Annotated in this window: 54 protein-coding genes (2 of these 54 running past the window's edge); 22 read left to right on the top strand and 32 right to left on the bottom strand. The window is 54.1% G+C overall.

What is annotated here, in order from left to right; translation table 11 throughout:
• The 9 genes from RUDLU_RS0107755 to aroQ all read right to left on the bottom strand — a co-directional run.
• Positions 1–852: the 5' portion of an ABC transporter ATP-binding protein gene (locus RUDLU_RS0107755; RefSeq protein ID WP_157580577.1), read on the bottom strand. The gene continues 72 nt to the left of window position 1, outside the view; only the first 852 of its 924 coding nucleotides appear in the window; it begins with the start codon at positions 850–852; its stop codon lies beyond the left edge, outside the window.
• Between the two features lie 151 nt (positions 853–1,003).
• Positions 1,004–1,450 (bottom strand): hypothetical protein, encoded by a 447-nt coding sequence (locus RUDLU_RS0107750; protein WP_019987795.1) that lies wholly within the window; start codon positions 1,448–1,450, stop codon positions 1,004–1,006.
• Positions 1,451–1,656: 206 nt separating this feature from the next.
• Positions 1,657–2,124: a pyrophosphohydrolase domain-containing protein gene (locus RUDLU_RS0107745; RefSeq protein WP_027302863.1), complete on the bottom strand. Its 468-nt coding sequence runs from the start codon at positions 2,122–2,124 to the stop codon at positions 1,657–1,659.
• Between the two features lie 42 nt (positions 2,125–2,166).
• Positions 2,167–2,742 (bottom strand): MarC family protein, encoded by a 576-nt coding sequence (locus RUDLU_RS0107740; protein ID WP_019987793.1) that lies wholly within the window; start codon positions 2,740–2,742, stop codon positions 2,167–2,169.
• A gap of 120 nt (positions 2,743–2,862) precedes the next feature.
• The gene (locus RUDLU_RS0107735) at positions 2,863–3,240 is read right to left on the bottom strand and encodes a DUF1304 domain-containing protein (protein ID WP_019987792.1); all 378 of its coding nucleotides are present in this window, start codon (positions 3,238–3,240) and stop codon (positions 2,863–2,865) included.
• Positions 3,241–3,278: 38 nt separating this feature from the next.
• Positions 3,279–4,295 carry an aminotransferase class V-fold PLP-dependent enzyme gene (locus RUDLU_RS0107730; protein WP_019987791.1) on the bottom strand — a complete coding sequence of 339 codons (1,017 nt, stop codon included), beginning with the start codon at positions 4,293–4,295 and terminating at the stop codon, positions 3,279–3,281.
• A gap of 24 nt (positions 4,296–4,319) precedes the next feature.
• On the bottom strand, positions 4,320–4,658 hold the full coding sequence (locus RUDLU_RS0107725; protein ID WP_019987790.1) for a type II toxin-antitoxin system RelE/ParE family toxin: 339 nt from the start codon (positions 4,656–4,658) through the stop codon (positions 4,320–4,322).
• The gene (locus tag RUDLU_RS0107720; RefSeq protein ID WP_019987789.1) at positions 4,651–4,863 is read right to left on the bottom strand and encodes a hypothetical protein; all 213 of its coding nucleotides are present in this window, start codon (positions 4,861–4,863) and stop codon (positions 4,651–4,653) included. The genes RUDLU_RS0107725 and RUDLU_RS0107720 overlap by 8 nt, the downstream gene beginning before the upstream one ends.
• A 4-nt stretch (positions 4,864–4,867) precedes the next feature.
• Entirely contained in the window at positions 4,868–5,293 is a 426-nt protein-coding gene (gene aroQ, locus RUDLU_RS0107715) for a type II 3-dehydroquinate dehydratase (RefSeq protein ID WP_019987788.1), read from the bottom strand.
• A gap of 103 nt (positions 5,294–5,396) precedes the next feature.
• Here aroQ and xerD point away from each other — a divergent pair, with 103 nt between their 5' ends.
• Positions 5,397–6,311, top strand: coding sequence for a site-specific tyrosine recombinase XerD (gene xerD / locus RUDLU_RS0107710; protein ID WP_019987787.1), 915 nt, complete (start codon positions 5,397–5,399; stop codon positions 6,309–6,311).
• A gap of 273 nt (positions 6,312–6,584) precedes the next feature.
• Here the strand turns inward: xerD and RUDLU_RS0107705 are convergent, their stop codons facing one another.
• Both RUDLU_RS0107705 and RUDLU_RS27110 read right to left on the bottom strand, forming a co-directional pair.
• Complete coding sequence (locus tag RUDLU_RS0107705; RefSeq protein ID WP_019987786.1) at positions 6,585–7,127, bottom strand: hypothetical protein; 543 nt, start codon at positions 7,125–7,127, stop codon at positions 6,585–6,587.
• 232 nt (positions 7,128–7,359) lie between these two features.
• Entirely contained in the window at positions 7,360–7,944 is a 585-nt protein-coding gene (locus tag RUDLU_RS27110) for a class I SAM-dependent methyltransferase (RefSeq protein WP_019987785.1), read from the bottom strand.
• Between the two features lie 79 nt (positions 7,945–8,023).
• On the opposite strand from RUDLU_RS27110, the gene RUDLU_RS0107695 reads away from it, so the two are divergent.
• The gene (locus RUDLU_RS0107695; RefSeq protein ID WP_019987784.1) at positions 8,024–9,205 is read left to right on the top strand and encodes an aminotransferase class V-fold PLP-dependent enzyme; all 1,182 of its coding nucleotides are present in this window, start codon (positions 8,024–8,026) and stop codon (positions 9,203–9,205) included.
• A 3-nt stretch (positions 9,206–9,208) separates the two neighbouring features.
• Here RUDLU_RS0107695 and RUDLU_RS0107690 read toward each other — a convergent pair whose 3' ends face one another.
• From RUDLU_RS0107690 to RUDLU_RS0107680, 3 genes are all read right to left on the bottom strand, one after another.
• Positions 9,209–9,412, bottom strand: coding sequence for a hypothetical protein (locus tag RUDLU_RS0107690; RefSeq protein WP_019987783.1), 204 nt, complete (start codon positions 9,410–9,412; stop codon positions 9,209–9,211).
• Between the two features lie 104 nt (positions 9,413–9,516).
• Positions 9,517–10,017, bottom strand: a complete 501-nt coding sequence (locus RUDLU_RS0107685) for a SixA phosphatase family protein (RefSeq protein ID WP_019987782.1) — start codon at positions 10,015–10,017, stop codon at positions 9,517–9,519.
• A gap of 80 nt (positions 10,018–10,097) precedes the next feature.
• Positions 10,098–10,694: a hypothetical protein gene (locus RUDLU_RS0107680; protein WP_211220200.1), complete on the bottom strand. Its 597-nt coding sequence runs from the start codon at positions 10,692–10,694 to the stop codon at positions 10,098–10,100.
• Between the two features lie 165 nt (positions 10,695–10,859).
• On the opposite strand from RUDLU_RS0107680, the gene gnd reads away from it, so the two are divergent.
• The 4 genes from gnd (at position 10,860) to RUDLU_RS0107660 (ending at position 20,595) form a co-directional block, all read left to right on the top strand.
• Positions 10,860–11,762 (top strand): phosphogluconate dehydrogenase (NAD(+)-dependent, decarboxylating), encoded by a 903-nt coding sequence (gene gnd / locus RUDLU_RS0107675; protein ID WP_019987780.1) that lies wholly within the window; start codon positions 10,860–10,862, stop codon positions 11,760–11,762.
• 289 nt (positions 11,763–12,051) lie between these two features.
• Positions 12,052–15,210, top strand: coding sequence for a SusC/RagA family TonB-linked outer membrane protein (locus RUDLU_RS0107670; RefSeq protein WP_027302862.1), 3,159 nt, complete (start codon positions 12,052–12,054; stop codon positions 15,208–15,210).
• A gap of 13 nt (positions 15,211–15,223) precedes the next feature.
• On the top strand, positions 15,224–17,086 hold the full coding sequence (locus tag RUDLU_RS0107665) for a RagB/SusD family nutrient uptake outer membrane protein (protein ID WP_027302861.1): 1,863 nt from the start codon (positions 15,224–15,226) through the stop codon (positions 17,084–17,086).
• Positions 17,087–17,196: 110 nt separating this feature from the next.
• Complete coding sequence (locus RUDLU_RS0107660) at positions 17,197–20,595, top strand: VCBS repeat-containing protein (RefSeq protein WP_044129375.1); 3,399 nt, start codon at positions 17,197–17,199, stop codon at positions 20,593–20,595.
• Positions 20,596–20,606: 11 nt separating this feature from the next.
• Here RUDLU_RS0107660 and RUDLU_RS28685 read toward each other — a convergent pair whose 3' ends face one another.
• Both RUDLU_RS28685 and RUDLU_RS0107650 read right to left on the bottom strand, forming a co-directional pair.
• Complete coding sequence (locus tag RUDLU_RS28685; RefSeq protein ID WP_019987776.1) at positions 20,607–21,488, bottom strand: META domain-containing protein; 882 nt, start codon at positions 21,486–21,488, stop codon at positions 20,607–20,609.
• 162 nt (positions 21,489–21,650) lie between these two features.
• On the bottom strand, positions 21,651–23,348 hold the full coding sequence (locus RUDLU_RS0107650) for a GMC oxidoreductase (RefSeq protein WP_019987775.1): 1,698 nt from the start codon (positions 23,346–23,348) through the stop codon (positions 21,651–21,653).
• Positions 23,349–23,577: 229 nt separating this feature from the next.
• Between RUDLU_RS0107650 and RUDLU_RS0107640 the strand changes: the two genes are divergently transcribed.
• From RUDLU_RS0107640 to RUDLU_RS0107610, 7 genes are all read left to right on the top strand, one after another.
• The gene (locus tag RUDLU_RS0107640) at positions 23,578–24,417 is read left to right on the top strand and encodes a DUF2911 domain-containing protein (RefSeq protein ID WP_019987773.1); all 840 of its coding nucleotides are present in this window, start codon (positions 23,578–23,580) and stop codon (positions 24,415–24,417) included.
• 125 nt (positions 24,418–24,542) lie between these two features.
• Positions 24,543–25,622 (top strand): fatty acid desaturase family protein, encoded by a 1,080-nt coding sequence (locus RUDLU_RS0107635; RefSeq protein ID WP_019987772.1) that lies wholly within the window; start codon positions 24,543–24,545, stop codon positions 25,620–25,622.
• 52 nt (positions 25,623–25,674) lie between these two features.
• Positions 25,675–27,030 carry an OmpA family protein gene (locus RUDLU_RS0107630; RefSeq protein ID WP_245581639.1) on the top strand — a complete coding sequence of 452 codons (1,356 nt, stop codon included), beginning with the start codon at positions 25,675–25,677 and terminating at the stop codon, positions 27,028–27,030.
• A 131-nt stretch (positions 27,031–27,161) separates the two neighbouring features.
• Entirely contained in the window at positions 27,162–27,425 is a 264-nt protein-coding gene (locus RUDLU_RS0107625) for a hypothetical protein (protein WP_019987770.1), read from the top strand.
• A 276-nt stretch (positions 27,426–27,701) separates the two neighbouring features.
• Positions 27,702–29,567 (top strand): GEVED domain-containing protein, encoded by a 1,866-nt coding sequence (locus RUDLU_RS27100; RefSeq protein ID WP_211220199.1) that lies wholly within the window; start codon positions 27,702–27,704, stop codon positions 29,565–29,567.
• 74 nt (positions 29,568–29,641) lie between these two features.
• Positions 29,642–30,529: a trypsin-like peptidase domain-containing protein gene (locus RUDLU_RS0107615; protein ID WP_019987768.1), complete on the top strand. Its 888-nt coding sequence runs from the start codon at positions 29,642–29,644 to the stop codon at positions 30,527–30,529.
• Between the two features lie 36 nt (positions 30,530–30,565).
• Positions 30,566–31,654 carry a M20 family metallo-hydrolase gene (locus RUDLU_RS0107610; protein WP_019987767.1) on the top strand — a complete coding sequence of 363 codons (1,089 nt, stop codon included), beginning with the start codon at positions 30,566–30,568 and terminating at the stop codon, positions 31,652–31,654.
• 110 nt (positions 31,655–31,764) lie between these two features.
• On the opposite strand, the gene RUDLU_RS0107605 is transcribed toward RUDLU_RS0107610, so the two are convergent.
• The 9 genes from RUDLU_RS0107605 to RUDLU_RS0107565 form a co-directional block, all read right to left on the bottom strand.
• Positions 31,765–33,060 (bottom strand): hemolysin family protein, encoded by a 1,296-nt coding sequence (locus RUDLU_RS0107605; protein ID WP_019987766.1) that lies wholly within the window; start codon positions 33,058–33,060, stop codon positions 31,765–31,767.
• 93 nt (positions 33,061–33,153) lie between these two features.
• Positions 33,154–33,384, bottom strand: coding sequence for a hypothetical protein (locus RUDLU_RS0107600; protein ID WP_019987765.1), 231 nt, complete (start codon positions 33,382–33,384; stop codon positions 33,154–33,156).
• On the bottom strand, positions 33,381–36,041 hold the full coding sequence (ccsA, locus tag RUDLU_RS0107595; RefSeq protein WP_019987764.1) for a cytochrome c biogenesis protein CcsA: 2,661 nt from the start codon (positions 36,039–36,041) through the stop codon (positions 33,381–33,383). The genes RUDLU_RS0107600 and ccsA (RUDLU_RS0107595) overlap by 4 nt, the downstream gene beginning before the upstream one ends.
• Positions 36,038–36,307 (bottom strand): type II toxin-antitoxin system RelE family toxin, encoded by a 270-nt coding sequence (locus RUDLU_RS0107590; protein WP_019987763.1) that lies wholly within the window; start codon positions 36,305–36,307, stop codon positions 36,038–36,040. Before RUDLU_RS0107590 ends, ccsA (RUDLU_RS0107595) begins: the two co-directional genes overlap by 4 nt.
• Positions 36,304–36,501 carry a hypothetical protein gene (locus tag RUDLU_RS0107585; RefSeq protein ID WP_019987762.1) on the bottom strand — a complete coding sequence of 66 codons (198 nt, stop codon included), beginning with the start codon at positions 36,499–36,501 and terminating at the stop codon, positions 36,304–36,306. The genes RUDLU_RS0107590 and RUDLU_RS0107585 overlap by 4 nt, the downstream gene beginning before the upstream one ends.
• On the bottom strand, positions 36,498–36,938 hold the full coding sequence (locus RUDLU_RS0107580; protein WP_019987761.1) for a cytochrome c maturation protein CcmE domain-containing protein: 441 nt from the start codon (positions 36,936–36,938) through the stop codon (positions 36,498–36,500). The genes RUDLU_RS0107585 and RUDLU_RS0107580 overlap by 4 nt, the downstream gene beginning before the upstream one ends.
• A 31-nt stretch (positions 36,939–36,969) precedes the next feature.
• The gene (locus RUDLU_RS0107575) at positions 36,970–37,203 is read right to left on the bottom strand and encodes a CcmD family protein (protein ID WP_019987760.1); all 234 of its coding nucleotides are present in this window, start codon (positions 37,201–37,203) and stop codon (positions 36,970–36,972) included.
• 210 nt (positions 37,204–37,413) lie between these two features.
• Positions 37,414–38,073 carry a cytochrome c biogenesis protein gene (gene ccsA, locus RUDLU_RS0107570; RefSeq protein WP_019987759.1) on the bottom strand — a complete coding sequence of 220 codons (660 nt, stop codon included), beginning with the start codon at positions 38,071–38,073 and terminating at the stop codon, positions 37,414–37,416.
• A gap of 90 nt (positions 38,074–38,163) precedes the next feature.
• Entirely contained in the window at positions 38,164–38,838 is a 675-nt protein-coding gene (locus RUDLU_RS0107565; RefSeq protein ID WP_027302860.1) for a heme exporter protein CcmB, read from the bottom strand.
• Positions 38,839–39,092: 254 nt separating this feature from the next.
• Between RUDLU_RS0107565 and RUDLU_RS0107560 the strand changes: the two genes are divergently transcribed.
• Both RUDLU_RS0107560 and feoB read left to right on the top strand, forming a co-directional pair.
• Complete coding sequence (locus RUDLU_RS0107560) at positions 39,093–39,317, top strand: FeoA family protein (RefSeq protein ID WP_019987757.1); 225 nt, start codon at positions 39,093–39,095, stop codon at positions 39,315–39,317.
• A gap of 102 nt (positions 39,318–39,419) precedes the next feature.
• A complete protein-coding gene (gene feoB, locus RUDLU_RS0107555; RefSeq protein ID WP_044129374.1) occupies positions 39,420–41,534 on the top strand; it encodes a ferrous iron transport protein B in 2,115 nt (704 codons plus the stop codon).
• Positions 41,535–41,982: 448 nt separating this feature from the next.
• Here the strand turns inward: feoB and RUDLU_RS0107545 are convergent, their stop codons facing one another.
• On the bottom strand, positions 41,983–43,485 hold the full coding sequence (locus RUDLU_RS0107545; protein WP_019987754.1) for a bifunctional ADP-dependent NAD(P)H-hydrate dehydratase/NAD(P)H-hydrate epimerase: 1,503 nt from the start codon (positions 43,483–43,485) through the stop codon (positions 41,983–41,985).
• 329 nt (positions 43,486–43,814) lie between these two features.
• Here RUDLU_RS0107545 and rplS point away from each other — a divergent pair, with 329 nt between their 5' ends.
• The 3 genes from rplS to RUDLU_RS0107530 all read left to right on the top strand — a co-directional run bounded on the left by rplS (position 43,815) and on the right by RUDLU_RS0107530 (position 46,071).
• Entirely contained in the window at positions 43,815–44,177 is a 363-nt protein-coding gene (gene rplS / locus RUDLU_RS0107540) for a 50S ribosomal protein L19 (protein WP_019987753.1), read from the top strand.
• 137 nt (positions 44,178–44,314) lie between these two features.
• Entirely contained in the window at positions 44,315–45,088 is a 774-nt protein-coding gene (gene dapF, locus RUDLU_RS0107535) for a diaminopimelate epimerase (RefSeq protein ID WP_019987752.1), read from the top strand.
• 53 nt (positions 45,089–45,141) lie between these two features.
• The gene (locus RUDLU_RS0107530) at positions 45,142–46,071 is read left to right on the top strand and encodes a bestrophin family protein (RefSeq protein ID WP_019987751.1); all 930 of its coding nucleotides are present in this window, start codon (positions 45,142–45,144) and stop codon (positions 46,069–46,071) included.
• Between the two features lie 6 nt (positions 46,072–46,077).
• On the opposite strand, the gene RUDLU_RS0107525 is transcribed toward RUDLU_RS0107530, so the two are convergent.
• The 4 genes from RUDLU_RS0107525 to RUDLU_RS0107510 all read right to left on the bottom strand — a co-directional run bounded on the left by RUDLU_RS0107525 (position 46,078) and on the right by RUDLU_RS0107510 (position 50,876).
• Positions 46,078–46,347, bottom strand: a complete 270-nt coding sequence (locus RUDLU_RS0107525; protein ID WP_044130059.1) for a rhodanese-like domain-containing protein — start codon at positions 46,345–46,347, stop codon at positions 46,078–46,080.
• 96 nt (positions 46,348–46,443) lie between these two features.
• The gene (locus tag RUDLU_RS0107520) at positions 46,444–49,245 is read right to left on the bottom strand and encodes a beta strand repeat-containing protein (protein WP_083940533.1); all 2,802 of its coding nucleotides are present in this window, start codon (positions 49,243–49,245) and stop codon (positions 46,444–46,446) included.
• Positions 49,246–49,323: 78 nt separating this feature from the next.
• Complete coding sequence (locus RUDLU_RS0107515; protein ID WP_019987748.1) at positions 49,324–49,848, bottom strand: phage tail protein; 525 nt, start codon at positions 49,846–49,848, stop codon at positions 49,324–49,326.
• A 245-nt stretch (positions 49,849–50,093) separates the two neighbouring features.
• Entirely contained in the window at positions 50,094–50,876 is a 783-nt protein-coding gene (locus RUDLU_RS0107510) for a class I SAM-dependent methyltransferase (protein ID WP_019987747.1), read from the bottom strand.
• A gap of 165 nt (positions 50,877–51,041) precedes the next feature.
• On the opposite strand from RUDLU_RS0107510, the gene RUDLU_RS0107505 reads away from it, so the two are divergent.
• Together RUDLU_RS0107505 and rlmB are read left to right on the top strand one after the other, a co-directional pair.
• Positions 51,042–52,487, top strand: coding sequence for a GWxTD domain-containing protein (locus tag RUDLU_RS0107505; protein WP_027302857.1), 1,446 nt, complete (start codon positions 51,042–51,044; stop codon positions 52,485–52,487).
• 90 nt (positions 52,488–52,577) lie between these two features.
• Positions 52,578–53,363 carry a 23S rRNA (guanosine(2251)-2'-O)-methyltransferase RlmB gene (gene rlmB, locus RUDLU_RS0107500; protein WP_019987745.1) on the top strand — a complete coding sequence of 262 codons (786 nt, stop codon included), beginning with the start codon at positions 52,578–52,580 and terminating at the stop codon, positions 53,361–53,363.
• 82 nt (positions 53,364–53,445) lie between these two features.
• On the opposite strand, the gene RUDLU_RS0107495 is transcribed toward rlmB, so the two are convergent.
• A complete protein-coding gene (locus tag RUDLU_RS0107495) occupies positions 53,446–53,808 on the bottom strand; it encodes a c-type cytochrome (RefSeq protein WP_019987744.1) in 363 nt (120 codons plus the stop codon).
• A 228-nt stretch (positions 53,809–54,036) separates the two neighbouring features.
• On the opposite strand from RUDLU_RS0107495, the gene RUDLU_RS0107490 reads away from it, so the two are divergent.
• Positions 54,037–54,777: a class I SAM-dependent methyltransferase gene (locus RUDLU_RS0107490; protein ID WP_019987743.1), complete on the top strand. Its 741-nt coding sequence runs from the start codon at positions 54,037–54,039 to the stop codon at positions 54,775–54,777.
• Between the two features lie 172 nt (positions 54,778–54,949).
• Positions 54,950–56,809 carry a GEVED domain-containing protein gene (locus RUDLU_RS0107485; RefSeq protein WP_019987742.1) on the top strand — a complete coding sequence of 620 codons (1,860 nt, stop codon included), beginning with the start codon at positions 54,950–54,952 and terminating at the stop codon, positions 56,807–56,809.
• 13 nt (positions 56,810–56,822) lie between these two features.
• Here the strand turns inward: RUDLU_RS0107485 and RUDLU_RS0107480 are convergent, their stop codons facing one another.
• Positions 56,823–56,910, bottom strand: partial view of a VRR-NUC domain-containing protein gene (locus tag RUDLU_RS0107480; RefSeq protein WP_019987741.1) — the end only. Its footprint extends 1,601 nt past the window's final position; 88 of the gene's 1,689 nt are visible here — the last part of the coding sequence; the start codon falls outside the window, past its right edge; the stop codon is at positions 56,823–56,825.

Below are 56,910 nucleotides of genomic sequence, written 5' to 3'. Positions count from 1 at the left end.
GCTGCGGACGGCTACCCGCTCCAGCAGGGTCCGAATAAGATCGTTGACCGACGCATCGGGCGGAATACGGATGTCGGCACGCGTGAAGTTATCGTCGGTAGGCTTGCTGCCAACCACCTGAAAAGCCGGCGGTAAATCCGTTAAATTTCCCTGGTATTCAACGTGGTAGGTATGCGTCTTGAATTGCTCCTTAATGGCACGCTTGGGGCCGTCGAGGATCTTGTGCGAGCGGTTGATGAGGGCAATGTGGTCGCACAGCTCCTCCACCGACTCCATGCGGTGGGTTGAGAAGATAATGGTAGCTCCGTTCTTTTTCAGCTCCAGAATCTCGTCTTTTATCAGATTGGCGTTGATTGGGTCAAAGCCCGAGAATGGTTCGTCCAGAATGATCAGGTCGGGCTCGTGCAAAACCGTAGCCACAAACTGAATTTTCTGCTGCATCCCCTTCGAGAGGTCTTCTACGTTTTTCTCCCACCAGGTTTTGATATCAAACTTGGTGAACCAGATTTTGAGCTTGTCCATCGCCTGCCGCTCGGTCAGGCCCTTGAGCTGGGCCAGATACAGCAGTTGCTCACCCACCTTCATTTTTTTGTAGAGTCCCCGCTCTTCGGGCAGGTAGCCAATGCGCCGGATGTGGTCGGGCCGGAGGGTTTCGCCCCCCAGAAACACCTCGCCCGCGTCGGGGGCGGTGATCTGGTTAATGATGCGGATGAGGGAGGTTTTACCCGCCCCGTTGGGTCCCAGCAAACCAAAAATACTACCGCTGGGTACGGTCAGGCTAACATCGTCGAGGGCCCGGTGCTGGGCGTACTGTTTGACAATATTGCGCGTTTCGAGAATAGATTTTGGGATCACAGGCTAAAGTCCGTTTGCCAGGTAGTTAAGAGTACAGACCAAATATACGGCCTAAACAAGGGTTGTGGCATAGAATCGGACAAACGACGTCCGGCGTGTGACAAACCCCTTTTTTTAGGGGATGAACGCCATCGGAGGGGGAGGGGGCTTACTGCCGCCGGGCCCGGATCGTAGTGGTGTAGAGCCGATCGACGATGGTAATGTCGAGAGCGCCGTCGGTAATGGAGCCGATGGGCTTACTGTCGTACGTTTGCAGCAGTACCGATTTGTTGCCGTTTTTCACGATGCGCATGGACGTTGGAAACGGGCTAAAGATCGTTGTGTTCTGGAGGCTCAACACCTGGTTGACCTCCACAAATTCGCGGCCGCTGCTCACCACCGAGATTGTCCCGATAGCGCCAACTTTTGCCTTGTCGTATTCGGTACCGTTGGCGTTGTAGTAATCGATGGTATAGCTACCCACTACTGCGGCTCCGGGGTTCTCGGGGTCGATGGGGTCGTCTTCTTTCCGGCTACAGGCCGCAAGGCTCACAAAAAAAAGACTGACAAACAGCAGGGCGAGGCTCGGGCGTAGCCGAAGGGGGAGAGTTTTCATGAAGGAATAGAGACGTTGAGCAAAACGAAATTCGCCCCGGCTACTCAGAAGCAGAGCTGCCGGGGCGAGTACAAGGTATATACGTCGGAAGTGGGTGAATAGTTTAAGTTACTTACTCCCTAACGGATCTGTAAAGTACAGTCTCAGTAAAAACGGCAATAGGCCCCTGCTTCGACACAAAGGCCAGGTCGGGGCTAGCGTATCTATTAAGGCTGGAGAATCCCGGCAAGATCGGCTGGTGAATAATTGATGCTTTTGAGCGTTTTTTTGTCTTCATCCCGGAAGACCAGATACCGCCCGTCGGACTCGACATAGTGGCAGGCTACCCCCTTGGCCTGGTAAAATGCCACGGTGGCTTCGGCTTCGTCGGTGGTGAGGCAGGCCTTACTCATGTTGGAGCGCTGCACCTCATCAAACAGCGCCTTAAACTGATGGCCCAGTCCAAATTCCAGTACCGCCCCGGAGAGTACATACTGCAAGTCGCAAAGGGCATCGGCTACGGCCACAATATCGCCCGCGGCAATGGCCTCCCGAAATTCATCGAGCTCTTCGGCCAACAGCGATACGCGCAGGCGGCACCGCCCCTCGGCCGGAATTTGGGGCGTATCGAGTACAGGGGCATGAAAGGTATGGTGGAACTCGGCCACCGCAAGTAAAGAATCTGGTGATTGCATCGCGCAAATTTAGGGGAAAGCCGGGTATCTGCGCGAGCCGCGTTAAAACTGGGGCAGCAGATTCGTTTTGAACAATTTGATGGCAATGGCCAGCAGGATAATGCCGAATACCTTCCGAAGAACGGCCAATCCGCCCGGCCCAAGCCGGTTTTCGAGCCATTCCGACGATTTAAGAACTATGTACACCAGCACCAGATTGATCACAATGCCCACAATAATGTTGGCTGTCTGGTACTCAGTACGTAGCGAGATGAGGGTGGTCATGGTGCCCGCGCCCGCAATGAGCGGAAACGCAATGGGAACGATATGCGCAGCCCCGTCGGCTTCCACTTCGGATTTGAAAATGGTTCGGCCCAGAATCATTTCCAGCCCTAGCAGGAAAATAATGAGGGCACCGGCCACCGCAAACGATGACACATCGACGCCGAATAGCTTCAGGATTTTTTCGCCTACAAACAGAAAGCTAACCATCAGCGCCCCCGACACAAATGTGGCCTTTTCGGACTCAATAGCCCCAAATTTCCGGCGTAGGTCGATGATAATGGGCAACGAGCCGATAATGTCGATGACCGAAAACAGAATGAGCGTGACCGAGATGATTTCTTTGAAACTGAACATGGCGGTGAGTGGGCGGCCTGCACCAATGCGTGGGCAAGATTAGTGTAAACAGACGGTATGGGCAAATGAACCGGGTAGTAAGCCCGCGAGTTTGCCCTCGATTCGCTACCGATCCAGGCCTTAGTTGCCTATGCCGGCCAGCAACGTGAACAGTAAGGCGAGCAAGGCCGGCAGGGCCTGGGTGTAAAAGATTTTTTTGCTCGCGGTGAAGGCACCATAGATACCCGCGATAGCCACGCAGCTGAGAAAAAAGACCGCTACCTTTTCGGACCACTGGGGATCGGTAATGGTAAAGCTCCAGATCAGGCCCGCGGCCAGAAACCCGTTGTACAGCCCCTGATTGGCGGCCATCACCCTCGTTGGTTTGAACAGCTCGTCGGGTAGGGAGCCTTTAAACGTCTTTTTGCCGAGTGTTTCCCAGGCAAACATCTCCAGGTAGAGAATGTACAGGTGCTCAAGGGCAACAAGGCCCGTCATGATTTTGGCCGCTAATTCCATGTACGTGAATGGTTTAGGAATAGAAGAAATAAGGATACTCAGGGGCGATATTGACGTAAAAATGTCTTCAGTTGGGCGATTTCATCGTCATCGATAGCTGGGAAGTTAGCAATCCGAAACGTGGTGTTTTTCCACGCGCCGTAGCCATTGCCTAAGGTAATTCCAGCCGTGCTCGCGGCCGTTTTTACCGCCTTGATTGCTTCGGGTGGGCCTTCTACCGCAATCACCGTGTCCGAACGTCGGGTTGGTTCGTCGATCAGGAGGGTAAACGGTAAGTGATTTGTGTCCTGCTCAAAAAAGCGATACCACTCGGTGGCCCGGTTTCGGGTGCGGGCGTCGACCTCGGCAATGGGGGGGAGCTGTTCGAGTACCCGCAACAGGCAGTAAATGCCCAGGCCATTAGGGGTGTACGGGGTCTGAAACCGGCTAAAATTCTCGTGAATAAACAACAGACTGTTGTAGTGTGCCCGCTCACCGATGGCCTCGGCCCGCGCGAGTGCCGCCGGTGAATATACCAGCACGGCGAGCCCGGCGGGTAGGCCAAAGCATTTCTGCACCGACGCAAACCAGACATCGGCGCGTGTCCAGTCGAGGGCAATACCCGCCATACTCGATACGGCATCTACCGCGATGAGGCCCGTAAAATCTTGCCGGAACTGAGTCAGCGTTTCCCGGTTCAATTGAGTGCCGTTAGACGTTTCGTTCTGGACCAGACAAAGCGTATCGGCCAGGTCGGGCCGGACCATCGGGCGAATCCGGTGGGCGTACTCCATCCATTTCTGCCCGAATGCCCCACTGTGCGGGTGCAGACTCGTGCTCCCCGTAAGCGACTGAGCCACAATCTCCCAGCATTCGGTAGCCGACGATACGAAGGCAATGTGGTAATCAGACGGGATGGCCAGCTTTTGGTGCAGTTGTTCAATGGCCTGCCGCACAATGTCCATGAAGCCCGCACTCCGGTGGTTCAGGCTCACAATGCCCGACCGGACAGCCTCGGCGGCATAGTTGGCAACCTGGGGGTACACTTTTGAGGGGCCGGGGTAGAAGGTTGGCATAAAAGGAGGGGCTTCGGCAGAATGTCAGCCCAGTAAGGCTTTGGCTAAGGCTACCAGTTTGTCTTTATGGATGGTACTTTCTTCTGACTTGTCGTAAATCGTCAGGAGGTAGATATCTGTTGAATCCTCTGTCTGGACAACAAGGTACGTGATGATCCGAAACCCGCCGGATTTTCCTTTGTTCTTACTTTTACTTGCGAGCCGAACTTTGTGTAAACCTGCCCCTAACGACTCGCCGAGTGTTGGTTTTTCTACCAACCCATCTGTCAGCTCCTTCAGGTCGTTTTCGAGTGTTCGGAACTTCTTTTTTAGCCGTTTGAATTTTGCCTCAAACAGATCGGTCGGAATAATCTGATTAGCCATTGAACAAGCTATTCAGCGATTTCTTTGGCCGTTTACCCTCCCGCATCTCTTTTACCTGTTTCAGGCTTTCTTCGAGTTCATCCATGAGCGAACTTTGCGTCCCTTCTGTCTCTTCGCTCAGAATAAGCTGTTTCAGTTCATTACGAACCCGCTTCGGAAGGACTTTATATTGCTCGTAAATTATCTGGGCCGTTGTCATATTCATAAAGTTAATCGGTCTGCACTAAATATCGCACGGCCAGCTCATACCCCATGAGCCCCAGCCCCACAATCACACCCTTGCACTTGGCCGAGAGGTAGCTGTGGTGCCGGAAAGCCTCGCGGGCGTGTACGTTCGAGATGTGTACCTCCACGGTGGGGGCGGTCACGGCCGAAAGGGCATCCGCAATGGCAATCGACGTGTGGGTGTAAGCCCCGGCATTAATCACAATACCGTCGATGGTAAAACCGTGTTCGTGAATTTTATCGATCAGCTCGCCTTCGTGATTCGACTGGAAATAGTGAATTTGCACCTCCGGAAACTGCGCTTCGATTGTTTTGAGGTAATCAACAAACGTGCGGCTGCCGTAAATGTGCGGCTCGCGCTTACCCAGCAGGTTGAGGTTCGGGCCGTTCAGGATCAGAATCTTTTTCATGAGCGATGAACGATGAGCGATGAATTATGAGTGAATCTACCGGTACAAACCGCTACGGCGGAACGTTCATCACTCATAGCTTATCACTCATCACTAAAATTTTATGTGGCAAAGGTATAGTAACAGCTTCATTAGTTATCTCAAACTGGAGCGGTCGTTGGCCGAAAACTCGGTGGAAGCCTACGAGCACGATGTGCAGAAACTGTGGCAATACCTTTCGTTGCATGGGGAACCCATACCGCCCGATGCCGTCACCGAGGGGCATTTACTGGGGTTTCTGGCTTACCTGAGCGAGTTGGGGCTGTCGGCTCAGAGTCAGGCCCGGATGCTGTCGGGGCTGAAAGCATTTTATAAATACCTGTTGCTCGACAACCTGATCGACCACGACCCGACGCAGCTGATCGAAGGCCCCAAGACTGTCAGAAAGCTGCCCGATACGCTCAGTTTCCCTGAAATCGAGGCCATGCTCGACACCATCGACCTCTCTACCCCGGCAGGCCCGCGCGATCGGGCCATGCTTGAGGTGCTCTACAGTTCGGGGCTGCGCGTGTCCGAACTGCTCGACCTGCGCATTACCAACTGCTACTTCGATATGGGTTTTTTGCGGGTGCTGGGCAAGGGGAGTAAAGTACGGCTGGTGCCTATCGGTCAGGATGCCATGCACTATACCCAACTCTACATCGACTCGGTGCGGGTGCATCTGGACGTGAAGAAAGAAGCGCAGGATCGGGTGTTTCTGAACGCGCGGGGCGGGTCGCTCTCGCGGGTGTCGGTGTTTACTATGATCAAGCGGGTAGCCGACGAGGCCGGCATTCGCAAAACCATTAGCCCGCACACGTTCCGGCATTCGTTTGCCACGCATCTGATCGAGGGCGGGGCCGACCTGCGGGCAGTGCAGCAGATGCTCGGGCACGAGTCGATCACAACCACCGAAATTTATACCCACCTCGATCGCGAGTACCTCACCCAGACCATGATCGACTATCACCCCCGCGGGCGTAAGCGAAGTTTTCGCTGAGGTGCTTTGGTTCAGTAGCTCTTTTTGACAGGGGCCTGTTAGCAAAGAAAAACACCCCGCGGCCATCAACCACGGGGTGTCCCGAACACCTGTTAACCCTAACCTAAACCACTATGAATGGCTCATCGATGAAAAATGTATAGTTGGTTCCTGGTTGTCAGTACAGATGGCGATCGACAGAGTTAATGGCCTCGCAGAGAGGCCCTAACTCAACCATCTTGACAACTAAAACAACAGACTCAAAATCTATTCTCACTCCCTTTGGAACACAAATCATGCCATTACGTCGGCCGATGATTTTTCGCCAACAAACTGGTGATCAGCGTGTTTGAATAAGACGTTGAATGAGGTCAGGCTTCCGTATATCCGCGTGATATACTGCTGAATATTTACCTTCGACTCATCATCTAACCCACTGGCGTTGACCCGTTGCTCAAGTGTCCGAAGCCGGTCGCGCACCATCACAATTTTGTGAAAAAAGGTGTCGATCGGTATCTCTTTGGAGGCCAAATCGGCCCGGCCGGGTTTCAGGATCAGCTTACCACCTTTCCACTTATCGCCCAGCGGCACGAGTTCGGTCACGTCGGCCCACTTTTGCAATACCCGCGATAGGGCCTGCTCCACATCGAGCAAACTAACCAGATCGCCATCCGGCTCTACCGCTTCAATCACCGTCAGGGGCGCGTCGAAACGCATCACCCGCACGCCGTGGTTAATATACGTGATTGTGTAGCCGTTGGATTTCAGATTGATAATAACGCCCGGCCCAAATTCCGGATGCTCCACCCGGGAGCCAACACCCAACAACGTCTGCATAGCTTGTAAAATCGTTCGTGGTTTCTGGTTTATCGTTTTTAGCAGATCGGTACGGCGATTTATGCAGCATGAACAGCCTTATTATCAGGCTATTCACGCTGAATAGAAACACCGGAGGTCCCGAGCTCAAAACGATAAACTACGTAAGCAGAACGGATGGCAACATTTGTGCCAAACAGAGGCAAAGCACCACGCGGGGCGCAGACATGGGTGCGAGTAGAGAGAAAGGACTTTAGTTGCCCCGCAGCACTTTACAAACGCAGGTGCCTTTGGTGGTGAGCGTAGTGGTTTCGTCGAGCAGCGGGAAACCGTCTTTAATATCGGCCCATAGTTTGGCGCTGTGCTTATGGTCGTTGATGGTCACGATCAGCAGCCCGTCGGGTTTGAGGTAAGTAGCCAGCCGTTGTAGGGTTTTGAGCGGGTGTTTGCTGTAGTAGATCACCTCGTTGAAAATGATCAGATCAAACTGCCCCTCCGGCTTGTAAGTGTCCATATCGGCCACCAGATAGGTGCATTTGGTGTCCCCGGCATCGTCGGCGGCTTTCTGAATAGCCAGGTCCGAAATGTCGGTGCCAACGTACCGGCCGTAGTTTTGCGACTGAAGCCGTTGTTGCAGCAGGCCCTCTCCGCAGCCAATTTCCAGAATATCGGGTTGGCCGGGTTTCAGAAACTTCACGTACCCCACAATCACGCTAAACCGAGCCAGTTCGTCCAGCGCCTTCAGGCCATCCCAGAGGCCTTTACCGTACTGGTAGTTCCAGCGGTCGCGGTTGATACGGAAAACTTTACGCTTAATAAACGAGATCAGGGTATTCATACAGGCAACTTGTAGGTTTAACGGCCTTACAAGGCTACGACTTTTTACGGTAACTTCCCGACGAAAACATCCTGAATGTATGATAACCCAAAATCATCAACTTACGGGCCAGAAAGAAAAATTTTCGCTGCCTGCTCATTTGCACTATATCAATTGTGCTACCCGCGGGCCATTCAGCCGCGCTGCCGAGCAGGCTGGTATTGAAGCGATCCGGCGGCAAACGAACCCCTTTGGACTCACGGCTGCCCACTTCTTCGAGCAACCGACACCGGTGCGTCAGCTGTTTTCCCGGCTCATCAACAACCCCGACCCCGACCGTATCGCCATTATTCCGTCGGTATCGTATGGCATGGGGGTTGTAGCCCGCAACCTGCACCGCAAGCCGGGCATAGCGCGGGGGCAGGAGATTATATTGCTCGATGCCGAATTTCCGAGCGATGTGTACGCCTGGGACCGCGTCTGCGCCGAACTCGGGCTCACGGTGCGTACCGTGCCCATGCCTACCAAACTACCGCGCGGGGCTGTCTGGAACGACCGGTTGCTCGAAGCCATCGGTCCCCAAACGGCCCTGGTGGTAGCTCCGCCTACGCATTGGATGTACGGTATTCGGGTCGACCTCGAAGCGGTGGCCCGCCGTGCGCGCGAGGTTGGGGCCTGGCTCGCCATCGACGGGACACAGGCTGTGGGTGCCATGCCGTTTGATCTGGAAACCATCCAACCCGACGCCCTCATTTGTGCGGGGTACAAGTGGCTCATGGGGCCGTACTCCACCGGATTGGCCTATTACGGCGAGGCTTTCGACGACGGGGTGCCGCTCGAAGAAAGCTGGATGGCCCGGCTCGAAAGCGATCAGTTCCATAAACTGTCGGAGTACCAGCCGGCCTACCGGCCCAAAGCCTACCGCTACAACGTAGGGGAGCAGAGCCACTTTATCCATATGCCTATGCTCGAAGCTGCCCTGACGCAACTGCTCGACTGGCAGCCCGCGCGCATTGAGCAGTACGGCCGTGACCTCATGGCTGAGGCCATTCCGCAGTTACAGGCTGTTGGCTGTGGGGTTGAGGAAACCAACTGGCGGACGCACCATCTGCTGGGTATCTGGTTGCCCGACTCGGCCGACCCGATTGGGATTCAGCAGGCGCTGCTGGCCAACAATGTATCCATTTCGGTGCGGGGCCGGGCTATTCGGGTGGCCCCGCATGTGTACAACGATGCAAACGACGTGGCCGTTTTTGTCGATACGCTTGTCCGGCAGTTGTAGTCGCTACCGCAGAGTGTCGAGGCCGGTGGTATCAATCGTGATGCCATCGGCCGGGGGCGGTAGAGTTTGGCCGGGTAGGGCGCGTTCGAGTTGTTTGCGCCGATTCCAGGGGGCTGTGGTTCGCCGGGCCATGTCGATCGTGATCAGAACGACAATAAGCACGAAGGCGATAAAAATGATGATAAAGATGCGACGGTTACGGTTCATACAGGTGGTATGCGACTACAGGCAAGCGGTTGGCTTCTTAGTGACGAATCGTTATTCAACGTTTTGTCAACTATAAAACCAAAAACGATAAACCAAAAACTCTATTAATCATGGAGTTGTTTGGGTGCAATCTGAAAAGCGAGCGTTCCGGTGCGCCCCGAAACCTCGGCCCAGTTTAATTCCTCGAACGTAACGGCTACAACGGCCCCTTTGCTCATGGAGCCAACCGACTGATGGGTCAGGTACTCTGAGAAGTAGGAAACGTCGGGGTTGTGCCCGAAAATCATTACCGACTCACACGATTGGGGCAGGGCATTCACAACCGCCAGATAGGCTCGCGGGCCCCCGTCGAAAAGGTGTTCGTCGAGTTGAATGGTCTCGGGGTCGATGCCCAGTTGTTCGGCAAAAACCTTGGCTGTATCGCGGGCGCGGTTGGCCGTACTGCTTATCAGTACATCGGGCTTAATACCCTGTTGCCGTAGGTGCCGACCCATGCGGGCAGCCGCCATGATACCATCCGAAGTAAGGTCGCGGTCGTGGTCGCGCAGGTAAGGGCTGTGGTCTTCGGCTTTGGCGTGCCGAACAATATAAAGAGTACGCTGCATGGAGAAGAGGGGTGTCTCGGCAACTTAACCCGAAACGAGCCGTAAAGATAGCGGGTAAACCGGTCAGAATAGCCTAAACATTAGGGTTTAGGCGCGTTCTGAAGCCGCATTCCGGTGATATTCCAGCAGGTTTGGGTGGGCGTGTCTTTGCATTCAAACATAGCAAACTGTTCCACCGCGTCGGGGAGCCGTTCGAAGTAAAGCACAAAATCGACCCGCTCATGACCGCGTACCGTTTGGGTATTGGGTGATAGCGGTATCCCGGTTGCTTTCACTAGCTTATAGGTGTCGCGGCTGTTGAACGGCATGAGTACGGCCCCCGACTGAATCGAAATTTCGGACGTAGCCGAGCTGTAGGTGTAATCGCGGCCGCGTGGATCGCCGAGCGAAAACGTCAGGTACAGTACCGTGTAGCTGCTGGTTTGGCGGATGTCGGTGAGCCGGATGTTCGGGTCGTTGGTTTGGCCCAGCCCGTTGATAGGGTCGGGCAGGAGTTTCCGGCGGCCCACCTCCGCGGCCGAAACCCCCGGCGAGTAGTACTCAGCCTCATCGACGGGTGCGGGCGGGCCGGGCAGCGCCCGGTTGCGGGCGCAGGCACCCATCAAAAGACCGAACAGGATACAGCACAGGAGCTTCATGGCAGGGGTTGCGTACAACGGCACAACGGTTTGTTTCACCTAATTTACAACGGAGGTACGGATAGTAAACGGTAGCTGTTCGTCTTTTTTTTGTGTGGCCCGGTATGCCCCGTATTGGATGTCCGGCAACGAGAATTTTGGCCAAAAAGACGGTGTTCTCCTGTTTATCGTTGTACTTTGTAAAAACCTCATAGATTCCCAACCATGCAGATTGGATTCGTTGGCCTTGGCAAGATGGGCTATAATCTTGTCGTAAACCTGTTGCGGCATAAGCACGAAGTCGTTGGTTTTGATATTAATCCCGAGTTAGTTACAGCAATCAAGGGCGAAGGAGCCACAGGCGTAAACTCGTACGAAGAGTTGTTTAGCACGCTGCCCAGCCCCCGGGTTATCTGGCTGATGATCCCGGCTGGCCCCCTTATTGATAAAGTACTCGATCAGTTGTTGACCGCTGGTCTGTCGGCGGGCGATATCGTGATTGATGGTGGCAATTCGCATTATCAGGATACGCTCCGGCGGTACGAACTGCTCAAAGCCAGCGGGGTTTCGTACGTCGATTGCGGCACAAGTGGCGGGGTAAGCGGTGCCCTCAACGGAGCCTGTACCATGGTCGGTGGAGATCCCGAGGCTGTTGGTAAACTCGACGATGTATTTCGGGAAATTTCGGTGGAGAACGGGTACCTGTACACGGGCCCGGCCGGTAGCGGTCACTTCACCAAAATGGTACACAACGGTATCGAGTACGGTATGATGCAATCCATTGCCGAGGGGTTTGAGGTGTTGGAGAAGAGCCCTTTCCCGTTCGATTACGAAGCCGTAGCCCGGCTCTGGAACAACGGGTCGGTGATTCGGAGCTGGCTCATGGAGCTGACCGAGAACGCCTTTAAGAAAGACGCCAAACTGGAAGGTATCAAAGGGCGTATGTTCTCATCCGGCGAAGGCAAATGGACCCTCGAAACGGCGCTCAACCTCGGTGTACCCACCCCGGTAATTGCCCTGTCGCTGATGATGCGGTACCGCTCACTGCAGGACGATACCTTCACGGGGAAAGTAGTAGCTGCTCTGCGCAATGAATTTGGCGGGCACGCGGTAGTGAAAGCGGAATAAACGCCCGTTTTAATATAATACTGTGAAAAAGGTTACCAGCTCCATCGAATGATGTACGCTGGTAACCTTTTTGTTTACGTATATATACGGTACAGTTTGTGCTTATATTGACCCATGCTAATTCTATTTTTACCAAATAGTAAAAAACATAGTTGTTTTAAGATTTAAGATAGTAGGGTAGCTCATCAGACTACTTTAACAGGTGTTTAATATTAAGCATTTTGCATGTATGGAAACACCCTTTACTCCTAATGTGGCGCCCCCGACTCGGAGGGACAAACCACCCTTTATGAGGTTACGTACTATCTTTTCGAACGTAACGCTCCTACTTTTGATGCTCTGCTCTGTGGGTGCTATGGCCCAGTCGAAAGTTACCGGAAAGGTAATTGACGATGAGGGACAAGCTCTACCCGGTGTGAGTGTGGTACTGAAAGGTACAACAACCGGCTCGGTGACCGATGCCAACGGCGGTTACTCGCTAAACGTGTCGGACCGGAACAGCACGCTGGTGTTCTCGTACATTGGCTACGTTAGCCAGGAGGTACCTATCAACGGTCAAACGACTGTAAACATCACAATGGCGACGGATACCAAGTCGCTCAACGAAGTGGTAGTGGTAGGTTACGGTACGCAGCGCAAAGAAACCGTAACCGGTTCGGTAGTGTCGGTGAAAGGGTCTGATCTGGTTAAGTCGCCAACCGTGAACCTTTCCAACTCTATAGCGGGGCGGCTGCCGGGTGTTGTTGCGGTGAACCGAAGTGGTGAACCTGGCTACGACGGGTCAGCTATTCGTATCCGGGGCACCAACACCATCGGTAACAATAATGCCCTGGTTGTGGTGGATGGTATTCCGGCGCGGGCAGGTGGTCTGGACCGTATCAACCCCAACGACATTGAGAACATCTCCGTTCTGAAAGATGCCTCGGCCGCTATTTATGGGTCGCGGGCTGCTAACGGGGTTATTCTGATTACCACCAAGCGCGGCAAAACGGGTAAGCCCCAACTGTCGTACTCGTTCAACCAGGGTTTCTCGCAGCCAACGGTTATTCCTAAGCTGGCTAATGCCGCTCAATACGCCGAAATGCTCAATGACCTGAACATTTATGAGCTGCCAGTTTCAGAGTGGGCGGCTGCCAACCAGGCCTATAAATCAACGGGTTCGTTCACCCGGCCTAACGGGTCGGTACGGACGGCTCCTTACTCCCCTGCCGACATCACTAAATACCGAGACGGTTCGGACCCCTGGCGTTATCCAGATACCGACTGGTATGCGGCAACCCTCAAAAACTGGTCGCCCCAGCAGCAGCATAATTTGCAGGTGACAGGTGGCACCGAAGATTTCAAATACCTGGCTTCGCTGGGTTATCAGAATCAGGATGCCTACTACAAACAATCGGCTACGGGCTACAAGCAATATGATATGCGGGTTAACCTGGACGCCAATATCAACAAGTACATCCACGTAGCCGTTGGGTTACTGGGTCGTCGGGAGTTCCGTTTCTACCCAACTCGTGGGGCTGGGGCTATTTTCCGGATGCAGATGCGTGGTAAGCCTAATCAGCCCGCTTTCTGGCCCGATGGTCGGCCCGGCCCGGATATTGAAAACGGCGAAAACCCGGTTGTGATCACTACCAATGCTACTGGCTATGACCGTGATAAGCAGGATTATTTCCAGTCGAATGGGCAGGTGGATTTTAAAGTTCCTGGTATTGAGGGCCTGAAGTTCAGCGGTACAGCGGCTATCGACAATCGGCAGCGGAACCGGCGGCTCTGGCAAACTCCCTGGACACTTTATCAACTCGGTTCCGGCAACGACGCCAATGGTAACCCAAATCTGGTACCCAGCCTACGTGGCCCTGCTGAGCCAAACTTAAACGTTTATGGTGAAACACAGTTGAACATACTGCTCGGTGGTATTGGTACGTACGAACGGAAGTTTGGCGATCATGGCATGACCGTTCTGGCGGGGGTGAACCGCGAAACTGTTCAGGGTGATAACGTGCAGGCTTTCCGGCGGTACTTTATCTCGCCAGCCATTGATCAGTTGTTTGCTGGGGGCGACCTGGAGCGCAACGGAACCGGTGGAGCCTACAACCGGGCGCGGATCAACTACTTCGGACGGGTGGCCTATAACTACAAAGAAAAATACCTGGCCGAGTTTCTGTGGCGGTATGATGGCTCCGACATCTTCCCCGAAGCTACCCGCTACGGTTTCTTCCCTGGCTTTATGGCGGGTTGGGTGATTTCTGAAGAAGGTTTCTGGAAAAATGCCGTGCCATCGGTCAACTACCTGAAGTTGCGGGGATCGTGGGGGCAGTTAGGAAACGATCAGATCTACCTGCCTAATACCGAAACGCTGGCTACCTACCAGTATCTGGCCACCTACGGCTTCAATACGTATATTATCAACAATGCCCCCCAAACTACCTTGTCGGAAGCTCGTATTCCGAACCCAACCATTACGTGGGAGGTGGCCAACAACATGAATATTGGTCTGGAAGGGCAGTTCCTGAACGGGAAATTCAGCTTTGAGTTCGACTACTTCAATAACTTGCGGACCTCAATTCTGTTTCCGCGTAATGCGTCTATTCCTCGCTCCACTGGCCTCACTCTGCCGCCCGAAAACATCGGAAAGCTTCGTAACCGGGGCTTTGATGCGCAGATTACCTACAACGGCCAACAGGGTGGCCTGAAGTATTCGGTAGCTCTGAACGGCGGTTACGCTCAGAACAAAATCCTGTTCTGGGACGAAGCCCCCGGTGCGCCCGAGTGGCAGCGGACCACGGGTCGGGCCTTGAACTCCTACCTGGTGTACGAATACGACGGCGTGTTTAAAGATCAGGCCGAAATTGATGCCAATAAGATCGATTATACCGCCATTGTGAAAACGCTCCGCCCCGGCGATATGAAATATAAAGACTATAACGGCGACGGTAAAATCACACCCGACGATCAGTATCGGCTCGAGCGCACTAACCTGCCTTTGTTCCAGGGCGGTATGAACATTACAGCCTCTTACCGGAACTTCGACCTGACCATTCTGTTCCAGGGTTCGGCAGGCGCACGTCAGTACATCAGCCTGGGCGAGTCGGGTAATATTGGTAACTACCTCCGGGAGTTCTACACGAATCGCTGGACCATCGACAACCCCAGCAGCGTACACCCGCGCATTGCCAACCGGAGTGATCAGTACTTCTCCAACGGGAATACGTACTGGCTGCGTTCGGCTGATTATATCCGGTTGAAAAACCTTGAGCTGGGCTACACCATCCCCGAAGCCCTGGGTCGCCGGGTAGGCCTGAACAACCTGCGGGTCTATGCCAACGCACTGAACTTAGCTAATATAATCAACAAATTGGGCTCGTTCGATCCAGAATCGTCCAACGCGACAGGGCAGTACTACCCACAGGCTCGTGTGATCAATTTTGGTGCCTCGCTACGATTCTAATTCCTCATTCAAGATGATACGTAACGTTAAAACGATAGCTCTCACCCTGTTAATTGGTGGTTTGACCATAACGGGCTGTAACGATAGTTTTGTAAATACCCAACCCCTCGATCAGGTGTCGGGGACGGCTGTCTGGTCCGATGCGGCCCTGGCCGAAGCCTTTATCACCGGTATTTATGCGGGTCTGGGACAGGGAGGCTTTGATGAGCAGCAGCTGGCTTCGCTCACCGACGAAACACAGTTTACGCACCCCGGTCGCAACATTACCACGATTACCGAGTCGCGCTCGAACCCGGCTGATCAGGGATGGATCAACAACACCATCGAGTGGAATCAGATGTATCTGCGAATTCGGGCCTGTAACCTGGCGCTGGAGAATCTGGCTAAACCCGGCTTTGCCAATACCAACAATATTGTAGAGCGGCTCACCGGCGAAGCCAAGTTTATGCGGGCTTATTATTACCACCAACTGGTACGGTATTATGGTGGTGTACCCATTGTGGATGAGACGTATAAGCTCGGGGAAGCCGACTATACGGCGCCCCGTAACACGATGGAGGAGTGTATTAACTTCATTGTGAAGGATTGCGACGATGCCGCTGCTCTGCTTAAGGGTCGGACAATGGCACTGGGCCGGGCCAACGAAGGGGCCGCCCTGGCTCTGAAGGCCCGTATCCTGACCTATGCCGCCAGTGATCTCTACGATGTGGCTACGGCAAAGGCCAAGTCGAGTGCACACGCTGCCTTTTCTAAACCCGAATTACTGGGATATGTGAGTGGTAGCCGCACTGAGCGCTGGACTAAAGCCCGCAATGCTGCCAAAGCTGTGCTGGACCTGCCGAATTTTGGCTCCCAGATGAACCTGGCGGCTCCGGTAACGCCTGCCGTGGGTACGGAAAACTACATGAACATCGCCCTGGCCCGCAACGGGGGCGAGAGAGATATCATCTTCTCTCGCTTGTTTACGAACATCAAGCAGGAAAATGGTGGTCGTCAGGGGCTTTTCAACGGACCCAATGGCTACAACAACTGGGCCGGTAACACGCCTATTCAGCAGCTGGTGGATGACTACGAAATGATGGATGGAACCCGGTTTAGCTGGACCAATTCGACCCACGCCAGTGCTCCCTATGCCAACCGCGACCCCCGTTTCTACGGATCTATTCTGTACGATGGAGCGCAGTGGAAACCCCGTTCGGCGGCCAATGCTGCGCGTGACCCACTCGGACAAATTCAGACCGGCCGGTACGAAGTCGTGAACGCGTCGGGCGCCAAGGTTACGCACTTCGGATTGGATACGCGCAATAGCCCCATTGAGGACTGGAACGGTAGCTACACCGGCTACTACATGCGTAAGTTCATCGACCCCAACCCGGCTATTGTCGATCAAAACACCTGGCAGCAAATTCCGTGGCCATTTTTGCGCTACACCGAGGCAGTCTTCAACTATGCCGAAGCCTGTATCGAGTTAGGGCAGGATGCTGAAGCCCGCACCTGGCTGAACAAAATCCGGTTCCGGGCCGGTATGCCTGCCCTGACGGAGTCGGGCGATGCCCTTCGGCAGCGTATGCGCAACGAAAAACGCATCGAAATGGCGTTTGAAGAACAACGCTACCACGATGCCCGGCGCTGGATGATTGCCCCCACTACGCTCGGCCGGAAAGTGCAGTGGATTGCTATTACGGGTACACTCAAACCTGGTAAAACCGTTTCGCTCTACCGGTATGATCCAACCAGCTACGATTACACATATCGGGTTGCAGAAGGAGACCCTGGTAAAGAAAACCGTGCCTGGTCTGATAAGATGTACTTCCTGCCCATTAACCGCGACGAAATGAACCGGAACAACAAGCTGGTTCAGAACCCCGGATACTAGCGTTGGTTTAATGTAATTCACAATCAAGGTTGGAATAGTGCTTATCCCCGTTGGTCGACGCCGAACCGACGGGGATTTTTTGTAAATTTCTGGTTCATTTACCTGTTCTAATGGCCTTACGTACCCGTTTCCTTTTTCCGTATTCGCTCATGGCGCTCCTGCTGTCGGCCTGTGGGCAATCGAGTGAATCGACCGAATCAAAACCCGACGCTCAGCCCGCCGGACCTCCGCTCTTTACGGCCCTCTCACCCGATCAGACGGGCGTTACCTTTGCCAATAACCTGAGCGAAGGCCTCAACACCAACGTGCTCATGTACGAGTACTTCTACAACGGGGGCGGGGTGGCCGTGGGCGACCTCAACGGCGATGGCCTGCAGGATATTTATTTCAGCGGCAACATGGTGCCCAACCAGTTGTACCTCAACCGGGGCGGCATGAAATTTACCGACGTGACCTCGGCCGCGGGGGTGGCCGGGCGCGAAGGGCCCTGGCGCACGGGTGTCTCGATGGCCGATGTGAACGGGGATGGTCGTCTCGATATTTTTGTGTGTTACTCCGGTAGTCTGCGCCCTGAAAAACGGACGCCCCAGCTGTTTATCAACGAGGGCCCCGATGCGCAGGGCGTTCCCCGGTTTACGGACCAAACGGCCCAGTTTGGTCTCGATAAACCCGCTCAGTCGACGCAGGGTACTTTTTTTGATTACGACCGTGATGGCGACCTCGATCTGTTGCTGCTCAACCATAACCCCAAGTCGCTGCCGGTACTCGACAAAGCAACTACATCGGTGTTGCTGAGCGAATCGAACCCCGAAATCGGCCTGCGGCTCTTCGAAAACCGACGCCAGAAATTTGTTGATATAACCCCCGGTTCGGGCCTGAGCAGTTCAGTGCTGAGCTACGGCCTGGGTGCCGGTGTGTCGGACATCAACGGCGATGGCTGGCCCGATATTTACGTTTCCAACGACTATGCTGTGCCGGATTACCTTTACCTGAACACGGCCGGAAAAGGTGGGGCCGCGTTTCGGGATGTGCTGGGCAAAAGCCTCGGTCATACCTCCAATTTCTCGATGGGTAATGACGTCGCTGACATAAACAACGATGCCCGCCCCGACCTGATGACGCTCGATATGCTTCCCGAAGACAATCGGCGGCAGAAGTTGCTCATGGCACCCGACAATTACGAAAAATTTGCCTTTGGCGTAGAGTCGGGGTTTCATCATCAGTACATGCGCAACATGCTGCACATTAACGAAGGCGGGGCGACGCCCGTCTTCCGGGAGGTGGGCCAACTGGCTGGCGTGTCGAACACCGACTGGAGCTGGGCTCCGCTTTTTGCCGATTACGACAACGATGGCTGGAAAGACCTGTTTGTTTCCAACGGGTACGTGCGCGATTACACCAATCTCGATTTTCTGAAGTACATGGCCGATTTTATGCAAAACCGGCCAACTGATGTGCAGCGTAACGATGTACTTGAGCTGGTGCACCAGATGCCCTCGTCGAACGTAACGAACTATCTGTTTCGAAACCAGATGGGCGACGGGCGCGAGTCTGAACCTGCTTTTGCGAGTATGGGTGCCGCTGGGGGCATGAATCAGCCTTCCAACAGTACCGGCGCGGCCTACGCCGACCTCGACAATGATGGTGACCTGGATCTGGTGGTCAATAACACCAACCAGCCAGCCTTCATTTTTCAAAACGACGCCAACCGGCTCCACAAACGTCATTATCTGGCGTTTGCGTTGCAGGGAAGTGGGGCCAACACCCAGGGTGTAGGGGCTAAAGTGACGGTGTATCAGGGCGGTCGGCCGCAATTGGTCGAGCAAATGCCCACGCGCGGCTTCCAGTCGAGTGTGTCGCCCCGGTTGCATGTGGGGCTGGGTGCTACCGCTACCGTCGACTCGGTGCGGGTGGTGTGGCCTACGGGCAAAACCCAGCTCCTGACGAGTGTCAAAGCCGACCAAATCCTTACCCTCCGTGAAGCTGATGCAAAGGCCACATTCCGGCCCACGGCCGCACCGGCTTCGTTGTATCGGGAGCTGCCTGCGGCTGTCAACCACGCGTACCCGGCTGTTACGGTCAATGATTTTAAGCGGCAACCGTTGCTCGTCAACGCGCAATCGTATGCGGGACCGTGCCTGGCCAAAGCCGACGTGGATGGCGATGGGCGCGAGGATGTGTATGCGGGCGGTAGTGCCGGGCAGCCAGGAGTGTTGCTCATGCAGCAGGCCAACGGCTCGTTCACGAAAAAGGCTCAGCCCGCTTTTGCTACCGATAAAGCCTGTGAAGACACCGACGCCCTGTTTTTTGATGCCAATGGCGACCGTTTTCCCGATCTGTACGTATGTAGCGGTGGCTATGGCGACTTGCAACCCGGCACCGACCCGCGCCTGGACGACCGGCTGTACCTGAACGATGGCAAAGGCAATTTTACCAAACAACCTGCGGCTTTGCCCAATCTGCGCACCAGCACGAGCTGTGTGCGGGTGGCCGATGTGAACAACGACGGTCGGCCCGACCTCTTTGTGGGTGGGCGTGTAGTACCGGGCCGTTATCCCGAAACACCCCGGTCGTTTTTGCTCATCAATGCCGGGGACGGAGCCAGCCCGCGCTTTGTGGACCAGACGAAGCAAATGGCTCCTTTGCTCGAAAAAATCGGGATGGTTACCGACGCGGCCTGGGCCGACCTCAACGGCGACCGTACCCCCGAACTGGTACTCGTGGGCGAGTGGATGCCCGTAACCGTGCTGACCTGGTCGGGCGGGAAGCTGGTGGATCAGACCACTACGTTTCTGGGTAAACAATACCGGGGCTGGTGGAACAAACTCACTGTCGACGACCTGAACGGCGATGGGCGCCCTGATCTGGCGGTGGGCAATCTGGGCCTGAACACGCAATGCCGGGCCACCGACCGCGAACCGGCTGAGCTGGTCTACAAAGATTTTGATGATAATGGTACCCTCGATCCGGTGCTGTGTTTGTTCGTACAAGGCAAAGCGTACCCCCACGCCACACGCGACGAGCTACTTGATCAGATGGCGATGCTCCGTAAGCGGTTTACAACCTACGATAGCTACGCCAACGCGACACTTACTGACGTGTTTTCGGCCGAGGAGCTGCAAAACGCGCAGAAACTGACCGCCAATGAGTTTCGGTCGATGCTGTTTGTGAGTGCGGGGGCGGGCAAACTAACGGCCACGCCGTTACCCATGGCCGCTCAGGCGTCGCCGGTGTTTACGCTGACCCCGGTCGATTTTGACAAGGACGGCCGCAAAGATTTGTTCGTAGCGGGCAATACCTACCAGACCCGGTTGCGGTTCGGGCGGGCCGATGCCAACCGGGGGCTGTTGCTCCGGGGCGATGGCAAAGGCAATTTTACGGCGGTGCCGCAACAGCAGGCCGGGTTCGATCTGCGGGGCGATGTGCGTGCTGTGGTACCCATGGGTGATCGTTTGCTGATTGGAGTCAACAGTCAGCCGTTACGGATGTATGGGCTGAGTACGCGTTGATAAAACCGGGCTTACTTCTTCCGAAAGGTCATGGCATACTGACCATTGACGAGCAGCGTGAGCCGATCTTTACCAATCCGAAAGAGCGATGATTGATCGAGGGCGGTCAGAAAATCGGTTTCAAACGTACCGGGGGCTGTTCGGCGGGTAGTTGTTTTAGGGATAAGATCCAGGTGGTCGCCCTCGGCATCAATAGCCCCTTTGATTTTGTTCCAGCCAGTGGAGCCCACCAATTTGTGCCCCGCCAGGTCGATTTCCAGATAGGGCAGTTGCTTGTCGCCAAACTGATCGGGGCGCAGGCGCTGCCCTTTAAACGTTTCGAGCACCCAAGCGCCATTGAGCCGGTCGCTACCCTTGATAAACGCCCCGCAGCCGGTAAACCGTTTACCGTTGGCATCAATCCGAACCGTGTACGCGTAGTCGCGTTTGCTGACCGGGTCGCGGCAGGCAATGGGCTCAATGTACACCTTTAGCCGCGACACTTTAGGAGCAACATTGCGGCTCGCGGCTGTTCGGCGCGTGTTGGATGCGTACACGGGCGTCGCTTTCGCGTCGAGCACTACACCCATGGTTTTACCCATAGGTTGCGGTTTGGGGATGGGCGTGAGCAACTGAGGCCCGTCGAACGACTGGAACAGCATCTGTTTCGAGAAGTCGATGTCGAGCCGCCAGCCAATAGTGGTGGCGGCCGGGGCGGTGCCCATAGCTACGAAATCGATGCCCTGCCGCCGTTTATCGGCCCAGTCGATGGCTTCGGAGAGGGTGGCTCGCGTAGCTTTTTCGGCCGATTCGCCCGTAGACGTTGGCCGCCGACAGCCGGAGGAAGTCAGCAACACGATCCAGAATAAAAAGAAAACGAGCGAAAGGGGTAAGCGAGTTAATCGGTTACTCATGCCGACATGCGTTGGTTTTGTGGTAATAAAACAACGTATGTCGGCTTAGAATAGTATTTCTGTAGGATAGTGTTGAGGTAAGCATTAATAGTTAGGAGGTAAGAGTTTGGAGTTGCCTATTCGCTTACCCCAAACCTTACCTCCTAAATGGTAATCTTCTTTCTACAGGTTATTTTTCTTCATTTCCCGAACGGCGTAGTCGACGGCGCGGGCGGTCAGGGCCATGTAGGTGAGCGAGGGATTCACGCACGACGATGAGGTCATGCAGGCTCCGTCGGTCACAAACACGTTTTTGACGGCGTGCATCTGATTCCATCCGTTCAGAATAGACGTTTTGGGGTCGCGTCCCATCCGGGCGGTGCCCATTTCGTGAATGGCCATTCCCGGCGCACTTTGGTTGTTGTACGCCCGAATGTTTTTGAGCCCGGCGGCTTCGAGCATTTCTGCAGCATCGTTCATCATGTCGATCTGCATTTTCTTCTCGTTCTCGCGGAATTCAGCGTTGAAAACCATCGTGGGCAAGCCCCATTTGTCGGTTTTGTTGCGGTCGAGCGTGACCTGGTTGCTGGCGTAGGGCAGGCACTCGCCAAAGCCACCAAGGCCCATGGTCCACTCGCCCGGCTGGGTCATTTTCTCTTTCATATCGGCCCCAAACCCTTCGGCCCCTTCGTTGCGGGTCCGGGCCGCCCGGCCCTGATACCCAAAGCCGCGCAGATAATCCCGTTTGTCGTTGCCGATGTTGCGGTAACGCGGCACATAGATGCCATTGGCCCGCCGACCGTAGTAGTAGCTGTCCTGGAAGCCGTCGTACGTACCCGACGCGCCCACCCGGAAGTGGTGGTCCATCAGGTTCTGGCCCAACACTCCGCTATCGTTGCCGAGCCCGTTGGGGAACCGCTTCGAGATCGAGTTGAGCAAAACAAAGGTAGTTCCCAGCGTAGAGCCGTTGACAAACACCAGTTTAGCGTAAAACTCCATGCTTTCGCCCGTTTGCGAGTCAATCACACGCACGCCTTTGGCCCGGCCCTTCTGCTCATCGTACAGTACTTCGGCCACAATAGAGTGGGGGCGTAGCGTCAGTCGGCCTGTTTTCTGGGCTGCGGGCAGCGTAGCCGCCTGGGTGCTGAAATAGCCGCCAAAGGGACAGCCCCGGCTACACAGGTTTCGGAACTGGCAGCTGGCACGGCCCAGGCCGGTATGCAGTTTTTGGGCATTGGTCAGATTAGCTACCCGCCCGATGGTCATCACCCGCTCACCTTTGTAGGTGGACTTTATGGCCGAGGCCACGTGTTTTTCGAGGCAGTTCATCTGCATCGCGGGCATAAAATCGCTGTCGGGCAGTTGGGGCAGGTTCAGTTTTTCACCACTGATCCCCACAAATTTCTCCACGTAGCTGTACCAGGGGGCAATGTCTTTGTAGCGAATGGGCCAATCGACGGCGATGCCTTCTTTGGCGTTGGCCTCAAAGTCGAGGTCGCTCCAGCGGTATGTTTGCCGCCCCCACATAATCGACTTGCCCCCCACAATGTCGGGCCGGAACCAATCGAACCGTTTGGTTTCGGTATAGGGTGAGTCAGTATCGTTGATCCAGTATTGAGCGTTGGCTTCCTGAAAAATGGTGTCGCGGCTCAGGTAGGGGTGTGCCTTAATCTGCTCGTTGGTCAGTTTACCCCGGTGCGGCATTTCCCAGGGGTCTTTCATGGCCGACTCGTAGCCGGTGACGTGTTCGAGGGGTTTGCCCCGGTCGAGCATCAGCACGCGCAGGCCTTTTTCGGTGAGTTCTTTGGCGGCATAGCCCCCACTGACGCCAGAGCCAACCACGATGGCGTCGAAAGTTTGGGGAGGAGCGATAATGTGCATGTATGAGGGGGAGAAAAACTTGAATCAGCTTGTATTACACCAAGAAACACGAAAATACTCGGTATCTAATCGGATTCCATGAACAGAGTCACGAATTAAACAGACCTTTTGCGGGCGAGGGGGCCGGGCGGAAATCGGGCGTACGGCTGAAAGGCGTAGACAGGGCTTTTTTTGCCCCAATCGCGCCGGTTTCTTTGTAACTTGCGGCTTCGTTCAAAATCACTTCACTATGACCAAATCACTATGGACACTGGCTCTGGTAGCCAGTCTTGCCGGTAGCGTACAGGCTCAAATTCGGACTCCACAAGCCAGCCCAATGGCTACGGTTTCGCAGGGTATCGGCCTCACTAAAGCCACAGTTGAATACAGCCGCCCGGCCCTGAAAGGCCGCAAAATGTTTGGCGATCAGGTACCCTACGGCAAAGTATGGCGCACCGGGGCCAACATGGCCACCAAGCTTACCCTCGACGACGAAATGAGCGTGAACGGAAAAGCGGTACCGGCGGGTAGCTATGCCCTCTTTACCATTCCCGGCCAAAACGAGTGGACCATCATTCTGAATAAGAACACCAAGGCGTTTGGCGCGTTCGATTACAAAGAAGCTGAGGATGTGCTGCGCTTTACCGTGAAGCCCGAAAAACTGAGCACACCGGCCGAATATTTTACGGTTGAATTTACCGACTTTACACCGACTACCGCCAACCTGGCCATGCGCTGGGAAAACGTGCAGGTGAAATTCCAGCTGAAGCAGGACCCCGATGCTCAGATCATGGCCCAGATCGACGCAGAAGTAAGCAAGCCGGATGCCAAACCGGGGGTATTTTCGGCCGCGGCCAACTACTACTACGATACCAACCGTGACCTGAACAAGGCCCGCGCCTGGGCCGATAAGGTGGTTGAGGCCGACAAAAAATACTGGACATACTTCCTGCGGGGTAAGATTGCCGCCAAGCAGGGCGACTGCAAAACCGCCCGGGCCGATGCCGAGGCTGGCCTGAAAATGGCGCAGGAGGCTGGCGACGATGCGTACATTAAAAACCACAAGGGGATTTTGGCTACGTGCAAGTAAGCAGCCGATAGCCAAACGTACCCGCTATTGACTAACTGAATTAAAACTATATCTTTGGTAGACGGCAATGGGCTAAGTCCTGTTGCCGTTCTTTATTTATAAGTATTCCCTTAGCCTTCAAGCATATGCGTACACTCGGCCCCATCAGCGATCCTGGATTTGTGCAGCCTGCCTACACTCGTTTCGACCGATTCTGGCTCCAATTCATCAAAGACGAGCGCGATTTACCATTTATCTATCTAACGCTCCGGATCGTGGCGGTGCTGATGCCGATGGCGGTACTCCTGTACATGCCGTTTCTGACCGGATGGGCCTGGGGCGTGGTGGCGGTGCTGTATTTTTATCTGAATAATCTGGTGTTTAAGGGCCCGTTTGGACTCATGCTGCATTGCACGAGCCACCGGCCGCTCTTCAAGCCTGAGTACAAAAACGCGTACTACTTCTGGACCTGGGTTATGGCCCCGCTCTTTGGCAATACCCCCGAAACGTATTACAGCCACCACCTGGGGATGCACCATGCCGAAAACAACGTGGCCCCCGACGAGAGTACAACGATGCCGTATCAGCGCGATAGTGTGCGGAGTTTTCTGGCTTATTTTTTGGACTTCTTCTTCTTCGGTGTGCTTGAGCTACTGGCGTACCTGCGCCGGAAAAACCGCATGAAACTGCTGTATCGGGCCTTGCTGGGCGAATTGAGTTTTTATGCCCTCTGTATCGGGTTGTCGTTTGTCAATTTCCCGGCTACGGTGGTGGTGTTTATCCTGCCTTTTTTCATGTTCCGGCTTATTACCATGCTCGGCAACTGGACCCAACACGCCTTTGTGTGCCCCACCGAACCGCTGAACCCGTACAAGAACAGCATTACCTGTATCAACGTCAAATACAACCACAAGTGCTGGAATGATGGCTACCACATCAGCCACCACTACCGGCCCGGCCTACACTGGACCGAACACCCCGCCTTTTTTCTGAAAACGGTCGATAAGTATGCTCAGAACAAAGCTATTGTGTTCGATCGGCTCGATTTTCTGGGCGTGTTTTATAACCTGATGCGCAAGCGGTACGATGTTCTGGCCAGCCACGTAGTCAACATCAACGGGGCCTTTTCGAGCCAGGAAGAAATTGAAGCGCTACTCCGCCACCGGACACAACGTATTAAAGATGAGCCCACTATCGTGATGCAGCCCGCAGCCGCGGTGTCGTAAGCCCGTTGCCTTTCTTTCCCGAACATTCGCCCGAAAGGGCCGGTTAAGCGTCATGTACACAATCACTCGTGTCATGGCGCTCAACGTTTTATCCTACCTCACTGAACAATTTTCGCCCTCGGTTGTCGACCAACTGAGCCAACATCTGAACGAGACCCCCGCCCACGTGCAGAAAGCAGTTGGCGGTACGTTGCCTGCCCTGTTGGGTGGTCTGGCAAGCCGGGTCGGGCAGGGCGGAGCCGATGATATAATCGATCTGCTCAAAAAGGGAACCTACAGCAAAGAAACTACGCCTATTGATGCTTCACAGGTAGTGGATACCCGCGAAGAAACGGGGCAGGCCGTAGCCAACGGCCGCACCTTCATTAATGGCATTCTGGGTGATAATGCTCCCCGTATTGCCGAACATATTGCGCAGTATAGCGGAGTACAACCGGCGTCGGCTCTGTCTATCATGAGTCTGGCGGGCTCGGTACTCATGGGTGTGCTGGGTCGGCAACAGCACGAGCAGGGGCTATCAGACCTGAACCTGAAATCGCTCCTGCTGGGCCAAACCGACATCGTCAGGGGGGCTTTGCCCGTGGGGCTGTCGGGCGTGGCCGGGTTGCTGGGGCTCGATGCCTTGCGTACACCCACCGGGGGGCCAACCGAGGTACAGGGCGCTGACCATTTTAGTGGAACCCCGCTCAATCCGAACATTCCGAAAAGTACCGATGGTGAACGCCAACGCGAAAACGTGCGGTGGCTGCGTTGGGCCATGTTTGCTCTGGCCGCTCTGGTCATCGCGTTGATTGTGCAAAAGTGCCGTGAGCCGCAAAACGGTGTCGATGGTGTGTACACCGATACCACGCGCCGGGCCGAACCCGACGCTGTAGAAGACACGACAGCCTCGACTCTGCAGAATATTGAAGATGCTAACGGGCAGACAAGCGACTCCACGGTACCCGGTGCGCTGGGTATCCGAACGCCTGTGCAACTACCGGGTGGTCGGCAAATTAACGTGGCCGAGAGGTCGTTCAACGCGAACCTGGCCGCGTTTATGGCGAGTAAAGATCGCTCAACTCCGCGGACGTTCCGGTTTGACAATCTGACGTTCGAGACCGGTTCTGCCCGAATTACAACGGACTCGCGCTCGAACCTCAACGATCTGATTCAGATCATGCAAGCCTACCCGACATTGTCGATCCGGGTAGAGGGACATACCGATAATACCGGCAACGGACAGACCAATCAAAAGCTGTCGCTCGACCGGGCCAATGCTGTTCGGGCGGCCTTGACCGAGGCTGGTATTGAGGCCACCCGAATTGTGACGCAGGGGTTTGGGTCAAGCAAGCCCGTTGCCAGTAACAACACCGAAGAGGGGCGCGGGCAAAACCGCCGAATCGACGTGATTGTAACAAAAGTGTAATGGAGTGCCGAGTTGAAATAAAATGGATAGTGAACAATGTAAAATGTATAATGAACGGGCTGATTGGCAACAGGTAATCTAATTATTCATTGTGCATTTTACATTGTTCATTCACTTTAAACAACCTGATTATGAAGAAGAGAAATGGATCGGTTTGGGCCCTGACGCTGATGACCGTAGTTGTGATGGCGAGTTGTGGAGAACGGAAAACGGAAAGTGGCAGCACAACGGCCAATTCGGATTCCATGTCGGCGGTTGAGCAGGGTAATACGCCCGTCATGGGCATGCAGGGCGATACCGCCAACAGCAGCACAACGGGACCTACGCAGGCTCCACCCGACAGCGCCGATGGCGGGGCTATTGTGCCAGCTAACGTCAATGTAAGAAAAGAGTAAATGGAATTCTTAAACAATAAAAAGCCCTGTACGCCAGTTCTCGTACAGGGCTTTTTAGGTTTGAAGCCGTTTCGGATTGAAATAGGCTAACTAAAGGGACAAAGGTGTTTACGTTTTAATGTTCCTTAATGGGGTATTAATGTACATTTGAATTTGTTTTTCTGTTCATACTCTTACTCAACACATATGCGTAAACTGTACTTAAGTTGCTTTATTTTAATTTTCCGAGGTTGGGCGCTGTTCCGGCTGGCTTGTTTCATGAGCCTCGTGTGCGTTTTGGGCACACAGCCCGGTCTGGCGCAGTCGGGGGGAGACCCACCTAAAAAACGTCCCCGAGCCGATTCCGTGCCGTTTTGCGGGACGCCCTCGCTCCCCGACGACCAACGGCAGGCTCTTGAACGACAGGTTCAGTTTGCACTGGCGATCAAAAAAGCCTCCGGGCAAGCCAATACAGGCATTACATACGTGCCTATTAGACCCCACATACTTCAACAGACCAACGGGGCAGGGGGGATGAGTCTGAGTAGCCTGAACAATGTGTTGGCCCGTACAAACCGGTTTTACCTGAACAACGGTAGTGGCATCCAGTTTTATTTCTGCGGAATCACGCCCGATTATATTCAGAATACAACCCTGTACAATGGCTTTCCACGGGCCAACGAGTCGAGCGTGAATGGCCGCGATGCGAACAATGCCCTCAACGTGTATTTCATCAATCTCTTCGACGAATCACGTTTGCTGGGTTACGCTTATTTTCCGGAAAATACCCTGCAATCGACCCGTGCTTTTATTCGGACCGGGGGCCTTGCCGACCGATACATCAGCGATTATATTCTGAACCATGAGCTGGGGCACACGTTCAACCTCTACCATACCTTTGAGCGCACGTACGGCACCGAACTCGTTACCCGGAGCACAGGGGCTAACTGTAGTACAGCGGGTGATTTTTTGTGCGATACCCCCGCCGATCCGCTCAACCTGCCCGGCTCGGCGAGTGATTTTGTGAACGGCTGCGAGGTGTACACGGGGACCGCAACCGACGCGAACGGAGAAACCTATTCGCCCCAGACAAGCAACATCATGTCGTACTACGAAGGGTGTAATGTGTTTTTCACGGGCGATCAGTACGCGCGGATTCAGGGAGGGCTGGCAACCCGGCAAACGGCCACAACATACAGCCTCAACTGCGCCCCGACGGTAGTGGCTGCCCCATCGGGCGTGAGTGCCAGCCCGCTTGCTACGGGTGGTATTCTGCTGGGTTGGCAAGACAATGGCACCAACGAGCTGGGCTACATCATTGAGCGCTCACCAACTGCAGATGGCCTGTTTGTGCCCATTGGCGGAGTTGCCCCCAACAGTACCTCGTACCGCGACATGTCCGTCAGCACAAACTCGGCCTATTGGTACCGGATTCGCCCATCCAACAGCACCACTGGGGGCATTTCGGCGGTGGTGTCGGCAACAGCGGGGGCTACATACTGCCAGCCAACGTTTAGTGTCGGCTGTACCGACGAGGACGGTCTCAATAGCTTTACACTTAATGGCGTAACCATGAGCAGCAACTCGGGTTGTTCGCCCACGGGGGTAACGTCATTTCCGGGGCCCGCTCCGGCCGTGACGGCGGGTCAGGCGGTGAGTGTGGCGGGTGGGTTTTTGGGAAGTACGTTTTTTGAAGGAGTGAAGATATGGGCGGACCTCAACCGCAACGCCGTTTTCGACTCCACCGAAGTTGTCTACTCCACTCCGCAGACAGTAACCTCGGGTTTTTCGGGTAGTCTAACCATTCCGGCGAGTACATCGGCTGGCTCGCTGATGCTACGTGTGATGGTTACATACGCTGATATTCCGACCGATCCCTGTGGAACCTATCAATACGGCGAGGCCGAAGATTACGTGATCAGCGTGACAGCTCCGGTTTGTACAACGCTCATATCCATCAAAGCCGGAAACTGGAATGACCCAACGGTTTGGTCGTGCAACCGGGTGCCGGTGGCGGGCGATGCGGTTGATATTCGTCATACCGTAACTGTACCGGCCAACGCCCTGGTACTGGGTCAGAAAATACAGTATTCGGCAGGGGGGAAGCTCGTTATGACTGCTGGTAGCCGACTCCAACTGGCACCCCGCCCCCCCGAAAGCTGACACGGTGCCCGCCGGGGCCGTGTCTTTGCCCCTCGCGTGCTATCTTTGTCGCTTACTTTTTTAACCTGGTTGCTATGTTTGTTGACGCCATTGAGCGTGTCGAACCGTTTACCCGCCCGTTACAATCCATCATTCGGCTGTATGGACACAGCGAAGTGGTGCCCGGTAGCGCAACCCTTTTCTTTGTGAACGAAGATGGGTGTGCCATTACTTGTAAGCACGTTGCTGAGCTGATTGTGCGCGCCGACGATATCTACAAACACTACCTCAATTTCCAGTCGGACCGGCGCAAGTTGCCGCGCGACCGGCACTACTCCGAACACCTGCGCTTGCTGGAAGACCGCTACAAGCTACAGGCCGAGAGTATTGTTCGGCTGCGCAACAACTTTCACGGCTGTGTCGACCGAATGCAGAAGATTCATATCGATATGCACCCGGTGTACGACCTGGCCCTGATTCGGTTTGAGGGATACACCCAAACCCTGTACCAGTCGCACGCGGTATTTGCCAGAGACACGTCGTACATAAAACCCGGCCGAAGTTTGTGCCGGTTGGGCTTCCCGTTTCCCGACTTTACCAATTTCCGCTACAACGCCCAGCTCGACGATATTGAGTGGACCGAGAGCGGCCGGGCCGAATCGGTACGGTTTCCGATCGACGGGATTGTGACGCGCCTGATTGCCGACCCCGACGGCACCATTTCGGGGGTCGAAATGAGTACGCCCGGCCTGCGCGGACAAAGTGGAGGTCCACTTTTCGATGTGCGCGGGCTTATCTGCGGCATGCAGTCGGCAACCCGTCACCTGCACCTCGGTTTCGACATCGAAGACCGTGAGGTACTGGTTAATAACCGCAAAACGAAAGTCTCAAACTACCCTTTTCTGAACGTGGGACTGTGTGTCCATGCGGATGTCATCAAGCGGTTTTTGCGCGATAAGGGCGTACGATTTTATGAGGCTTAACGTATCTTTGACTAACCGTACTATTGAACCAACTGCATGATTAGCCAAACAACCTCCCGACAGCAAGCCCTGACCGAGTCAGCCATCTCGCTGCTCAAACAGCTGATTGCTACTCCTTCGTTTAGCCGGGAGGAAGACAAAACGGCCCTCCTGATCGAGCAGTTTCTGACTGATCAGTCAATTCCGTTTCGTCGGAAGAAAAATAACCTTTGGGCCTACAATCAGTATTTTGATCCGGCCAAACCAACGCTGCTGCTCAACTCCCATCACGATACCGTAAAGCCCAATCCGTCGTGGACACTCGACCCGTTTGAGCCGCTGGTACAGGATGAAAAACTGTACGGTCTGGGCTCCAATGATGCGGGTGGCTGTCTGGTGTCGTTGCTGGCTACCTTCTGCTATTTCTACGACCGCTCCGACCTGCAATACAACATGGTAATGGCTGCTACGGCCGAAGAAGAAATTTCGGGCCGAGAGGGGCTGGAAATGATTGTCGACGATCTGCCACCCATCAGCTTTGCCATTGTGGGTGAGCCTACCGAAATGCAATTGGCCGTTGCCGAAAAGGGGTTGCTTGTGATCGACTGCACGGCCCACGGCCGGTCGGGGCATGCCGCCCGTAACGAAGGCGAAAATGCCATTTACAAGGCCATTCAGGACATTAACTGGCTCACCACGTACCAGTTTCCGAAAGTGTCGCCCACGCTCGGCCCGATCAAGATGTCGGTAACGATTATCAATGCCGGTACGCAGCACAACGTAGTGCCCGATGCCTGTACGTTTACCGTCGACATCCGCGTGACGGAACAGTACACCCTCGAAGAAATCATTGAAACGATTCGGCAGCATATCAGCTCCGAGGTGAAACCCCGCTCAATCCGGCTGAAACCGTCGAGTATTCCGGTTGAGCACCCGATTGTACAGGCCGGGCTGGCTATGGGCCGAACCACCTACGGTTCACCCACCACTTCTGACCAGGCGCTGCTTAACTGCCCCTCGCTCAAGTGTGGCCCCGGTCATTCGGGACGGTCACACACGGCCAACGAGTTTATCTACCTGCGCGAAATTGAACAGGGCGTGAAGGGATACATCGCTATGTTGGAGCAGGTGGTGAGCAATGGCTAAGGCGTAGAGAACAATGGATAATGAATAGTGAATTGTGAATAATAGGCTGAGGCATGTATGTACCCGGCAGGCCATTATCCATTATTCATTGCTCATTATTCATTGAAAACTTACTCTTCCCGCACTTCCACCCGTACCGTGTCGATTCGGGTGCCGTCCATTGACTCGACGGTGAATATGAAAGGGGACATTTCGATGCGCTCGCCTACTGAGGGGAGGTCTTCGTTAAGCGCCAGAATCAGGCCACCGAGGGTATCGTACCGGGCCGATGGCTGATCGCCTTCCGGAATATCCCAGCCGTACTGCTCATTGAGGTACGCAATCTCATGGCGGGCACTCAGCAGGTAGGTATTTTCGTCGATTTGGCGTTCGGTCCAGTCCTCGTTGGTATCAAACTCATCCTGAATTTCGCCGAAGATCTGCTCAACAATATCTTCGATGGTGATCAGACCGGCCGTTCCGCCAAACTCATCCACCACCAGGGCAAGACTTTTACGTTCGCTCGTAAACCGCAGGAGCAGATCCTGAGCGGGCATGGTTTCGGGGACGGTGACAATGGGCGTCAGTATGCTCTCGATAGTGGCAGGCTTGCCAAACAGGGCAAGCGCGTGGCAATACCCAATCACATCGTCGATACTCTCGCGGTACACCAGAATTTTGGAGTGGCCGCTGTCCTGAAACGCCCGGCGCAGATCGTCGATACTATCGTCGACTTCAACGGCCGTTATTTCCCGACGTGGGATGAGGCAATCCCGTACCCGCACATCCCGAAACTCAATCGCATTATTGAAAATCCGGGTATCTACGTCGACCTCATCTTCGGTGGGAGTACGCTCCGAGGTTCGGTGATGAGCCTGTTGCAGATATTGGTTCAGGTCGGTAAGACCGAAAACCGGGCGAATTTCGTCTTGTTTTTGCCGAAGCACGTACCGGTTAAACAAGCGGGCCGTACTCACCAGTATGCGCACAATGGGGGCAATGGCCTGATAAATGACCCAAAGCGGCACAGCCAGGCGTTCGAGAAAGGCATCCGGGTGAATCAGGGCGAGGCTCTTGGGCAGGTAGTCGGCAACGGGCATGAAAACCACCGTCAGAATTACCGTTTCGAGGGCAATGACCACAAACGGGTTGTCGTACTGATCGGGGAGCGCCTGAAGGAGTAGGGGATGCAGAGCCGTGACACCCAGCACGGCATATAAAACCAGAAATAACGTATTGCCGACCAGCGTAGTCCCCACAAACAGAATTGGCTTTTTGAGAAACTGAGACACCAGTTTTTCGGCCAGAGGCCCCTGCTTGCTGTGCAACTCAAAATAAACCCGGTTGACGGATAGGTACGCCGTTTCGACGGCCGAGAAGAAGCCGGCCAAAACTAATGCCAGAAAAGCACCAAGGAGAAGGAGCATCGTTTACAACGAACAGTGAACAATGATCAACGAACAATGAGCAACGGTCAACGGGTTAGTGTTGGTTGATCGTTGCTCATTGTTCACTGCTCACTACTTTTTTTTCTTTTTCTTCTGATCGGCGGCCATCTGCTTAATCGTAGGCGACACCTCTTTTTCGCGCTGAATCCGCCTGTTTCTGACGAACTGGAGCGAGAACAAAAGCGCCAGGCAGAGCATCAGATAAATGTAGCTCTCGGCAAAACTGGTTCGTTGCAGTTCCAGCAGCCAGATGAGCAAAGCACCGGCGGCTCCGGCCAGCAGAAGGGTTTCGTTTAGTTTCATGCCAGTCCTTTATCCCGCATTTTACTGAACTCCCGATACCGCCGTACGGTCGACATACCAAAGCCAAGGGCCACAATCAGTGTTCCGATCCACAATACGTTGATGAGTGGCTTCTCGTAGGCTTTCATGACGATGTAGTCACGCTGCGTGGTGTTGACCCCGAAGGTGAAATTACCCGTGCGGGGGTCGATTTCCATCAGCTGAATCCGAACACCCAGTTCGTCGCTCACAAAGGCCGGGCGGGCCACCATCTTGTCGCGGATGATAAACGAAGGCGTCAGCATGTACTCCCCATTTTTGTCGAGTACCCGAACCTGCGCCTGCACGGCGGCATCGCCAGGGCCGAGTGTAACGCCATCGACTTTCTCGACCCGCGTCACATTGTCCAGGATGGCCACATAGTCGTTCACAAAGAACGTGTCGCGCACGGCTACACTGAATGTTTCGGTGCGGCTCCACTCGTTGTCGGCATTCGGGTCGGGTACTGAGGATACGTGCGTGTACAAATCCCGACCGGCGTTACGCTTAATATCGGGCGACACCAGCAGACCCATACGGGGGTTGGCCTGTGCACGTGGGTAAAGCGTAAAGATTTTGCCGTCGGGTTCGCGGTACTCTACCTCGTAGTACACGTTTTCGGGGTAAAGCGCCAGTGTATCGCCTTTCTTGTGGTAAACCTTCCCGTTTTGCTCAATATCGCGCTGGGCAATGCCGTGGAAGTCGCCTTCGATAACCGTCACCCAGGAGCGGGGTACGTAGCCCGGCACATCCCGAATTTCGATGCGCTGACCCCGGTAGGTCATCTGGAATTTGTCCATACGCTCCGGCTGATTGATCCAGAGCAGTACATTCTCTTTATTTTCCTGATTGTTGTTCTTCGTAAACTCGTCGCGCTTCGAGATCGGAATGCCGCTGTTGTTAATCGAAATAACTTTCGAGTAGCCCGCCGAGAATAAAATTCCGATGAGCATAAGTGCCATACCGATGTGCGCCACCGCCCCGCCCGACAGGCGGTAATTGCCCCGGATAATGCCCCAGAGTACAGTGCCGTTGGTGACCAGCGCAAACACCGAGGCCACCGTCAGAACAATGTAAATCGGGTTCGACATCTTGGCGACCACAATGATACCGGCGCTCAGCAACAACGTGATGATACCGGGCGTAGTCAGGGCTGTCCAGTTGCGGCCTTCTACTTTACGCCACCATAGGTACTGCCCCACACCGGTGAGCACAGCAATGATGATGAAGAACCAGACCTGAAACTTGTTGTAGTGGGCGATTTGATCGGCGGGGAGGGCCAGGTTCGAGATGATCCCAAACCCTTCCATGATCTTATTGTACACCGGAATCGACGTGGTGGCAATTACCTGGAAAGCCGCCAGTGTAAGCGTGGTAGCACCAATAAACAGCCAGAATTCCTTGGTGTAAATAGAGGCTTCTTCGGCGTCGGTTGGCATTACCTTCCATTTCCGGGCCATAATCAGCACAGCACCCACCACAAATACCAGCATGTACACCAGCAACTGCCCCGACAGGCCGAGGTCGGTAAACGAGTGCACCGAGGCATTGCCCAGAATACCGCTACGGGTGAGGAAGGTTGAATACAGAATGAGCAGGAACGTCGAGATGGTCAGAATGACGGTTGTTTTCAGGCCAATCGAGCTTTTCCGGGCAATAAGCATAGTGTGCAGACTGGCCACGAGCACGAGCCACGGTACGTACACCGAGTTTTCGACGGGGTCCCAGTTCCAGTAGCCTCCAAAGTTGAGGGTTTCGTAGGCCCAGTAGCCACCCATCATGATACCAACGCCCAGAATCAGGCCGCCAACAAGCGTCCAGGGCAAAGCCGGGCGAATCCATTCAAGAGGTTGGTTGCGCCACAAACCGGCAATACAGTAAGCGAAGGGGACGAGTGTCAGCGCATAGCCCAGAAACAGGGTTGGCGGGTGAATCACCATCCAGTAGTTCTGGAGCAGGGGGTTCAGGCCGTTGCCATCTTTCGGAACAAAGTTAGGATCGGTAGCGAAGATGGGGGTATCGGGCATAGCTTCGCGCAGGAGCAGAAACGGCGAGCTGCCAATCTTGAATGCACCGCCGAATACAACGCCCAGAATCATAGACGCCAAAAACGCCTGTACTAACGCAAACACGGTCATCATGGGGGCTTCCCACTGCTTGTTGGTGTTGATCAGGATAACGCCCAGAAACGCATTCCAGAACAGCCACAGCAAAAAGCTACCTTCCTGACCTTCCCAAAAACACGAGATCATGTACTGCACCGGCAACGCCAGCGACGAGTGACTCCAGGCGTAGTGGTACTCAAAATAGTGGTTGTACACAATGTAGTACAGGCACACAATGACCCCCACAATGGCCGCACCGTGTATATAGAAAGCCCAGCGGGCGAGCGAGCGCCAATCGTCGCGGGCGGGTAGGGTAGCTTTGCCCGCATTCGCCTGTTTAGGCCGTTTGGTAGCCACGCTACTCCGGCTTGTTTCGCCTGCGTAGGCCAGTTCGGGTTCGGATACGGCTTCGGCCTGAAGCGCCTGTCCTTTGCCAAGTGCCGAGAGCAGGTAGGCGACCGTAGCCACCAACGCCGTCACAAACGACAGAATTACAAAAAAGTGGCCAACCTGGCCGATGGTTTCGTGAATCATAACCGCTTAATGAGGTTGTTATACGTTGAGTGATGACCAATCCAGAACCAATACATATCATCACCCTCTAAAAGCCCAAGTGCCCGGTAGTGATCGCCCACCCGGGCTGACCATAAACCATCACGGCCTTTTATTTCTTTAAAGTGCAAAGAAGGGTGCTCCGGGTCAGCTTTTAATAACGCAAAGTTCTTATCTGCTAACTCTTGAATAGCTTCTGGCAAATCGAAATAGCATTTCCAGAATTTACCCGTCGCTCTGTAGTTCATAAAGGCTTAAAATCACCTTTACGAATATCTTCCTTAGCGCCACGGATTAAATCATCCAGGCGACCCGTTATGGCGTCTTCTTCAAGCTGCTTATCCCACTGCTGATTCATGTATTCAGTGAACCAATCAGATAGCTGCCACTTTTCCTGATCGCTTAGTTGGCTAATCGCGGTCTCAATTTCCTGAACGCTCATAGCTTTGCCGTTTTTGCTTCGTGTTCCGTTGTTTCCAACTTGCCATCCTGATACTTCGAGGGGCACTTCAGCAGGATTTTGTTGCACTGAAAATGGTTGCCTTCTACAGCGCCGATCACCACAATCTGCTCCGAACGGTCAAAGTCCTGCGGCTTAGGGCTATTGTACACCACCCGGCGGGCATTGTTCTCGTTATCCACGAGGGTAAACTCAAAATGATTCGGGTCGATCTGGGGGTTGTACAGCATATCCGTGATGCGGCCGCTACCATCTTTGGGCAGCTTACCAACCACGTGTACCATGTCGCCATTACCTTCTTTGGCCATGGCTTCGGCCTTGGTGAAGGTGGTATAAACACTGGCGTCACCGGCCGTTGAAACGATGATGCCAATGGCAATGGCAATCACAATGATTCCGAGAATATGTGTCAGTTTCATGTTTGCAATTCAGTGTGTTACGGAGATAAAATTAAGCATCAAGCGGCTTCTTGTCCAGCCTTTTGCGTTGTACTTCTTTTTCTACACGACCCAGTTGCCGATCCAGCCGGACCAGATACGTAATCAGACCGGCAAAAACCACGGCGATAACGAGCACAACCACCCAGATTTTGCCGTCGGCCCGGAGCCCATCGGCCATTTCAACCGAATCGGGCTGTTGAAACCAACCATTCAACGCCAGCGAAAGAGAAAGAAGTACATTCATGAAAGTATGTTTTGGAAGCCCCGGCCGAGCCGGAACATTGACTTAACTAAGCAATAATTGAGATAAGTGAATGAACAATGTAAAATGTATAATTGAATTACCTGCTGATAATCAGCCATCTCATTGTACATCTTACACTATTCATTTTACATTTAATTCTGTCCGAGTACTTAAACGTGGGTCGGCTTTATAACAGCAAAACCGGCTGAATCATTCCTCCAGATAGGCCTCAATTCGCCGGGTGCGAACCCGGATTTCGGTAATCCAGACGCCGAGCAGTGTAAACCCAATCACGGCCGGATAAAACACCATACGCATCTGATTGTCCATATCGTACTGCCCAAAAGCGGGGTTGCCGCCATTGCCGGGGTGCAGCGAATCGGTCAGGCGGGGCACAATGAAAATAAGCGGAATGAACACGGCAAAGGCAAAGATGTTGTACACCGACGAGATGCGGGCCCGGCGCTGCTCATCATCGAACGAGCCGCGCAGAATCACGTAAGCCAGATAGAGCAGCATACCCACGGCCACACTGTTGAGTTTAGGGTCGTTGGGCCAGGGCTCGCCCCAAGTAAAGTTGGCCCAGATAGAGCCTGTCAGGCAGCCCAACAGGCCAAACACCAGTGCGGTATTGGTAAACTCGACGGCTACGCGGTCGTGCTCAGGGTTGCCCGAGCGCAGGTAACGCCCGGAGAAAATGGCCGCTGTCAGCAGCAGAATGACCATGCCAAACCAGAGGGGAACGTGGAAATACACATTTCGGATGCTTTCGTTCAGAATCGGCTGACGCGGAGTCGGGCCGAGTAATCCCCAGAATACTACGTACGTTAGAAGCAGGACAGCAACGCCCTTCCACCAGTTTTTTCTCATAAGTTTACAGTTTACGGTCTTCAGTTTTCAGTTGGGCTAGCAGACGCGCAAGCGAACTGTAAACCGCAAACTGTACACTGAAAACTATGTTTAGCTCCGCCATATAAACGGAAACAACAAGCCCGAAAGCACCAGCACAATGGCGTCGATGGCCAGCAGGGTAATAATCTCGTCGCTGCTTAGACTTCGGTCGAGCCCATCAAGGGCGCTTTTCGAAATCCGCAGTAGCATAAGCAACAGGGGCAGAATAACCGGAAAGCTCAGTATGGCCATTAGGGTGGCCGAGTTCTCGGCTTTCGAAGCAATACCCGCTACGAGCGTGAGCGAACCGGCAAACCCTACGGCCCCCAGCAGCAGACTCAGCAGGTACAGCGGAATATCCTGCACTGGATTACCAAGCACAAAGGCGTAGGTTACAAACCCCAGCCCGGCCAGCACCAGCATCAGTACGGTGTTGTACAGAATCTTGGAAACAATGATCTGGAGCGGACTGGCCACTGTGTAGTAGTACAGCAGCCGACCGGCGCGTTCCTGCACAAAGCTTTTGGCTACCGCATTGATCGCCGAAAACAGCAGGATAATCCAGAAAACGGTGTTCCAGACAATGGGCGTCAGCTGCCCCCGGCGGGCGTTGAAGCTGAGGTAGCACACAAACACGGCCCCCACAATGTACAGAAGCATACCATTGAGGGCGTAGCGTTGCCGCCACTCCAGCACAAACTCTTTACGCATCAGGGCACCTATCTGCCGCATCGATTCTGACATACCTAAACAATCGGGTTGCAAAGTTACGGCTTAGACGGTGAAGTTGCAGGGTAAAGTAGACAATGTTTCGGGGGCCGATGAGGACCGTAACAAAGCCCCTCCCGGTAATGCAGAGCCAACTGCCAACCCGCCTGCCCGGCGCATCAGACCTAAACTTTGAGTTGTGGCTTGCACAGACAAACTTTCCGTTGTAAACTTGCGTTAATTAAACTGAATCTAAATAGTTTTGGCCGTTTCGACGCGGCACCACTCTTATGAGCAAGCGCAGTGTTGCTGATCTGAAAATTGGCGAGCGGGCCACCATCCAGTCGTTCAATGACCAGTTGATGTCGCTCAAACTCCTCGAAATGGGTTGCCTGCCCGGTGCCGAGGTGTGTCTGCACTGCAAGGCTCCACTCGGCGACCCGATCTGCCTCAACGTAGCCGGGTACTGCCTGTCCATGCGTCGGTCCGAGGCTGCTACTATCCTCGTTGAGTAGTTTTCAGTTTGCTGTTTTCAGTTTACAGTTGTAGAGACCCAATGGCATAGTCAGAACTGCAAACTGTGAACTGCAAACTGTAAACTGTAAACTGTAACTACTTTGCGTCCCCCCGTAATAGCCCTTGTGGGCAACCCTAATGCCGGTAAGTCGTCGCTGTTTAATCAGTTGACCGGCCTACGCCAGAAAACCGGAAACTTCCCCGGTGTTACCGTCGATAAGAAATCCGGTACCTGGCCCCTCGATGCCCAAACTACGGCCACCATCGTCGATCTTCCGGGTGTTTACTCTATCTACCCCAAGTCATTAGACGAGCAACTCGTAACCGATATCCTGGCCAATCCGGCGCATCCCGACTACCCGGATGTCGCTATTGTGGTGGTCGATGCGTCTAACCTGCACCGAAATCTGCTCCTGTTTACCCAGATTGCCGATTTGGGTGTACCGACCATTCTGGCCCTGAACATGCTCGATGTGGCCCGTGACGAGGGCAAAGAGGTTAATGGAGCCCGGCTCGCTATGCGGTTGGGCGTACCCGTGATTCGGATCAACGCCCGCACCGGCGAGGGTCTCGATCAGGTGCGCAAGGCGGTTCAGGTGCAATTGCAGCAGCCAACGCTGCCGGCCAAACTCTTCTATGATCCGGCTGAAGAAATCCCGGATCTGATCGGCGAAACGCGTGAACAGTACAAGCTCGATAACAACTATCTGGCCTTACAATATCTGATTCAGCACGACGGGTTTTCGTTTCTCGGTACCGAACAGCGGCAGGGTCTCGATGCACTTATCGCCCGGCACGACTTTAGTGAGATTAAGTTTCAGGCCAACGAAACCATCACGCGCTACAAACGCATTGCGGCTCTGCTGACAGAAGCCGTTACCCAACAGAAAACCGATGGTCAACTCACCTGGAGCCAGAAGCTCGACCGGGTGTTGCTGCATCCGGTTTGGGGGTATGCGCTGTTTGGGCTGATTATGCTTCTTATTTTCCAGGCCATTTTTGCCTGGGCCACTCCCTTGCAGGACTTCATCGACGAAGGCGTTGCCTGGCTCAATGGTACGCTTAAAGAAACACTGCCGCCGGGCCCTCTAACTGACCTGCTCACCGACGGGATTCTGGCGGGTATTGGCGGCATTCTGGTATTTATCCCGCAAATCGGGTTTTTGTTCCTGCTGGTGGCCCTGCTCGAAGAATCGGGCTATATGGCGCGGGTTATGGTTATCATGGACCGGATCATGCGCAAGTTTGGGCTCAACGGCCGGAGTGTAGTGCCCCTTATCTCGGGGGTGGCCTGCGCGGTACCCGCCATTATGGCCACGCGCAGTATTGGCACCCGGCGCGATCGGCTTATTACTATTCTGGTAACGCCCCTTATGAGTTGCTCGGCGCGTTTGCCTATTTATACGATTCTCATTGCCCTCGTAGTGCCCAATGAGCGGGTGCTGGGTCTGTTTAACCTGCAAGGGCTGGCACTGATGGGCCTGTACCTGCTGGGCCTGTTGAGTGCCCTCATAGCGGCTTATGTACTCAAGCTGATCCTGAAAACGAAAGAGCGTAGCTTTTTTATCATGGAGCTACCTACGTTCAAGCTGCCCCGCTGGAACCACGTGGGTCTGACGGTTTGGGAGAGCGTCCGCTCATTTGTATGGGAGGCCGGGCGCGTCATTCTGGCTATCTCGATTGTACTCTGGGTGCTGGCTAATTATGGTCCCGGCGACTCCATGCAGCAGGCCGAAGATCGGGTACGGGCGCAGTCGGTGGGTGTAGAAGCCGCTGAACTCGACAATCGGGTGGCCTCTGAGCGGCTCGAAGCCTCGTATGCGGGTCGGTTTGGGCACTTTATCGAACCCGCCATCCGGCCGTTAGGCTACGATTGGAAAATCGGGATTGCCCTGCTCAGTTCGTTTGCTGCCCGTGAGGTGTTTGTGGGTACCATGGCAACTATCTACAGCATTGGGGATGGGGGCGATGAAGAAGGAGTCACGATTCGGGAGCGGCTCAAAGCCGAGCGGAACCCGACCACCGGCGGACCAATGTACACCGAAGCGCTGGCGTGGTCGCTGCTCATTTTTTACGTATTCGCCATGATGTGTATGAGTACGCTGGCCGCAACCCTGCACGAGACCAAAAGCTGGAAGTGGCCTGCCGTGCAACTGGTGTACATGATGCTACTGGCCTATGGGGCCGCCTATCTGACGTATCAAGCTCTTTCGTAAAGTCTGATGGTACCTCCCAAATCAAAAAAGCCCGCAAAAGCGGGCTTTTTCATGGGTGTATAGATAGAAGGGAGTTATTACCAGAGCAACCCCTTCGAAATCAAGGGATAAACAAAGTGATAAACGATGTAGGTAAATAAAGCGAAGGTTAGGCCTCCCAGCGCCATAGTCTGGTCCATACCCGTTTGCATTTTACGCGTCGAACGATTGGTACGTAGTGGTTTAGTGGTGAGGTTTGCCATATGCACTGTCTATTTTGAGATGAGTATGTTATGGATGTCGCAAATTTCATACCATCTCGGCGAGACTTTTAGCGCATTAGTACGGGTTTTACGGAATACGTATTACTACGTATCCTGCGGTTAAATTTCACGGTTTTGTTCAGCAATGAGCAACTTAGATTGGGTATAAAAATCCACACTTTTGTGCAGTTTTTGCCCACGGTTTTCTACATATTCCACCGCAGATGTTCAATGACATCGGTAGCGGTGAGGCCAATTTGTCCGCGGTGAGCTGCTGCGGTATCGCCCGCTAAACCATGACTATACACGCCTAATACGGAAGCTTCAACCGGGTCGTACCCTTGCGCCAGCAGGGCCGTAATCACGCCCGTTAGTACGTCGCCTGTACCACCAGTACTCAGCCCCGGATTGCCGGTCGAGTTGAAATGTACTTCACCCTCGGGGGTGGCAATGGCCGTATGGGCTCCTTTTAGCACCACTACCACGTCGTACCGGCGGGCAAAGTCCTGCAAAATTTCGAGCTTATCGTAGTCGTTTTCCCAACGTTGGGTGAGCCGCTCAAACTCTTTGGGGTGTGGGGTCAGAATACTACGTTCGGGCAGTAGACCGAGCAAATCCCGGTTTTTGGCCAGAATGTTCAGAGCGTCGGCATCAAAAACGGCCGGTTTGCGGAGCGATTGTAACAGCCCCCGAAGCATCGAAACGGTTTCGGGGCTTTGTCCAATACCAGGTCCCACGCCCACGGCTGAGTACTCGCTAAAATCGGGGCCCGAAATGTCGCTCATACCCGTCAGAACGTGCTCATGCTGATCGGGTCGGCACATGGCCTCAGGCACGTTCGTTTGCAGAATATCGTATCCGCAGCGGGGTGTCTGAACCGTGAGTAGGCCCACCCCCGACCGCAAACAGGCCCGGCTTGCCAGCAGGGCGGCTCCAATTTTACCGTAACTGCCGGCCAGAAGCAGTGCGTGCCCAAACGTTCCCTTGTGCGAAAACCGGTCGCGGGTGCGCAGGAGCAGGCGGGCTTCTTCGGGGTTGGTATAGTAGTATAGTGTGCGCGTCTGATCAATGTAGCGTCGGCTCAGCCGAATGTCGAGCACCTGCCAATCGCCCACGTAACGGCTGTTTTTGGGGAGCATAAACGCCAGCTTGGGTAGCTGAAACGTAAGCGTATGGTCGGGTTCGATAATGACATCGCCGGGCTGATTGGGCCGGTCGGGGTACAAACCACTGGCAATGTCGATGGAGATCACCATTGCCGGCGACCGGTTGATGGCCTCGATCACGGTCCTGACGATACCTTCGGTAGGCCGCGATAACCCCGAACCCAAAATGGCGTCGATCACAATCTCGTTATGCCGCAGTGCCGGTATGTCCTGTGGTTTCTCGATGTAGTTCGGATTGGTGAGCAGCTTAAGTCGGCGGTGATTGTGGGCGCAGTCGTCAGATTCGCGGGGCGCGTACCGAACTACGTTTACCTCCACATTATAGTCGAGCTGAAGCAGCATACGGGCCACGGCCATGCCATCGCCCCCGTTGTTACCCAAACCGCAGAAAATCTTGACGGGGCGCGTGGCCGGAAACTTCGCCACAAACCAGTCGGCAAACGCTTCAGAAGCGCGTTCCATCAGATTGATGGGGGCAATGGGCTCGTGCTGAATGGTGTACTGGTCGAGTTCGCGGATTTGGTTAACGTTCAGGATTTTCATAGTTGGCTTTGGATAGAAACACGGGTGAAACGGGTTGAACAGATTAAAATGGATAATCAGGGTAAAATCTGTTTCAGGGCGTTGAATCTCATTAATCCGTGTTCCTATTTATTCTTGCAACGCGAATTAGGTAAAAACTCTGTAATCGCCCAATCATTCCGACTCAATGGCGACTTATGCAGCAGTTGCTCAATAAATTAGCAGAGGAAGCTTTTACCGTGCTTAATTTATCCTTATCTTTGCGGCTCATTTTACAACATCAAGGCGCTGCAAGCGTGGTGCTCGCAACCTTGTGTTCGCATTAACTTAGCTGACGATACACTACAGTCATGAATGACCTGATTAAATTAGTGGAAGCCGACAACGCACAGCGTCGGGCTGATATGCCTACCTTCCGGGCAGGCGACACGGTCAATGTGCACGTTAAAATCCGCGAAGGCAATAAAGAGCGTATTCAGGTGTTCCAGGGTACGGTCATTCAACGCCGTAACCCAAACACCAACGGCGAAACGTTCACCGTTCGTAAAATCTCAAACGGTATCGGTGTGGAGCGTATCTTCCCCGTACTGTCGCCAAACATCGACAAAGTAGAAGTACTGCGTCTGGGTAAAGTACGGCGCGCCCGTCTGTTCTACCTCCGTGGTCGCCAGGGTAAGGCTGCCCGTGTGAAAGAGCGGAAAGCAAAAGCGTAATTACACCCCTGTATTTGAGCAAAGGTCTCAGCGTGCTTCCGCCCCCATTTTCTGGCGTAGGTAGGCTGAGACTTTTGTTGTTTTCTCTCTTTCCGGTTGCTCTTGCAGCGTCCGGCTGCTAACCCCGTTCAGAAGCCATGCATTTCTTTAAATATCAGGGTACCGGCAATGATTTTGTCTTGATCGACGACCGGGCCGAAACCTTTCCTCAGCACGATCAGGCTTTGGTAGCCCGCTTGTGCGACCGCCGGTTTGGTATCGGGGGCGATGGCTTGATTCTGCTCCAAAATCATCCTGAACTGGATTTTAGAATGGTTTATTTCAATGCCGACGGGGCCGAGGGGAGCATGTGTGGCAATGGTGGGCGTTGTATTGTTCGGTTTGCGCACGACCTGGGTCTGTTTACAGAGCATACCCGCTTTATGGCCGTGGATGGCGAACACGAAGCCACCGTAACCGAGGGACTGGTGTCGTTGCGGATGACCAACGTGGCCGGTATTGATCTGGGGACCGAATACAGCTTTACCAACACTGGCTCTCCGCATGTAGTGATGACCGTCGACGGGTTGGCGCAGTACGATGTGGTCGGCGTAGGTCGGCGGCTTCGGTACAGCGATGCATTTGCGCCCAAAGGTACCAACGTCAACTTTGTACAATCCGACGAGGACGGAACGCTTTTCGTGCGGACGTACGAGCGCGGGGTTGAAGACGAAACGTACTCCTGTGGTACGGGCGTGACGGCGGCCGCTTTGGTGGCTAATCGACAGTCGGGCGTACCCTCACCGGTGGCTATCCGAACGTTAGGCGGGCCTTTGCAAGTCGCTTTTGTCGAGTCTGAATCGGGTGGCTACGAGCGCATCGACCTGATTGGCCCGGCGGTACGGGTCTTTGAGGGCGATATTGTGCTCTAACAGTTTGACCGTTGGGCGGTTTATAAACAGTTACTTGCCTTACTCAACGGTACATGATTGTTTATAAAACGCACGATTGGCTACAGGCCATCTGGAAATTTCATACCGGCTCAACGGTACTATCCCTCCTCAAACGACTGGCGTTTGTGTTCGTTTACGTCGTCGTTGTGATCGTAGTCGAACTCAACTTTCTCGATTTTAAGCTCAAAAACACCCCGACGGAGTTCCTGTCGACTATGGGGATTCTGTTGAGCCTGCTCATTATTTTTCGCACCAATACGGCCTACGACCGCTTTTACGAAGGCCGGCGAACCTGGGGTGTGCTGGTAAATACCTGCCGAAATCTGGCCGTGTATTACAACGCGGTGCTGGGTGAAGGCCGCCCGGCCGAGAAGCTCTTTTTCACCAAGGTGATTTCAAATTTTCCGTTTGCGCTCAAAAATCACCTGCGCGATGCCCGCAACCTGAACGACCTCGACGAAACCGTGCCCGGAACTCTTGCTATGCTACAACGCTTCGACCACGTGCCCAACGGCGTGGTGTCGCAGTTGCGTAACCGAACCGAGCTGTTGTACAAGGAAGGGGTCATTTCGGAGGGGCAACTCATCAACCTGCACGATCTGCTCGTCGTTTTGCTCGATGTGGCAGGTATCTGCGAACGGATCAAAAGCACCCCCATTCCATTTTCATACAGCTTTTTCATTAAGCTGTTTATCACCTGCTACATTGGCATTATGCCGTTTATGGTAGTCGAAGATTACGGGTACCTCACAATTCCGGCAGTTATGCTGGTGTCGTACGTGCTGGTGGGTCTGGAAATGATCGGCGTTGAGATCGAAGAGCCGTTTGGGCTGGAGCGCAACAACTTACCTCTTACACAGCTCTCGCAGGTGATTCGGGTCAATGTGCACGAAATTTTCGGCTATAATCTGCCCACCATCGAGAAAGATGCGGCCAAGCTGGGCTTTGTGATTGTGACGTAAGTCTATTTAGCTCAGGTCGCCAATCAGCCCTCCGTGGAGGTGATAGATGGTTTTGTGCTGTAGCTCAGGCTGCCGCAGAAAGTCTTTAGCGGCTACCCGACTCCGAACGCCGTTGGTGCAAACGACAATCAACGGATCGAACGGTTCGATTTCGGCTTTGCGGGCCCGAATATCGCCTAAAGGGATATTGATGCCGCCCAAGTTAAACTCCTCAAACTCCCACTCATCCCGAACATCAATGAGCAGCGCACCGGGCTGCTGCCGGAGTTGCTCCATGGTATTCAAGTCAATATCGGTATAGCCTGTTGGTTGCAAAATGGGGTCGCAAGCGGGTTTTTGACCGCTTCCGACCCTATAACATTCCGAAAGGTTTTATCGGTTCGGGAGCCGCCGTCGATCAATGGCTTCGGCGGGTTGGCTACTCCGTTGGGGGGGCGTTTGGGGCCGTGCCGACGTTTGTGCCTTACCGGGGGCGAAGGCGTCGCGCGTGGGAGGTGGGGCTATCACACAACTGGCCGAGATGGTACTCGTAGCCGTTAGGCTCACGACAATCGATGCGCCCGTTTCACCCGTCGACCAATGTACCTCGCCATCGGGGCATCCGGTGGCTGTGAGTTGTATGGTACCACCAATGCAAATACTTGTTTGGCTCGCGCTAATACTCAGAACCGCCGGGCTTGACACGGTGAAGCTGGCTGGTGGGCTGAATGTGCTGGTTTGGTACACTACGCGTAACTGGTATGCCGTACCGGCCAGAAGCGTACCGGGTAGGTCGACGGTGAGCTCGGTACTGGTGCTGGTAGTTGGGGTCAGGGCCGTTTGGCTGGCGAAATTATCCGTTGACAATTCGACGCCGAAGGGCCCTGCATTGTTGAAGGGGCATTGCGTAGCGGCATAACTCAGGCTCAGGGCCTGCCCCGGCAGTGGGGTATTGGTTGAGAGGGTAGGGGCAGCCGCAAAAGCAGGGGTATTGATAGTAGCCGTGCCGGTAGCGGTGGTGGTACAAGTGCCGATGGTGCAGGTGGCCGTGTAGTTGCCCGTCAGGCTGGCCGAAAACGTGCTGCCTACTACACCGCCGGGCCAGGATACCGTGCCACCAGTACAACCATTGGCTGTGAGCAGCACCGTACTGCCCGAGCAGGCCGATCCGCTTCCACTCACGGTGAAGCCCGCAATGGTGTTGTTTTGGGTGACGTTGGTGCTGGCTATGCTCGTACAGCCGTTGGCTCCGGTTACGGTAACCGAGTACAACCCGGCACTGCTCACAGTAGCCGAGAGGCCCGAAACGCCCCCCAACTGCACGGCTCCGCTGCTAAATGCAAACAAAGTCCCCAACGTAGTGCCCGCCGTGAGGGTGACGCTGGTGGCCGTACAGTTGAGTGGACCACTTGCCGTAAGGGTTGCGCCGGGGGCGGTTGTGTTGCTCGTGATGTTGCTCGAGGCTGTGGCCGTACAGCCGTTGACGTCGGTAAGGGTGACTGAGAACGTACCCGTCGTGTTGGCGATGATAGTGGGCGAGGTAGCCGTTGTCGACCAGCGGAAGGTACCCGTACCAATGGCTGTCAACGTTTGGGTAGGTTGAGTACAGGTGAGTACCGCACTATTGGGGTTAATAGAAACGATAGGTGGGGTACAGCCGGTGGTAAAATTAAAGATGGTATTTGTAAGGATACCTCGGAAAATACGACCATCGGCATCGAAAAAAGTCCCCTCGTCGGCTCGCAGGGCGTAGTTGGTCAGGCTGGCGAGCGTACTGTTAGGGTTAACTGTCCAGGTGGTTCCCGACCCAGTTACCTGCGCGCTGGTGACCGGAATCGTTTCGACAACGCTGTTATCGGAAGTACGTACCAGATACAGATTGCCCGTTCCTTTGATCATGCTCCGGTTGAAAGTCAGCACCAGATTGGCTGTGACAGAAACGTTGGTGGCATTATCGGCGGGATTAGTCGAAGAAATAACTGGTGGGGATTCATTCTGCCGGATAATCCGCCCTGCTGAGTTGGCTGTACCTTCAAATAGGTCGGTATCGCCATCGTTGTCGTAGTCGATAGCGTACAGCGCTGCACTATTGGTACTACCAATCGTCTGAAATGAAATTCCGCTGAGTGGCCCAGAAGAAAATAAACCGGTTACGTTTGCCGCAGTAATGGTGTTACTAAAGCCACCACTGCCGTTGTTTAGTATCAGGGCAATGTCGCTGCCTGCCGTTATGCCCGTCTGATAGAGGAGATCAATGTCGCCGTCACTGTCTACATCGAAGAAAATCTGACGTCTGAAGGCGGCTATTGTCGGAAATGGGCTGGCCTGGACACTAAAGCTACCGTTGTTGTTGCGAAGCATCCGTCCGGCACCACCTGCTACTGCCTCATATAGGTCGGTATCTCCATCATTATCATAATCAACAGCAACCAGAGCTGTGTTGCTGGTAGGGCCGTTAACCTCTCGTAGTGTGATCCCATTAAGTGGCCCTGACGAAAATAGGCCGGTTCCGTCGGTAGCTGAGTGAAGCGTACTGAAATCGCCACTACCATTGTTCAGCCTCAGGGCAATGCCGTTGGTTGCTGTTGTAGTAGACTGGTACAGAATGTCTACATCCCCATCGTTATCAGCATCAAAGAAAAGTCGGCGGGCAAAGCTGACCAAGGCGGGGAACGGGCTGGTCTGGACACTAAAACTCCCGTTGTTGTTACGCAGAATCCGTCCGGTAGAAGAGGATGACGTCTCGTACAGGTCCGTATCGCCGTCGTTATCATAATCCAGTGCTACCAATCCGGTAGAACTGTTTGGGTTACTCACCTCGCGTAGGGCAATTCCGTTGAGTGGCCCAGATGTGAAGAGCCCGGTTCCTTCAGTAGCTGTATGTGTGGTGTTAAACCCTCCACTACCGTTATTCAGACTTAAGCCAATCCCAGAGCCTAAGGTGGTAGTAGTTTGATACAAAATATCTACATCGCCATCATTATCGGCATCAAAAAAAAGCCGCCGTTGAAAGCTTGCCAGAGCTGGAAACGGACTGCCGGGTTCTGAATAAGCCACTGGAGCCAACACGGCATGAGCAGTGGCTTTGGGCGGGTCAGTTGGTGAAGTGGCCGCCTGGATAGAAAACGTAAATAAGCAATGGAGCAAAAGGCCCAGAAAAGCCATCCGGACTGATGGAGCGTAGCGGTTCGTCATGGTTGGATAGAGGAAGAGAACAGGTCTTAGCCCTGCGTCAGATAGTTTTTTACAGCAGAGCTAAGACTGATGGATGTATTAATTACGGCTTGGGAAAATGCCGTAAAGCGCAATGCAGTAGTTCATTGCCAGGTAAGGTTGCATGTTGTTGTGGGGCTGAGTGCCGCCTGCCATGCCAATAGCCATTGGGTTGGCCGTGGTGTCGATAGTAGAACTATATCCGGCAAGAGGTTCACCACTAACAGACGCTACCGCTATTACGGAATTCTCGGGACTTGTATTTGTTCCTGCCAGATTCGACACGTTCATCAAGTGATTGTGTTGGGGCATCTGGGTTTGCAGAAGCGTGACGTTCTCTGAGCCCGACATCTCACCAATGGTGCGCGGTGTCAGGCCTGGACCATTGCCCATACCAATAGGAGTACGGCCACGCAAATCGGGAAGAGCAAACGTGGTCTGCCCGTTACCGCCGTACGTTGTACCTAGTAAGGCGAACAGGGCTGAATTTTGGGAAATTGATAGTAGTTGCCCGTTGCAGAATGCCCAGTCTTTGGGGGGGAAATTGAAGCCAAACAGGCCAATCATGCCAATGAAAACTTCCATGATTTGAAAAAGTAGTTAGAAAATGTTGGTAGAATAGAATGGTTCAGTACAACCGTATGGATTGCCTGCCTAATGTATATAGGTTGATTATATTAGTATTTAAATGCATTTATATTTTCTGGTATTCGGTAGGACTTTCTGGTATTTGGTAGTTGATTTTTAGGGTGTTGTGTTTTTGGTTACAGGCGATGGGCACAAAAAAAGCCACTCGGTTGGGAGTGGCTGTACGGGTGGATGACTACTAATTACTTGGTGGCAACGTAGAAAAAATCGAGGCTTTGGGCAGGTGAGTCGCTCAGTACATAATCGGTGTGCCGGATTTCGGCGGCCAGACCATCCTGCTTCAGCAGCCGGTTGCGATTCATGCGGTTGGCAATATCGTAAGGTACCTGAAGCAGTCGGCGGGGCAACCGGTATTGGAGGTTGAAAATGTCCCAGCGCGTAAAGCGTTCGACCGACTTCTTGTTTTGCTCATAATACGTCATCACCTTGTTGTTGCCGTGGATACCGCGCGTTTCGACAACCGGGAAATAACGGCCCATGAGCGCCCGCAGTTCGTCGGCTACGTACTCGCGCACGTGCCAGGGGTTGCGCGTCAGAGAGTACGACTTGTTGACCGTCGTGAGTAGTAATTTACCCCCAGGCTTGAGTACCCGGTAGGCTTCCTTCACAAACAGATCGTCGTTTTCGATGTGTTCGATTACCTGAAACGTCACCACAAAATCAAACGTATTGTCGGGTAGAGGTTGCCCGGTGCCGTCGGTGAGGGGGGGGATATTAGCCGCTACGAAGGTAGCCTTGGGGTAGGCTTGCTGAAGCGAGCCTATCAGATCGGCGTTTTTGTCGATACCCGTGTAGTGGGTTGCCGCCTGCGTGAGCAACTCCAGCCCGCGGCCCCAGCCGCACCCAATTTCGAGCACTTGGCCGCTTACCATTTCCGCGGCTTCGACATACGGAAAAAGTAGCCGCTGATGAACCGGGTTGTCGGAGGTAATTTCGGCGGAGGTAATCTCGGTGGTTTTGTACATGCGTAAAGTCGATAGTCGGTAGCCGACAAAACAGGGCGCCTGTCGACTATTCTACAAAATTACTCGTTTGTGTTTGCAAAGAAAAATAGGAGTTTACAGGCCATAAGGCACCTGTTTTTCGTTATTTTACCGTATCTTATTCAGAACGTTACTTATTTGTGGTGTATGCGCCTACTTTCCGCGATCACACTAACCCTGCTGGTGTCGGCCTGTGCTTCGTCAAAAAAGACCCAGCCGACTGCCTACGACTCGAACCGATCTAACCCGTCGCGTACGGAAGCGCCCAATCAGTCGCGCGAAATGGCCGACCGCCCCCGGACCCCCGGCACGCTCAATGCCGACCCCGGAGCAGCGGCTCCCGGAGCATCGGCGCGCCCGGCGGGCAGCTCCAACGCCCGGCCTACCACGCCAGCCGCGGGCACTCCGCCTGCGAGCGGTGGCAATTCGGCCCCAGATTATGCGGTTACGGCTATCAAAGGCAAGTTCCTGACCGTCGACAGTACGGCTACCCGCGTCTATCTGCACATCTATACCCGTCAGCCTGATGGTAAGCCCATTCGGAATATTGATGATTTTGCGACACGGTTTCTGGTCAATTACGTTCTGTACCCCGACTACAACAACCGGGAGCGGCTGGGCTACGGCAACGTGCCAACCAATGCCCAAACCCTGACTGTGCTGGACGATTACCTGGTGCTTAACTTCGAGGTAAAACGCCCCAAAGACGCCGTTTCGGCCATTATGCTGACCGAAATCACCGAGGTGAACTCGGGTCGCAAAGCCCTCAACGATTTGCAGATTCGGTTTCAGGCCCCGCGTATCACGGACCGGTTTACCCTGTTCGATGCCCAGGGACGGTTGCCCCGGTTGCGCAATTTCGTGAGCCGCAACGATACCGTTGTGATTCGGGATGTCAACGGTACAAGTAAGCCCTTGTACGGCTTCCGGTACAAGCACGAGTTCGACGCGGCCTCGTCGCCGATGAACACCGGCAACCGGCCCGTTCCGAAAACATTGGCCGTCGACTCCACACTGACGGTCATGACCAACCAGCCGTTCCAACTTCCCAGAGAGGGTTTGTATTTCTTTCTGGAAGACACCACCGATACGTACGGACTGGGCCTGATGGTGACCGACAACCGGTTTCCGAAACTGACCCGACCCGAGAAGCTGGCCAAACCGGTAATGTACGTGAGCACCAGCTCGGAAATGAATGAGCTGGGGGGCGCATCGGATGCCAAAAAAGCCCTCGATAAATATTGGCTGGGCCTCATGTCGGGCAACGAAGAGGTAGCCCGGCGGACCATTCGGGCGTATTATAACCGGGTGGAAGAAGCCAACCGGCTTTTTACAACCTACAAAGAGGGCTGGAAAACCGACAAAGGCATGATTTACATTGTGCTCGGCCCTCCCGACCGGGTGCAGCGCAGCCGCGACCGTGAGGTGTGGGTGTACAACCGGCGGGCCAACGTGTCGGAGATCAATTTTACCTTCAACCGCAAGCCTAATCAGTTTGTCGACGATCATTACGAACTGGTGCGCTTTGCAGAGTATCAGCCGGTATGGTATCCGATTGTGGAGGCCTGGCGTACCGGCGCAATTCGGGAGTAATTTGGGTACAATCGGTCGGGGGCGACGAATAACGCGAAGAGTTTGCGACCTTTGCGGGGTTCGTCGCCCTTTGGCGATTAGAAAAAGCATATGAGTTATAACAACAGACCCAATCGGCAGCGCCCCAATTTCCGCCCGGAACCCAGCTCTGACGATATGGTATTCGGAATCCAGTCGGTGCTGGAAACCCTGCGGTCCGATCAGCAGATCGACAAGCTGTACATGGAAAAGGGGATGAGTCACCCCGAAATTCAGCAACTGGCTTTCCAGAACCGCGTGACCATTCAGCGGGTGCCGGTAGAGAAGCTGGACCGTCTGACGCGCAAAAACCACCAGGGTGTAGTTTGTCTGGTGGCGGCTGTGCAATACGTGAAGCTCTCTAATGTACTGGCCGATGTGCACGAACGGGGCGAAACGCCGTTTTTGCTCCTGCTCGACCGGATTACCGATGTACGCAACTTTGGGGCTATTGCCCGCACGGCCGAGTGTGCTGGGGTGCAGTGCATTGTGATTCCGGGCCGGGGTGCAGCCGCGATCGGGTCGGATGCTATGAAAACGTCGTCGGGGGCGCTCAACCACATTTCGGTATGCCGGGAGTACAATCTCGAAGATACCGTGGCCTATTTGCAGAAATCAGGTGTTCAGGTGGTGGCCTGTACCGAAAAGTCGCCCCGCGACCTGTACGAAACCCCAACCGATATGACCGGGCCGCTCGCGATTGTGATGGGCTCTGAAGAAGACGGTATTTCGCCGGAGATTCTGAAACTGGTAGATACCCACGTTAAAATTCCGCTGCTGGGGTCGGTAGGCTCGCTCAACGTGTCGGTAGCAACCGGCGTGGTGCTGTACGAAGTAGTACGGCAGCGGAGTAAATAATGAATACTGTATAATGGAAAATGGGTAATGTGTAACGGGTCTGAAGATCCATTGCACATTACCCATTCCTGGTTACGCGTTACTACGCTTTCTTCTTCGATGGAGCCTTTTTAGCGGTACCGTCGAGCGTGTTGATCCACTTCGCCAGTTTCAGCGCATCTTCCTTCGGCACTTGCTTCATCGGAGCCATTGGCGGATAACCCGGCCAGTTTGATGGCTTTGGGTTATAGATCAGCTCAACAATCTGAGCATCCGTATAATTTTTCTTCGCCACATCTTTATAAGCCGGACCAACCAGCCGCTGGTCTACCCGGTGGCAGGCAATACAGGTATGCTTCGTCATCAGGGCTTTCATGTCCTCAGGAATGTTGTCCTGAGCCTGCGCATTGAATGAACCAACGGCCATAGCTGCCGTTGCGAACAATAAGCCAAACGTTTTCTTCATGGGGCAATCGTTAGTAAAAGAACTGGTTAATAGAAGGGATAGACACCCAACACTGGAAACGAAATGCTCGACGAGGTACGTCAAACGCCTGTGGGCCAATGTTGGACATCTGTAAGCAACAGGTTGTATTGGGCAAAAATACGGTCTTTAGCGTCTTAGGCCAATTAAAACCTAACTTTATCCCATAAAACGATTCTTTGATCTGTTTTACCCAAAAAGGTTTAACCGATGGCAATTCTTGATCGATTTTCGGCTCACGCTGCCAGTTACGCCCGCTACCGAATCGACTATCCGGCCGAGTTATTCGCGTATATTCTGGCCGCTGTGCCTGCCCAAAAGCAAGCCTGGGATTGTGCCACCGGCAACGGTCAGGTAGCTACTGCCCTGGCCGTGTATTTTGAGCACGTAGAGGCCACCGACATCAGTCAGCAGCAACTCGACGAAGCTCCCGCCCGGCCCAATGTGCGGTATCGGGTAAGCCCGGCCGAGCATACGCCTTTTGCCGATAGGCAGTTCGATCTGGTCACGGTGGGGCAGGCCCTGCATTGGTTCGATGTCGACGCCTTTCACCGCGAAGTTCGGCGGGTACTCCGGCCGGGGGGCGTGGTGGCCGAGTGGGGGTATGGCCTGTGCACCGTCAACCCAACGGTCGACGGGCTGGTGCGGGATTTTTATACCGATGTGATTGGCGCGTACTGGGACGCCATGCGTCGGCATGTGGAAAACCGATACGCGCAATTGCCGTTCGATTTTGCCGATGTTCAGTACGCCGATTTCACCGTCGAACGGCGCTGGACGGCTGAGTGGTTTCTGAACTACCTGCGTACATGGTCGGCGGTGCGGAAGTTCATACAGAGTAACGGCTATGACCCGGTCGACGCACTTACCGAACCGGTACAGGCGGCCTGGGGAGCGGGCGAAGCCTTGGTACAGTTTCCGGTATTCCTGCGCCTGGGGCGAAATAAGTAGTTATACGGGTAGTTAAGGTAAGTGTCTTTTCTTTGTGTCTATCTTGGTAAAACAATATAGAAAGGGCGCGTGATGAATATAAAACAGACCTAATAATTGAAAATGGCCTTTATTCGTTTTTAATCTGAAGTGAGCCTGTTAGCTTGGTATCCTTTAATCTGAGCTAACTTTTATGCGGATTTTTACTTACGGATGTCTGGTTCTGTTTATATGGGCTTGTAGTACGCTGGTAACACTGGCGCAAAAGGGCCAAAAGGCTGCTGGCCCTCTGGGCGAATGCGGTACCGTTTCTCCCAGTAAAGAGGCAATTGACGCGGCCGAACAGGCTATTTTCGATCTCAAAAAAAAGCTGGGCAATAAGGCTCTGCCGGGGCCGGTAAGCTTACCCATTAAGGTACATATCGTACGTCAGACAAACGGATCGGGCGGGGCTACCGTGACGGCCCTAAATGCAGCACTCACACTGTTGAATGCCAAGTACCAACCCGTCGACATTCAGTTCACGCAATGTGGCCCTATTCATTACATCGATAATGATAATTTTTTTGCGTGCGATCTTAATTTGGATCAGCCCTCTCTGGTGCTCAATAACGTTAACGATGCAATCAATTTGTACGTGACTGGCACTCTGGTAGCCGATGGGAGTGGGCTGAACGGGGTCGCTTATTTTCCGAGTGGTGCGGCCAGCTCAAACCAGATGATTCTGAGCACGGCTGCGTTAAGCAACGGCGAAACGCTCCCGCACGAAATGGGCCATTACCTGAATCTGTATCATACCCACGAAACGGCAAAAGGCAAGGAGCTTGTAACGCGCGGAACCGGTGCTAACTGTACGACGGCTGGGGATCTGGTATGCGATACGCCCGCTGACCCCTGTTGTTATTTCTACAATTCGTCAACTTGCACCTATACGGGCACAGCTGTGGATACCCAGGCCAATTCGTACACGCCACTGGTGAGTAATATTATGTCGTACTACGGTGGTTGCCGGACTCAGTTTACGCCGGGTCAGTACAGTCGTATTGCCGATGGGTATCTGTATCGTACTTCGCTCATGCAAACGTCTGGAGCGTATGTGTACAATACGGCTTGCCCGGTTGTGGTGGCCCCGACTAATCTCTCCGCTCAGGAAGGTACGTGCTCGGTACGTTTGAACTGGACCGACAATAGTACCAATGAGAACGGGTTTATTGTGGAACGCTCGCTAAGCCCCAGCAGCGGGTTTATTGCTGTTGGGACGGTGACTTCCAATGTGACATCCTTTACAGATACCAGCCCGGTTGCGGGTATAGCTACCTACTACCGAGTTGTGGCAGCAAACAGCAGTGGGACAGTTGGAAACACCGTTAGCGTAACCGTTGCGCCAAACAACATTTGTTACTGTGTGCCGGGCGTGACCAATTGTACTTTAGGCGACGATATTATCAATTTCGCCTTGCGCTCGGAGAGTACCACGCTGCTTAATCAGGCCTCTGGATGCGGTACAAACGGGTATTCAGATTACAGCTCCGTGTCCTCGGCAACGCTGACACCCGGTCAGAGCTATACCATAGCGGTTACCAACCGGGCTCAATACCCCGAAGGGTTTGCGGTTTGGATTGATTTCAACGGGGACAAAACGTTTGCTGACACAGAGCGGGTATTCACATCCGCAACGCACTCCCGAACGGCTGTTCAGACGGCTACGTTTACCCTATCGCTCAGCGCTCTGGCAGGCACTACGCGGCTCCGAGTTCGGCAAAGTGACGATAGCAGCCCGGTGCCTACTTTACCCTGTAATCCTTACCTCTACGGCGAAACCGAAGATTACACGGTAGTGATACTGCCCACAACGGCTACAAGCGTTGCCTCGGGCGTCTGGACAAGCAGTGGGGTTTGGTCGTCAGGGCAGGTACCGACCGCAGCAACCGACGTAACCATCAGCGCCGGGCATACCGTTACGGTGGATACCCCCGCAGCGGCTGTTAAGAAGCTACAATTGAATGGCAAGTTATTATATCAAACAAATAGTAAGTTAAGGGTGGGTCAATAGACTCCGAAGCCCGCTACGCTTCCCAGATTACCCGCACCACCTTGGCTTGTACGCCGATGGTCTGAAAAAACTGAAGCCAGTGCAATTGCTGCGGGCCGAGG

Source organism: Rudanella lutea DSM 19387 (assembly GCF_000383955.1).
Taxonomy (GTDB): Bacteria; Bacteroidota; Bacteroidia; order Cytophagales; family Spirosomataceae; genus Rudanella; species Rudanella lutea.
Note: the sequence above shows the minus strand (reverse complement) of the source record. Positions and strands in the feature narration are given on the sequence as shown.

Excerpts from the sequence above, each read along its gene's own strand:
- RUDLU_RS0107685 (WP_019987782.1), bottom strand. The coding sequence starts at position 10,017 with ATGCAGCGTACTCTTTATATTGTTCGGCACGCCAAAGCCGAAGACCAC.
- RUDLU_RS0107530 (WP_019987751.1), top strand. The coding sequence starts at position 45,142 with ATGATTGTTTATAAAACGCACGATTGGCTACAGGCCATCTGGAAATTT.
- RUDLU_RS0107735 (WP_019987792.1), bottom strand. The coding sequence starts at position 3,240 with ATGGAATTAGCGGCCAAAATCATGACGGGCCTTGTTGCCCTTGAGCAC.
- RUDLU_RS0107745 (WP_027302863.1), bottom strand. The coding sequence starts at position 2,124 with ATGCAATCACCAGATTCTTTACTTGCGGTGGCCGAGTTCCACCATACC.
- RUDLU_RS0107485 (WP_019987742.1), top strand. The coding sequence starts at position 54,950 with ATGCGGATTTTTACTTACGGATGTCTGGTTCTGTTTATATGGGCTTGT.
- aroQ (WP_019987788.1), bottom strand. The coding sequence starts at position 5,293 with ATGAAAAAGATTCTGATCCTGAACGGCCCGAACCTCAACCTGCTGGGT.
- RUDLU_RS0107650 (WP_019987775.1), bottom strand. The coding sequence starts at position 23,348 with ATGCACATTATCGCTCCTCCCCAAACTTTCGACGCCATCGTGGTTGGC.
- dapF (WP_019987752.1), top strand. The coding sequence starts at position 44,315 with ATGCATTTCTTTAAATATCAGGGTACCGGCAATGATTTTGTCTTGATC.
- RUDLU_RS0107725 (WP_019987790.1), bottom strand. The coding sequence starts at position 4,658 with ATGGCTAATCAGATTATTCCGACCGATCTGTTTGAGGCAAAATTCAAA.
- xerD (WP_019987787.1), top strand. The coding sequence starts at position 5,397 with ATGTGGCAAAGGTATAGTAACAGCTTCATTAGTTATCTCAAACTGGAG.
- RUDLU_RS0107635 (WP_019987772.1), top strand. The coding sequence starts at position 24,543 with ATGCGTACACTCGGCCCCATCAGCGATCCTGGATTTGTGCAGCCTGCC.
- RUDLU_RS0107625 (WP_019987770.1), top strand. The coding sequence starts at position 27,162 with ATGAAGAAGAGAAATGGATCGGTTTGGGCCCTGACGCTGATGACCGTA.
- RUDLU_RS0107575 (WP_019987760.1), bottom strand. The coding sequence starts at position 37,203 with ATGAATGTACTTCTTTCTCTTTCGCTGGCGTTGAATGGTTGGTTTCAA.
- RUDLU_RS0107585 (WP_019987762.1), bottom strand. The coding sequence starts at position 36,501 with ATGAGCGTTCAGGAAATTGAGACCGCGATTAGCCAACTAAGCGATCAG.
- RUDLU_RS0107515 (WP_019987748.1), bottom strand. The coding sequence starts at position 49,848 with ATGGAAGTTTTCATTGGCATGATTGGCCTGTTTGGCTTCAATTTCCCC.
- rlmB (WP_019987745.1), top strand. The coding sequence starts at position 52,578 with ATGAGTTATAACAACAGACCCAATCGGCAGCGCCCCAATTTCCGCCCG.
- RUDLU_RS0107580 (WP_019987761.1), bottom strand. The coding sequence starts at position 36,938 with ATGAAACTGACACATATTCTCGGAATCATTGTGATTGCCATTGCCATT.
- RUDLU_RS0107610 (WP_019987767.1), top strand. The coding sequence starts at position 30,566 with ATGATTAGCCAAACAACCTCCCGACAGCAAGCCCTGACCGAGTCAGCC.
- RUDLU_RS0107720 (WP_019987789.1), bottom strand. The coding sequence starts at position 4,863 with ATGAATATGACAACGGCCCAGATAATTTACGAGCAATATAAAGTCCTT.
- RUDLU_RS27110 (WP_019987785.1), bottom strand. The coding sequence starts at position 7,944 with ATGAATACCCTGATCTCGTTTATTAAGCGTAAAGTTTTCCGTATCAAC.
- RUDLU_RS0107565 (WP_027302860.1), bottom strand. The coding sequence starts at position 38,838 with ATGTCAGAATCGATGCGGCAGATAGGTGCCCTGATGCGTAAAGAGTTT.
- RUDLU_RS0107690 (WP_019987783.1), bottom strand. The coding sequence starts at position 9,412 with ATGAACCGTAACCGTCGCATCTTTATCATCATTTTTATCGCCTTCGTG.
- rplS (WP_019987753.1), top strand. The coding sequence starts at position 43,815 with ATGAATGACCTGATTAAATTAGTGGAAGCCGACAACGCACAGCGTCGG.
- RUDLU_RS0107525 (WP_044130059.1), bottom strand. The coding sequence starts at position 46,347 with ATGGAGCAACTCCGGCAGCAGCCCGGTGCGCTGCTCATTGATGTTCGG.
- RUDLU_RS0107660 (WP_044129375.1), top strand. The coding sequence starts at position 17,197 with ATGGCCTTACGTACCCGTTTCCTTTTTCCGTATTCGCTCATGGCGCTC.
- RUDLU_RS0107560 (WP_019987757.1), top strand. The coding sequence starts at position 39,093 with ATGAGCAAGCGCAGTGTTGCTGATCTGAAAATTGGCGAGCGGGCCACC.
- RUDLU_RS0107520 (WP_083940533.1), bottom strand. The coding sequence starts at position 49,245 with ATGACGAACCGCTACGCTCCATCAGTCCGGATGGCTTTTCTGGGCCTT.
- RUDLU_RS0107665 (WP_027302861.1), top strand. The coding sequence starts at position 15,224 with ATGATACGTAACGTTAAAACGATAGCTCTCACCCTGTTAATTGGTGGT.
- ccsA (WP_019987764.1), bottom strand. The coding sequence starts at position 36,041 with ATGATTCACGAAACCATCGGCCAGGTTGGCCACTTTTTTGTAATTCTG.
- ccsA (WP_019987759.1), bottom strand. The coding sequence starts at position 38,073 with ATGAGAAAAAACTGGTGGAAGGGCGTTGCTGTCCTGCTTCTAACGTAC.
- RUDLU_RS0107730 (WP_019987791.1), bottom strand. The coding sequence starts at position 4,295 with ATGCCAACCTTCTACCCCGGCCCCTCAAAAGTGTACCCCCAGGTTGCC.
- RUDLU_RS0107490 (WP_019987743.1), top strand. The coding sequence starts at position 54,037 with ATGGCAATTCTTGATCGATTTTCGGCTCACGCTGCCAGTTACGCCCGC.
- RUDLU_RS0107605 (WP_019987766.1), bottom strand. The coding sequence starts at position 33,060 with ATGCTCCTTCTCCTTGGTGCTTTTCTGGCATTAGTTTTGGCCGGCTTC.
- RUDLU_RS0107750 (WP_019987795.1), bottom strand. The coding sequence starts at position 1,450 with ATGAAAACTCTCCCCCTTCGGCTACGCCCGAGCCTCGCCCTGCTGTTT.
- RUDLU_RS0107590 (WP_019987763.1), bottom strand. The coding sequence starts at position 36,307 with ATGAACTACAGAGCGACGGGTAAATTCTGGAAATGCTATTTCGATTTG.
- RUDLU_RS0107670 (WP_027302862.1), top strand. The coding sequence starts at position 12,052 with ATGAGGTTACGTACTATCTTTTCGAACGTAACGCTCCTACTTTTGATG.
- RUDLU_RS0107640 (WP_019987773.1), top strand. The coding sequence starts at position 23,578 with ATGACCAAATCACTATGGACACTGGCTCTGGTAGCCAGTCTTGCCGGT.
- RUDLU_RS0107705 (WP_019987786.1), bottom strand. The coding sequence starts at position 7,127 with ATGCAGACGTTGTTGGGTGTTGGCTCCCGGGTGGAGCATCCGGAATTT.
- gnd (WP_019987780.1), top strand. The coding sequence starts at position 10,860 with ATGCAGATTGGATTCGTTGGCCTTGGCAAGATGGGCTATAATCTTGTC.
- RUDLU_RS0107505 (WP_027302857.1), top strand. The coding sequence starts at position 51,042 with ATGCGCCTACTTTCCGCGATCACACTAACCCTGCTGGTGTCGGCCTGT.
- RUDLU_RS0107695 (WP_019987784.1), top strand. The coding sequence starts at position 8,024 with ATGATAACCCAAAATCATCAACTTACGGGCCAGAAAGAAAAATTTTCG.
- RUDLU_RS0107615 (WP_019987768.1), top strand. The coding sequence starts at position 29,642 with ATGTTTGTTGACGCCATTGAGCGTGTCGAACCGTTTACCCGCCCGTTA.
- RUDLU_RS0107740 (WP_019987793.1), bottom strand. The coding sequence starts at position 2,742 with ATGTTCAGTTTCAAAGAAATCATCTCGGTCACGCTCATTCTGTTTTCG.
- RUDLU_RS0107600 (WP_019987765.1), bottom strand. The coding sequence starts at position 33,384 with ATGAAACTAAACGAAACCCTTCTGCTGGCCGGAGCCGCCGGTGCTTTG.
- RUDLU_RS0107495 (WP_019987744.1), bottom strand. The coding sequence starts at position 53,808 with ATGAAGAAAACGTTTGGCTTATTGTTCGCAACGGCAGCTATGGCCGTT.
- RUDLU_RS0107545 (WP_019987754.1), bottom strand. The coding sequence starts at position 43,485 with ATGAAAATCCTGAACGTTAACCAAATCCGCGAACTCGACCAGTACACC.
- RUDLU_RS28685 (WP_019987776.1), bottom strand. The coding sequence starts at position 21,488 with ATGAGTAACCGATTAACTCGCTTACCCCTTTCGCTCGTTTTCTTTTTA.
- RUDLU_RS0107630 (WP_245581639.1), top strand. The coding sequence starts at position 25,675 with ATGTACACAATCACTCGTGTCATGGCGCTCAACGTTTTATCCTACCTC.
- RUDLU_RS0107510 (WP_019987747.1), bottom strand. The coding sequence starts at position 50,876 with ATGTACAAAACCACCGAGATTACCTCCGCCGAAATTACCTCCGACAAC.